The organism is Lentzea waywayandensis (assembly GCF_900115955.1).
Taxonomy (GTDB): Bacteria; Actinomycetota; Actinomycetes; order Mycobacteriales; family Pseudonocardiaceae; genus Lentzea; species Lentzea waywayandensis.
Genome location: NZ_FOYL01000005.1, coordinates 1 through 56,515, shown reverse-complemented (window position 1 = coordinate 56,515; position 56,515 = coordinate 1). Strand labels below are relative to the sequence as shown.

Annotated in this window: 56 protein-coding genes and 1 rRNA gene (1 of these 57 cut by a window edge); 37 read left to right on the top strand and 20 right to left on the bottom strand. The window is 69.0% G+C overall.

Going from position 1 to position 56,515, the window contains the following annotated elements:
* The 3 genes from uvrA to BM417_RS20395 all read left to right on the top strand — a co-directional run.
* A protein-coding gene (gene uvrA, locus BM417_RS20405; protein ID WP_093596583.1) for an excinuclease ABC subunit UvrA crosses the window boundary here: on the top strand, positions 1–1,607 show its 3' portion. 1,273 nt of this gene lie to the left of the window's left edge; only the last 1,607 of its 2,880 coding nucleotides appear in the window; its start codon lies off the left edge, out of view; its stop codon occupies positions 1,605–1,607.
* Entirely contained in the window at positions 1,607–1,789 is a 183-nt protein-coding gene (locus BM417_RS20400) for a hypothetical protein (protein WP_143138724.1), read from the top strand. The genes uvrA and BM417_RS20400 overlap by 1 nt, the downstream gene beginning before the upstream one ends.
* A 142-nt stretch (positions 1,790–1,931) precedes the next feature.
* A complete protein-coding gene (locus BM417_RS20395; protein ID WP_093597892.1) occupies positions 1,932–2,396 on the top strand; it encodes an SRPBCC family protein in 465 nt (154 codons plus the stop codon).
* On the opposite strand, the gene BM417_RS20390 is transcribed toward BM417_RS20395, so the two are convergent.
* From BM417_RS20390 to BM417_RS20375, 4 genes are read right to left on the bottom strand one after another with little or no spacing between them, the layout of a single operon-like run.
* Positions 2,393–3,580, bottom strand: a complete 1,188-nt coding sequence (locus BM417_RS20390; RefSeq protein ID WP_093596578.1) for a vWA domain-containing protein — start codon at positions 3,578–3,580, stop codon at positions 2,393–2,395. The genes BM417_RS20395 and BM417_RS20390 overlap by 4 nt on opposite strands.
* 9 nt (positions 3,581–3,589) lie before the next feature.
* The gene (locus BM417_RS20385; protein WP_093596575.1) at positions 3,590–4,780 is read right to left on the bottom strand and encodes a hypothetical protein; all 1,191 of its coding nucleotides are present in this window, start codon (positions 4,778–4,780) and stop codon (positions 3,590–3,592) included.
* Positions 4,777–6,027 carry a hypothetical protein gene (locus BM417_RS20380; RefSeq protein WP_093596572.1) on the bottom strand — a complete coding sequence of 417 codons (1,251 nt, stop codon included), beginning with the start codon at positions 6,025–6,027 and terminating at the stop codon, positions 4,777–4,779. Before BM417_RS20380 ends, BM417_RS20385 begins: the two co-directional genes overlap by 4 nt.
* A 34-nt stretch (positions 6,028–6,061) precedes the next feature.
* Positions 6,062–6,658: a TetR/AcrR family transcriptional regulator gene (locus tag BM417_RS20375; RefSeq protein WP_093596569.1), complete on the bottom strand. Its 597-nt coding sequence runs from the start codon at positions 6,656–6,658 to the stop codon at positions 6,062–6,064.
* 75 nt (positions 6,659–6,733) lie between these two features.
* Here BM417_RS20375 and BM417_RS20370 point away from each other — a divergent pair, with 75 nt between their 5' ends.
* Both BM417_RS20370 and BM417_RS20365 read left to right on the top strand, forming a co-directional pair.
* A complete protein-coding gene (locus BM417_RS20370) occupies positions 6,734–7,894 on the top strand; it encodes an FAD-dependent oxidoreductase (protein ID WP_093596566.1) in 1,161 nt (386 codons plus the stop codon).
* A gap of 69 nt (positions 7,895–7,963) precedes the next feature.
* Positions 7,964–9,127 (top strand): hypothetical protein, encoded by a 1,164-nt coding sequence (locus BM417_RS20365; protein WP_093596564.1) that lies wholly within the window; start codon positions 7,964–7,966, stop codon positions 9,125–9,127.
* 48 nt (positions 9,128–9,175) lie between these two features.
* Here BM417_RS20365 and BM417_RS20360 read toward each other — a convergent pair whose 3' ends face one another.
* The 4 genes from BM417_RS20360 to BM417_RS20345 form a co-directional block, all read right to left on the bottom strand.
* On the bottom strand, positions 9,176–11,266 hold the full coding sequence (locus BM417_RS20360) for an alpha-galactosidase (protein ID WP_093596561.1): 2,091 nt from the start codon (positions 11,264–11,266) through the stop codon (positions 9,176–9,178).
* A 98-nt stretch (positions 11,267–11,364) separates the two neighbouring features.
* Positions 11,365–12,762: a GntP family permease gene (locus tag BM417_RS20355; protein ID WP_093596558.1), complete on the bottom strand. Its 1,398-nt coding sequence runs from the start codon at positions 12,760–12,762 to the stop codon at positions 11,365–11,367.
* Entirely contained in the window at positions 12,759–14,342 is a 1,584-nt protein-coding gene (locus BM417_RS20350; RefSeq protein WP_093596556.1) for an N-acyl-D-amino-acid deacylase family protein, read from the bottom strand. Before BM417_RS20350 ends, BM417_RS20355 begins: the two co-directional genes overlap by 4 nt.
* Positions 14,343–14,355: 13 nt before the next feature.
* Positions 14,356–15,636: an amino acid deaminase gene (locus tag BM417_RS20345; protein ID WP_245822035.1), complete on the bottom strand. Its 1,281-nt coding sequence runs from the start codon at positions 15,634–15,636 to the stop codon at positions 14,356–14,358.
* A gap of 97 nt (positions 15,637–15,733) precedes the next feature.
* Between BM417_RS20345 and BM417_RS20340 the strand changes: the two genes are divergently transcribed.
* The 6 genes from BM417_RS20340 to BM417_RS20315 all read left to right on the top strand — a co-directional run bounded on the left by BM417_RS20340 (position 15,734) and on the right by BM417_RS20315 (position 19,561).
* On the top strand, positions 15,734–16,699 hold the full coding sequence (locus tag BM417_RS20340) for a sugar kinase (RefSeq protein ID WP_093596550.1): 966 nt from the start codon (positions 15,734–15,736) through the stop codon (positions 16,697–16,699).
* A complete protein-coding gene (locus BM417_RS20335) occupies positions 16,700–17,446 on the top strand; it encodes an IclR family transcriptional regulator (RefSeq protein WP_093596547.1) in 747 nt (248 codons plus the stop codon).
* An 11-nt stretch (positions 17,447–17,457) separates the two neighbouring features.
* Entirely contained in the window at positions 17,458–17,838 is a 381-nt protein-coding gene (locus BM417_RS20330; RefSeq protein WP_030481733.1) for a RidA family protein, read from the top strand.
* Positions 17,839–17,913: 75 nt separating this feature from the next.
* A complete protein-coding gene (locus BM417_RS20325) occupies positions 17,914–18,504 on the top strand; it encodes a hypothetical protein (protein WP_093596544.1) in 591 nt (196 codons plus the stop codon).
* Positions 18,501–19,157 (top strand): hypothetical protein, encoded by a 657-nt coding sequence (locus BM417_RS20320; protein ID WP_093596541.1) that lies wholly within the window; start codon positions 18,501–18,503, stop codon positions 19,155–19,157. The genes BM417_RS20325 and BM417_RS20320 overlap by 4 nt, the downstream gene beginning before the upstream one ends.
* A complete protein-coding gene (locus tag BM417_RS20315) occupies positions 19,154–19,561 on the top strand; it encodes a hypothetical protein (RefSeq protein WP_093596538.1) in 408 nt (135 codons plus the stop codon). The genes BM417_RS20320 and BM417_RS20315 overlap by 4 nt, the downstream gene beginning before the upstream one ends.
* Here BM417_RS20315 and BM417_RS20310 read toward each other — a convergent pair.
* Positions 19,542–19,883: a DUF1844 domain-containing protein gene (locus BM417_RS20310; RefSeq protein ID WP_093596535.1), complete on the bottom strand. Its 342-nt coding sequence runs from the start codon at positions 19,881–19,883 to the stop codon at positions 19,542–19,544. The two genes, BM417_RS20315 and BM417_RS20310, sit on opposite strands and share 20 nt — an antisense overlap.
* 298 nt (positions 19,884–20,181) lie before the next feature.
* Between BM417_RS20310 and infC the strand changes: the two genes are divergently transcribed.
* The 4 genes from infC to BM417_RS20290 all read left to right on the top strand — a co-directional run bounded on the left by infC (position 20,182) and on the right by BM417_RS20290 (position 22,345).
* Positions 20,182–20,793: a translation initiation factor IF-3 gene (gene infC, locus BM417_RS20305; protein ID WP_093596532.1), complete on the top strand. Its 612-nt coding sequence runs from the start codon at positions 20,182–20,184 to the stop codon at positions 20,791–20,793.
* 49 nt (positions 20,794–20,842) lie between these two features.
* Positions 20,843–21,037: a 50S ribosomal protein L35 gene (rpmI, locus tag BM417_RS20300; protein WP_030481724.1), complete on the top strand. Its 195-nt coding sequence runs from the start codon at positions 20,843–20,845 to the stop codon at positions 21,035–21,037.
* A gap of 79 nt (positions 21,038–21,116) precedes the next feature.
* Entirely contained in the window at positions 21,117–21,506 is a 390-nt protein-coding gene (gene rplT, locus BM417_RS20295) for a 50S ribosomal protein L20 (RefSeq protein ID WP_093596529.1), read from the top strand.
* Complete coding sequence (locus BM417_RS20290; protein ID WP_093597890.1) at positions 21,503–22,345, top strand: TrmH family RNA methyltransferase; 843 nt, start codon at positions 21,503–21,505, stop codon at positions 22,343–22,345. The genes rplT and BM417_RS20290 overlap by 4 nt, the downstream gene beginning before the upstream one ends.
* Here BM417_RS20290 and BM417_RS20285 read toward each other — a convergent pair.
* A complete protein-coding gene (locus BM417_RS20285; RefSeq protein WP_093596526.1) occupies positions 22,333–23,490 on the bottom strand; it encodes a cytochrome P450 in 1,158 nt (385 codons plus the stop codon). The two genes, BM417_RS20290 and BM417_RS20285, sit on opposite strands and share 13 nt — an antisense overlap.
* A gap of 59 nt (positions 23,491–23,549) precedes the next feature.
* Between BM417_RS20285 and BM417_RS20280 the strand changes: the two genes are divergently transcribed.
* Positions 23,550–24,458 carry a S41 family peptidase gene (locus tag BM417_RS20280; RefSeq protein ID WP_093597886.1) on the top strand — a complete coding sequence of 303 codons (909 nt, stop codon included), beginning with the start codon at positions 23,550–23,552 and terminating at the stop codon, positions 24,456–24,458.
* A 108-nt stretch (positions 24,459–24,566) separates the two neighbouring features.
* Here the strand turns inward: BM417_RS20280 and BM417_RS20275 are convergent, their stop codons facing one another.
* The gene (locus BM417_RS20275; RefSeq protein WP_093596523.1) at positions 24,567–27,269 is read right to left on the bottom strand and encodes a tetratricopeptide repeat protein; all 2,703 of its coding nucleotides are present in this window, start codon (positions 27,267–27,269) and stop codon (positions 24,567–24,569) included.
* A 2-nt stretch (positions 27,270–27,271) separates the two neighbouring features.
* A complete protein-coding gene (locus BM417_RS20270; RefSeq protein WP_093597883.1) occupies positions 27,272–29,023 on the bottom strand; it encodes an HSP90 family protein in 1,752 nt (583 codons plus the stop codon).
* A 150-nt stretch (positions 29,024–29,173) separates the two neighbouring features.
* Here BM417_RS20270 and pheS point away from each other — a divergent pair, with 150 nt between their 5' ends.
* The 7 genes from pheS (at position 29,174) to BM417_RS20235 (ending at position 35,369) form a co-directional block, all read left to right on the top strand.
* Positions 29,174–30,241, top strand: a complete 1,068-nt coding sequence (pheS, locus tag BM417_RS20265) for a phenylalanine--tRNA ligase subunit alpha (protein ID WP_093596521.1) — start codon at positions 29,174–29,176, stop codon at positions 30,239–30,241.
* Positions 30,242–30,246: 5 nt separating this feature from the next.
* Entirely contained in the window at positions 30,247–32,724 is a 2,478-nt protein-coding gene (gene pheT / locus BM417_RS20260) for a phenylalanine--tRNA ligase subunit beta (RefSeq protein ID WP_093596518.1), read from the top strand.
* A gap of 222 nt (positions 32,725–32,946) precedes the next feature.
* Positions 32,947–33,387: a hypothetical protein gene (locus BM417_RS20255; RefSeq protein ID WP_093596515.1), complete on the top strand. Its 441-nt coding sequence runs from the start codon at positions 32,947–32,949 to the stop codon at positions 33,385–33,387.
* A gap of 3 nt (positions 33,388–33,390) precedes the next feature.
* Entirely contained in the window at positions 33,391–33,780 is a 390-nt protein-coding gene (locus BM417_RS20250) for a hypothetical protein (RefSeq protein WP_093596512.1), read from the top strand.
* The gene (locus tag BM417_RS20245; protein ID WP_093596509.1) at positions 33,777–34,241 is read left to right on the top strand and encodes a hypothetical protein; all 465 of its coding nucleotides are present in this window, start codon (positions 33,777–33,779) and stop codon (positions 34,239–34,241) included. The genes BM417_RS20250 and BM417_RS20245 overlap by 4 nt, the downstream gene beginning before the upstream one ends.
* Positions 34,238–34,588, top strand: a complete 351-nt coding sequence (locus BM417_RS20240; RefSeq protein ID WP_093596506.1) for a hypothetical protein — start codon at positions 34,238–34,240, stop codon at positions 34,586–34,588. Before BM417_RS20245 ends, BM417_RS20240 begins: the two co-directional genes overlap by 4 nt.
* Before the next feature lie 283 nt (positions 34,589–34,871).
* Positions 34,872–35,369 (top strand): hypothetical protein, encoded by a 498-nt coding sequence (locus BM417_RS20235; RefSeq protein ID WP_093596503.1) that lies wholly within the window; start codon positions 34,872–34,874, stop codon positions 35,367–35,369.
* Here BM417_RS20235 and BM417_RS20230 read toward each other — a convergent pair.
* Together BM417_RS20230 and BM417_RS20225 are read right to left on the bottom strand one after the other, a co-directional pair.
* Positions 35,338–35,901, bottom strand: coding sequence for a GNAT family N-acetyltransferase (locus tag BM417_RS20230; protein WP_093596500.1), 564 nt, complete (start codon positions 35,899–35,901; stop codon positions 35,338–35,340). The two genes, BM417_RS20235 and BM417_RS20230, sit on opposite strands and share 32 nt — an antisense overlap.
* Positions 35,902–35,911: 10 nt before the next feature.
* On the bottom strand, positions 35,912–36,580 hold the full coding sequence (locus BM417_RS20225) for a DNA alkylation repair protein (protein WP_093596497.1): 669 nt from the start codon (positions 36,578–36,580) through the stop codon (positions 35,912–35,914).
* 146 nt (positions 36,581–36,726) lie between these two features.
* Here BM417_RS20225 and BM417_RS20220 point away from each other — a divergent pair, with 146 nt between their 5' ends.
* Positions 36,727–37,731, top strand: coding sequence for a hypothetical protein (locus BM417_RS20220; RefSeq protein WP_093596494.1), 1,005 nt, complete (start codon positions 36,727–36,729; stop codon positions 37,729–37,731).
* Here the strand turns inward: BM417_RS20220 and BM417_RS20215 are convergent.
* Positions 37,697–38,746, bottom strand: a complete 1,050-nt coding sequence (locus tag BM417_RS20215) for a 2-oxoglutarate and iron-dependent oxygenase domain-containing protein (RefSeq protein ID WP_245822033.1) — start codon at positions 38,744–38,746, stop codon at positions 37,697–37,699. The genes BM417_RS20220 and BM417_RS20215 overlap by 35 nt on opposite strands.
* A gap of 71 nt (positions 38,747–38,817) precedes the next feature.
* On the opposite strand from BM417_RS20215, the gene sthA reads away from it, so the two are divergent.
* Positions 38,818–40,233, top strand: coding sequence for a Si-specific NAD(P)(+) transhydrogenase (gene sthA, locus BM417_RS20210; protein ID WP_093596488.1), 1,416 nt, complete (start codon positions 38,818–38,820; stop codon positions 40,231–40,233).
* Between the two features lie 14 nt (positions 40,234–40,247).
* Here sthA and BM417_RS20205 read toward each other — a convergent pair whose 3' ends face one another.
* The 3 genes from BM417_RS20205 to BM417_RS20195 are packed head-to-tail and all read right to left on the bottom strand — an operon-like array spanning position 40,248 to position 43,865.
* Positions 40,248–40,889 carry a response regulator gene (locus tag BM417_RS20205; protein WP_093596485.1) on the bottom strand — a complete coding sequence of 214 codons (642 nt, stop codon included), beginning with the start codon at positions 40,887–40,889 and terminating at the stop codon, positions 40,248–40,250.
* A gap of 10 nt (positions 40,890–40,899) precedes the next feature.
* Positions 40,900–42,372, bottom strand: coding sequence for a sensor histidine kinase (locus BM417_RS20200; RefSeq protein ID WP_093596482.1), 1,473 nt, complete (start codon positions 42,370–42,372; stop codon positions 40,900–40,902).
* Complete coding sequence (locus BM417_RS20195) at positions 42,369–43,865, bottom strand: sensor histidine kinase (protein ID WP_177320505.1); 1,497 nt, start codon at positions 43,863–43,865, stop codon at positions 42,369–42,371. Before BM417_RS20195 ends, BM417_RS20200 begins: the two co-directional genes overlap by 4 nt.
* Positions 43,866–43,982: 117 nt before the next feature.
* Between BM417_RS20195 and argC the strand changes: the two genes are divergently transcribed.
* From argC to BM417_RS20150, 9 genes are read left to right on the top strand one after another with little or no spacing between them, the layout of a single operon-like run.
* Positions 43,983–44,996, top strand: coding sequence for an N-acetyl-gamma-glutamyl-phosphate reductase (gene argC, locus BM417_RS20190; protein WP_093597877.1), 1,014 nt, complete (start codon positions 43,983–43,985; stop codon positions 44,994–44,996).
* Entirely contained in the window at positions 44,993–46,165 is a 1,173-nt protein-coding gene (gene argJ, locus BM417_RS20185; protein WP_093596476.1) for a bifunctional glutamate N-acetyltransferase/amino-acid acetyltransferase ArgJ, read from the top strand. The genes argC and argJ overlap by 4 nt, the downstream gene beginning before the upstream one ends.
* On the top strand, positions 46,162–47,031 hold the full coding sequence (gene argB, locus BM417_RS20180) for an acetylglutamate kinase (RefSeq protein ID WP_093596473.1): 870 nt from the start codon (positions 46,162–46,164) through the stop codon (positions 47,029–47,031). Before argJ ends, argB begins: the two co-directional genes overlap by 4 nt.
* A gap of 20 nt (positions 47,032–47,051) precedes the next feature.
* A complete protein-coding gene (locus tag BM417_RS20175; RefSeq protein WP_093597880.1) occupies positions 47,052–48,185 on the top strand; it encodes an acetylornithine transaminase in 1,134 nt (377 codons plus the stop codon).
* Entirely contained in the window at positions 48,182–49,114 is a 933-nt protein-coding gene (gene argF, locus BM417_RS20170) for an ornithine carbamoyltransferase (RefSeq protein WP_093596470.1), read from the top strand. Before BM417_RS20175 ends, argF begins: the two co-directional genes overlap by 4 nt.
* Positions 49,111–49,596: an arginine repressor gene (locus BM417_RS20165; protein WP_093596468.1), complete on the top strand. Its 486-nt coding sequence runs from the start codon at positions 49,111–49,113 to the stop codon at positions 49,594–49,596. Before argF ends, BM417_RS20165 begins: the two co-directional genes overlap by 4 nt.
* Complete coding sequence (locus BM417_RS50310; RefSeq protein ID WP_407656162.1) at positions 49,589–49,855, top strand: argininosuccinate synthase; 267 nt, start codon at positions 49,589–49,591, stop codon at positions 49,853–49,855. The genes BM417_RS20165 and BM417_RS50310 overlap by 8 nt, the downstream gene beginning before the upstream one ends.
* A 12-nt stretch (positions 49,856–49,867) precedes the next feature.
* Positions 49,868–51,259, top strand: a complete 1,392-nt coding sequence (gene argH, locus BM417_RS20155; protein WP_093596462.1) for an argininosuccinate lyase — start codon at positions 49,868–49,870, stop codon at positions 51,257–51,259.
* Positions 51,249–51,851: a DNA-3-methyladenine glycosylase gene (locus BM417_RS20150; RefSeq protein ID WP_245822032.1), complete on the top strand. Its 603-nt coding sequence runs from the start codon at positions 51,249–51,251 to the stop codon at positions 51,849–51,851. The genes argH and BM417_RS20150 overlap by 11 nt, the downstream gene beginning before the upstream one ends.
* On the opposite strand, the gene BM417_RS20145 is transcribed toward BM417_RS20150, so the two are convergent.
* Positions 51,843–52,886 carry a toll/interleukin-1 receptor domain-containing protein gene (locus tag BM417_RS20145; protein WP_177320504.1) on the bottom strand — a complete coding sequence of 348 codons (1,044 nt, stop codon included), beginning with the start codon at positions 52,884–52,886 and terminating at the stop codon, positions 51,843–51,845. The genes BM417_RS20150 and BM417_RS20145 overlap by 9 nt on opposite strands.
* Positions 52,887–52,981: 95 nt before the next feature.
* The gene (locus BM417_RS20140) at positions 52,982–53,380 is read right to left on the bottom strand and encodes a hypothetical protein (RefSeq protein ID WP_177320546.1); all 399 of its coding nucleotides are present in this window, start codon (positions 53,378–53,380) and stop codon (positions 52,982–52,984) included.
* A gap of 159 nt (positions 53,381–53,539) precedes the next feature.
* Here BM417_RS20140 and BM417_RS20135 point away from each other — a divergent pair, with 159 nt between their 5' ends.
* From BM417_RS20135 to BM417_RS20125, 3 genes are all read left to right on the top strand, one after another.
* Complete coding sequence (locus BM417_RS20135; protein ID WP_177320503.1) at positions 53,540–54,427, top strand: tetratricopeptide repeat protein; 888 nt, start codon at positions 53,540–53,542, stop codon at positions 54,425–54,427.
* A 43-nt stretch (positions 54,428–54,470) separates the two neighbouring features.
* Entirely contained in the window at positions 54,471–55,745 is a 1,275-nt protein-coding gene (gene tyrS / locus BM417_RS20130) for a tyrosine--tRNA ligase (protein WP_093596449.1), read from the top strand.
* Positions 55,746–56,321: 576 nt separating this feature from the next.
* Positions 56,322–56,515: ribosomal RNA gene (locus BM417_RS20125) — 16S ribosomal RNA — on the top strand; the annotation flags it as partial.

Genomic DNA, 56,515 nt, shown 5'->3' with positions numbered 1-56,515 from the left:
TCGCGGTCACGCTGCACCACGGCAAAAAGGGCGACAGGTCCATCGCCGAGGTCTGTGCGATGAGCGTCTCGGAGTGCTCCGACTTCCTCGACGGCCTCAAGCTCGGCAAGCGCGAGTCGATGATCGCGGGCGCGGTGCTCAAGGAGATCCAGGCCCGCCTGCACTTCCTGCTCGACGTCGGCCTCGACTACCTCTCGCTCGACCGCGCGTCCGGCACCCTGTCCGGCGGCGAGGCACAGCGCATCCGGCTCGCCACGCAGATCGGCTCGGGCCTGGTCGGCGTGCTGTACGTGCTGGACGAGCCGTCGATCGGCCTGCACCAGCGCGACAACCACCGGCTGATCGAGACGCTGACGAGGCTGCGCAACCTCGGCAACACCCTCATCGTCGTCGAGCACGACGAGGACACGATCCGTTCGTCGGACTGGGTGGTCGACATCGGTCCCGGCGCCGGCGAGCACGGCGGCAAGGTCGTGCACAGCGGCCCGTACAAGAAGCTGCTCACGAACAAGGAGTCGATCACCGGCGCCTACCTGTCGGGCCGCAAGTCGATCCCGATGCCGGCCAAGCGCCGCAAGATCGACAAGAAGCGCCAGCTCACGGTCGTCGGCGCGCGCGAGCACAACCTGCGCGGCATCGACGTGTCGTTCCCGCTCGGCACGCTGACCTCGGTCACCGGTGTGTCCGGTTCGGGCAAGTCGACGCTGGTCAACGACATCCTGGCCACCGTCCTCGCGAACAAGCTCAACGGCGCCCGCCAGGTGCCCGGCCGCCACACCCGGATCAACGGCCTGAACGAGGTCGACAAGCTGGTGCGCGTCGACCAGTCGCCGATCGGCCGCACCCCGCGGTCGAACCCGGCCACCTACACCGGCGTGTTCGACCACGTCCGCAAGCTGTTCGCGGCGACCACGGAGGCGAAGGTCCGCGGCTACCAGCCGGGCCGCTTCTCGTTCAACGTCAAGGGCGGCCGCTGCGAGGCGTGCGCGGGCGACGGCACGATCAAGATCGAGATGAACTTCCTCCCGGACGTCTATGTGCCCTGTGAGGTCTGCAAGGGCGCGCGGTACAACCGCGAGACGCTGGAAGTGCACTACAAGGGCAAGACGATCTCCGAAGTCCTCGACATGCCGATCGAGGAGGCGGCGACGTTCTTCGAGCCGATCAACGCCATCTACCGCCACCTGCGCACGCTCGTCGAGGTGGGTCTGGGCTACGTGCGGCTGGGTCAGCCGGCGCCGACCCTGTCCGGTGGTGAGGCGCAGCGCGTGAAGCTCGCGTCGGAGCTGCAGAAGCGCTCGACGGGCAAGACGGTCTACATCCTCGACGAGCCGACGACGGGCCTGCACTTCGAGGACATCCGCAAGCTGCTGGGCGTGATCAACGGCTTGGTGGACAAGGGGAACAGCGTCATCGTCATCGAGCACAACCTCGACGTCATCAAGACGTCCGACTGGATCGTCGACATGGGTCCCGAAGGGGGCTCCGGCGGCGGTATGGTCGTAGCAGAGGGCACACCCGAGCAGGTCTCGCAGGTCAAGGAGAGCTACACGGGGCAGTTCTTGCTGCAGGTGCTCGAGAACGAGGAGGTGTCAGCAGCAGGGTGATGATTCCACTCGATGCGCTGGCCTACCGCGAGCGCGCCATTCAGGCGTCGCGCGGGGAGCCCGTGGCGTACCCCTTCAGCCTCATCGAGGCGCTCGACTCGTCGGAGCAGGCACTCCGGCGCGTCGCGACTGTCAGCTGGTTGCGGACCCTGGAACGGCTTCCTCATCTAGTCGACAAGTGAACCCGGTCGGCCTAGTGAGACGCTGGAGTCTCACTAGAGCCGTATTACACCTCGCCAGGAATTCACACAGCGAGTTCGCGGTCGCGTGTGAGTTTGGTCGAGGATCTGTCACTCGGACGAGGTATCCGGGATGATGGCGGCCGTGTCACTCAACCGCTATCGCTTCCGCAGCGTGTGGCACGTCGACGCGTCCCCGGCTGATGTGTACGAGGTGCTGTCCGACATCGCGAACTACCCGCTGTGGTGGACCGAGATCCGGAAAGCCACGAAGATCGACGACGAGACCGGCGAACTCAGGTGTCGCTCGTTCCTGCCGTTCGACCTGGTCGTGCAGGTCAGGCACAGCATCCGCAACCAGCAGGCCGGACTTCTGCGTGCGACCTTGTCCGGTGATCTCGAAGGCTATGCGAGCTGGGAGATCACCGGCCGTGACGGCGGCACGGACCTGATGTTCGACCAGGAGGTCGTGGTCAACAAGGCGTTGCTGCGACGCCTGGTGTTCATCGCGAAGCCGTTCTTCCGTGGCAACCACGACATGATGATGCGCGGCGGCTTCAAGGGCCTGAAGCAGGTCCTCGAAGCCAAGGCGGCCAGCCGCGAGACCTAACGGGCGCCGATCTCGACCTGCGCGCCGTTGTCCGTGCGGGTGCATTGCAGTGGAGGCCCGAGCACCTGCCGTGAGCAGGCCCACTCGCCGGAGATCCAGATCATGCTCTCCCCGTCCGTCTGACCGGCGTTGACCGCGGCCTGGTAGCGGTCGGCCACCTCGATGGCGGCGGTGCAGCCCACCCTCCCCGACACGTCGGCCACCCTCGCCTGGCCTTCGCGGCAGACGATCGGGTCGGGCACGCAGCCCGCACCCCACTGCTTCCACACCTCCAGGGGCACGTCGCCGCAGGACATCTCGTAGTCGGCGTCCACGAAGTGCCACGCCTGGTCCCGGAACTCGAACAGGACAGGAAAAGAGACCCCGGGGATGGATGGGGCGATTTTCGCCTGAGCGAGCACGTAGCGGTCCTGCTGACAGTCGAACTCGGTCAGGAGCGCGGGGCGTTGCTGATCGTCCTTCACCGGGTGCAGCGGCTGGAGCACCTCCAGGGTCACCGTCTCGCAGGCTTTGAGCGGTTTCACCTCCTGCGCCACCAGGTCCGCCGGGACCGAGATCTCCTTCATCGTGGTGACCAGTTCACCGGAGGTCTTGGTGAGGCGCGGTTCCTGGGCGTCGGTGGCGGCGGCGATCTCGGTGAGGACCTTGACCTGCTCGGTGGTGAGGCGGTGGCCGACGAACCGGAAGTCGATCTTCACCCCTGCCCGCGCGGTGTGCTCGTTGATGATCGTGCGGACGTCGTCGGCGCTCTTGCCGCAGGCGTCGGCGCCACCGCGGGCGACGACCACGACGCGGTTGGTCGCAGAGCCGCGGAACGGGTAGGTGCGCGCGAAGTCGTCGATCGCGGCGAGGATGCCGCTGAGCAGAGTCGCTTTGCCGCTGGGCGTGATGGCGCGGGCCGCATCACCGACCCTGGCGGCCTGTCCGGTGGCCGGCGTGACCAGTTCCGCGGTGTCGGGGGAGTCGCAGGTGCCGCCGAAGCGGCGCAGTGCCAACGAATCGTCGGCGGACATGTTGGACGCGGCGGCTCCGACGGCGTCCGCCACCTCGCCGAAGTCCGCAGACTCGGACGCGTCGACGAGGAACGTCGTGCGGTGATCGGGCGTCAGGAGCACCATGACGCCGCCGAAGGCCAGCCCCAGCACCGCCACGACCGCGATCCCCGCCAGCAGCCAGCGTTTCATCTCGTCACCTCACCGCTGGTAGTCGCCGAGCCGCACGACCTTGTCGTCCGTTGTCCGCACGCACTTCAGCGGTGTCTGGGCATGCGAGTAGCCGTCCTCGTACGGCCAGACGCACGACCACTCGCCCGAGCTCCAGAACCAGCCCTGCCCCTGTGCCTGCTGTGCCCCGATTGCCGCCGAGTAGCGGTCCGCGATGTCGATGGCCGCGGGACACCCGACCCCGTCGAGGTCCGTCACCTTCTGTTCGCCGTCACGGCAGACGACGGGCTCGAACTCGCACGGCATCTCCCACTGCTTCCAGACCTCCTGCGGAATCGAGCCGCACGACAGGGACGTGCCCGAGCTCTGGTACTGCCACGTGTCGCCCTGGAGTTCGAACAGCACCAGGAGGTTGTCGGCCAGGCGGGCGGTGGTGTTCGCCGACGCGAGAACGTACTTGTCCTGCTGGCACTTGATGTCGAAGTAGCGCACGTCGGCTCCCAGCGGGTGCGCCGCCGCGAGCGTTTCGGGCGTCACGCCGTCGCACGGAGCTGTCTTCACCTCTTTGGCGATCAGGTCCGCGGGGACCGAGATCTCCTTCATCGTGGTGACGAGCTCGTCGGAAGTCTTGGTGAGAAGGGGTTTCCGCGCGTCGGTTGCGGCCGCGATCTCGTTGAGGACCTTGACCTGTTCGGCGGTGAGCCGGTGGCCGACGAACCGGAAGTCGATCTTCACGCCCGCCCGCGCCGTGTGCTCGTCGATGATCCTGCGGACCTCGTCGGCGCTCTTGCCGCAGGCGTCGGCACCGCCACGCGCGATGACGACGACCCGGTTGGTGACAGTGCCGCGGAACGGGTAGCTGCGCGCGAAGTCGTCGATCGCGGCGAGGACGCCGCTGAGCAGAGTCGCTTTGCCGCCGGGTGTGATCGCGCGCGCCGCGCCGGCGATCTCGGCGGCCTGCCCGGTGCCGGGCGTGACCAGCTCCGAGGTGTCCGGAGAAGCACAGGTGCCGCCGAAACGGCGCAGTGCCAACGAGTCGTCGGCGGACATGTTGGACGCGGCGGCTCCGACGGCGTCCGCCACCTCGCCGAAGTCCGGCGACTCGGACGCGTCGACGAGGAACGTCGTGCGGTGATCGGGCGTCAGGGACACCCACGCCCCGCCGGTCGCCAGCCCGAGCACCAGAACCACGGCACCTGCCGCCAACGGCCAGCGTTTCATCGTGTTCCCCCTGGGCCCTTCGCACGCAGCGACGTGAGCTCGTCCGTCATGATCCCCGCCTCGGCGTTGTACGCGTCGGCGGCCTCGGAGTAGACGGCGAGCGGTTCCGCCAGGTTCCGTCCCGAACGAGCCGAGTCGAGCAACTGCTCCGCCGCCTCGATCACCGAGGCCTGCAACGTGCGCAGCCGCACCGCCATGTCCCGCAACCGCACCGCTTCCGCCGAACTGGTGCGGCCGTCGAGGTCCTTGATCTCGAAGTCGACGACGGCGTCCCGAGCCTCGGTCATCGCGGCGTCGGCGAGGTCGAACCGGCCGTTCTTGATCGCCTCGGTCGCCGAGTTGAGCTTGTCCACGGTCGGGTTCAGCACGTTGACGACGGACTGCGACGACCGCAGCACCGGCTCGATGGTGGTGAACCACTCGAGCACGCGCTTCAGCTCCTCCGGCGAGTCCGTGAACGTCGGCTCCTGCTGCTTGAGCTGTGTGGCCAGCTTCGTCAGCTCGTCGCCGCCGTCGCTGACCTGGTAGCCGATGAACCGGAACTCGATCGACAGCCCGGCCGCCGCGACCCGGTCCCGGATCTGGGACTGGACGAACTCGTCGTCGGGATCGCACGCGTCCTTGCCGTGCCTGGTCACGACGATGATCCTGTTGACCTGCTTGGCGTTCAGCGAGAACGGGGTGGTGAAGTCGCTGACCGCCTCGACGATTCCGCGCTGGAGCGTGGCTTTCGAGCCCTGCCGCACGGACTGCGCGGCCTGGGCGATCTCCTGGCGGTTGCCGGTGCCGAACCCGACGAGCTGCGTGGTGTTCTCGTCCGAACCGCACTCGCCGCCGAAGCTGCGCAACGACTGGGAATCGCGCTCGCCCGAGTTGCCGACCACGGTCGTCAACGCACCGGTGACGCTCGCCAGATCACCCTCGGCGGCGTCGATCAGGAACGTCGTCTTGTAGACGGGTGCGAACAGCGGGACGACCCACCGCACCACCGCGAACGTGCTGCCGGCGATCAGGACGCCGGCGAGCAGCACGATCAGCAGCCGCCGCACGCTCTTCGGCAGTTCCCAGAACGTGTTCCACTGCCGCGCGTGGTCCCCGACGATGACGCCCTTGGCGTTGCCCAGGTTCACCGTGTACTTGGGGTCCGCGGCCGGCTCTTCGAGTTCCTCGTGCGTCTTCTGGATCGCCTCGGAGGCCGCCTTCGACAACTCGTTCGTCGCGTCGACGGACAGCCTGATCTCGTCCATGGAAAAACGGTAGCGAGTTTGGGCGCGAAAGAAGTCAGGTTCGGCCGGACAGGTGCCGCACCAGCAACGCCAGCTGCTCCGCGTACTTCGTGGCGAACTCCGGCGTCGCGGGGTCCTCGCCGGTGATCTGGCGCGCGGTGTGCCGCAGGGTCAGCGGTGCGGAGGCGGCCGCCATCAGTGCCAGCAGCAGGAATCCCGGGTCGAGGTCCGCGGGCAGTTCGCCGGCGTTCTGGCGCTCGCGCATCTGCTCGACCTGGGCGCGCAGGAACGCCTCGTCGGTGGGCGGGCTGTCGTCCGCCAGGTTCGACCAGGCCCACAGGCGTCCGTGGTCGGTGAGCGTGGTGTGCACGAAACCCGCCAGCACGGTGTCCAGTGGCTGTTCCGGACTGGCCATCTCGGCGGCGGTACCGTGCCAGCTCGTGGCGAGCTCCTTGTACAGGCCCTCCTTGCCGCCGAAGTAGTACGAGATCAGCTGCTTGTTCACGCCGGCCCGCGCCGCGATGTCCGTGGTGCGCGTGGCCGCGTAACCCTTCGCGCCGAACTCCGCCGCGGCCGCTTCCAGGAGCAGGGCCCGCGTGCGTTCCGGGTCCCGTTTGCGTTCCGAGGCGCTGGGAGAGCGGCGTTGATCCACGGCGACACGGTAGCCGACGGGCCGTTTTCAACCAATGGGTTGACTTAATCAACCAAGCGGTTGAAACTCGGTGACATGAGGATCGCAGTGATCGGTGGGGGAATCGGCGGGCTGTGCCTGGCGCACGGGTTGCGCAAGGCCGGCGTGGACGTGGCGGTGTACGAGCGCGATCTCTCGCGCACGGACCGCCTGCAGGGGTACCGGGTGCACATCAACCCGGACGGTGCCGCTGCGCTGCGGGAGTGCTTACCCGCGGCGAACTGGGAGAGGTTCGAACGGAGTGCGGGCTCCAGCGAGAACGGGTTCGGCTTCCTGACCGAACAGCTGAAGCCGCTGCTCGTGCTCGACCCGGACGAGGAGAAGCACTACTCGGCCAGCCGGATCACGCTCCGGCAGGTGTTGCTCGACGGGCTGGACGTGCGGTTCGGCAAGCGGTTCGAGCGCTACGAGCAGGGTGACGACATCACGCTGCACTTCGACGACGGCACGACCGCGAGCTGCGACGTGCTGGTCGGCGCGGACGGGATCCGGTCACGGGTGCGCGAGCAGTACCTGCCGCACGCGGGCACGGAGAAGATCGGGGTCACGGCGATCGCGGGGAAGCTGTACCTCGACGACAACGACTGGGTGCCGCGGGAGCTCGTCGTCAGGGCCAACTCGATCATCCCGACGAGCAGAGCGGGCATGTTCCTGGTCGTGCACGACGGGCTTGGTGTGACCGACAACGAGGACGATCCGTTGTTCGACAACGTGCGTCCCTACCTGATGTGGGCCTACGCGGCCGCCGACCTGACCGTCCACGATGGACAGAATCTCCGGCGGGAGGTGCTCGGCCGGATCTCGCGGTGGAGCCCCGAGCTAAACCGGATCGTGGCGGCCTCGCCCGCGGAGACCATCAGCGAATGGCGCATCCGGTCGTCCAGGCCGATCGAACGCTGGCAGCCGACGAACGTCACGTTGCTCGGCGACGCCATCCACGCGATGACGCCGATGAGAGGCGTCGGAGCGAACATCGCGCTCAGGGACGCACAGCTGCTCGCGAGGTGCATCGCTGACGGCGGCGACGCGATCGCCCGGTACGAGAAGGAGATGTACGACTACGGGTTCGCGGCCGTTCGCGACTCGCTCAAGGCCGCCCGCCAGTTCGCCGACGGCGGCCCGGTCGCGCGGACCATCTTCAAGACCGTGCTCAGGACCGCGAGCGCCGTGCCCGCGCTGAAGCGCGCGATGTTCTGAAAAACAGTTTGAACCGTTCTGGCTCGCTCTGCGTGTGAGGGGCGTTGGGTGGCACTAGCCAGGAGGTTCATGATGATCCGCAAGAGCGTTGCGGTCGTCGCGTTGGGGTTGATCTCGCTGACCGCCTGCGCGGGGACGCCGGAGAGCAAGCCGGTGGCGCAGCAGCAGGAGAGCGTGGTGGCGCTGAACGTCGCCGAGAACGCGGACCTCGGGCCGGTGGTCACCGACGTCGAGGGGTTCACCCTCTACCGGTTCGACGGCGACAAGCCGGGGGAGTCCACTTGCGACGGTGAGTGCGCCGCCGCGTGGCCGCCGGCGACCGTCGCCGACGAGAACTTCGGCGTGACCGGCGTCGAGAGGAACCTGGTCAGCAGCATCGTCCGCAAGGACGGCAGCCGCCAGATCACCGTCGACGGCATGCCGCAGTACCGGTTCGCCAAGGACACCAAGCCCGGTGAGACCAAGGGCCAGGGCCTGCAGGGCAAGTGGTTCGCCACCGGCAAGGACGGCGCCCGCACCCAGCTCGCCGCGCGGACGGGTGTCATCACCGGGCTGGGAGCGGTGCTGACCAACAACACCGGCCTCACGCTCTACCGCTTCGACGGCGACACGGCCCAGCCTCCGACGTCCACCTGCGAGGGTGGCTGCGCCGAGACCTGGCCGCCGGTGCTGGTGGAGGGCGAGACGCCGCGCGTCAAGGGCGTCGATCCGGCGCTGCTCGGCACCGTCACCCGCAAGGACGGCAAGAAGCAGCTCACGGTCGCGAACTGGCCGCAGTACACGTTCAAGAACGACAGCAAGCCCGGTGAGGCCAAGGGTGTCACGGTGCCGAAGTGGTTCGCCACCGCCACCGACGGCAAGAAGGCCCAGCAGAACAAGGCGATCGCGTTGACCAGCGCGACCGTCGCGGATCTCGGCGTCGTCGCCACCGACAAGGACGGCATGACGCTCTACCGGTTCGACAACGACTCCGCGGAACCGCCGACGAGCACCTGCTCCGGCGACTGCGCGGTGCAATGGCCGCCCGCCTTCGTCAGCGAGGGCTTCCAGGTGCAGGGCGTGGACGCCGCACTCGTGGGAACGATCGAGCGGGACGGAAAGAAACAGCTCACCATCGCGGGGTCGCCGCAGTACCTGTTCGCAGGGGACAAGGTCTGCGGTGAAGCCAACGGGCAGGGCGTTGGCGGAAAGTGGTGGGCGACCAAGGCCGACGGAAGTCGCGCCGGCCAGTAACAGGGGAGAGGAAGAGCCCCGGCGGGAAGCATCCCGCCGGGGCTCTTTTCACTTGAGGCGCACCAGAAGTGCCTGCTCCGGTTCGAGCACCGGCAGCTGGATTCCGACCTCCGACAGCACGGAACCGGGCAGTTCCACGGACTTCCAGTCCGCGGGCAGCCGCTGGATCAGCCTGGGCCGTCCCGCCGGAGCGTCGAACGACAGCCGGTACGTCCGCGCCGGATCGAGTCCGGGCAGTCGCACCCGTCGCGGTTTGTTCTGCACCGAGGTCGCGAGCTGCACGTACCCGAACAAGGCCTCGGACTGGTCGGCGGCAACGATTCCGTGCACCCAGGCCGCGTCGTCCGGGTGGTCGGAGTGCACGGTGACGCCGCTGTGCACTAACGCCCGCACGTCCTTGTAGTACTCGATCGCGGCCTGCAACCCGGCGCGTTCCTCGTCGGTGGCCGAGTTGATGTCCCACTCGATCCCGAAGTGCCCGAACAGCGCCGCGGCCACGCGGAACGACAGGTCGTGCACGCGTCCGGTGGTGTGCGACTTCGTGGGACCGACGTGCGCGCCCATCAGCTCCGGCGGCAGGAACACGCCGGTCCACCGCTGGATCAGCTGGCGTTCCAGGGCGTCGTTGCAGTCCGACGTCCACACGCGGTCGGTGTGCGAGAGCACGCCGAGGTCGATCCGCCCGCCGCCGGACGAGCAGCTCTCGATCTCCACGTGCGGGTGCCGGAGCCGCAGTTCTTCGAGGAGCCGGTAGAACGCGGCGGTCTGCTCGTGCACGCGCGAGCCGATCAGGTCGCGGTTGTGGTCCCACTTCACGAACGCGATGTCGTTGTCCGACAACACCGACGAGACGCGGTCGAGGATGTACGCGTGCGCCTCGGGGTGCGCGATGTTCAGCACCTGCTGGTTGCGCGACGGCGGCGGCAGCACGCCGGGACGCGGTCCGAGCACCCAGTCCGGGTGAGCGCGGTAGAGGTCCGAGTCCGTGTTGATCATCTCCGGCTCGAACCAGAGGCCGAACTCCATGCCGAGCGCGCGCACGTGCTTGATCAACGGCGTCAGCCCGTCCGGCCACACGGTCTCGTCGACGTACCAGTCGCCCAGCCCGGCGGAGTCGTCGCGGCGGTGCCGGAACCAGCCGTCGTCCAGCACGAACCGCTCGACGCCGATGGCGGCGGCGGTGTCGGCCAGCGAGGTCAGCCGCGCGAGGTCGTGGTCGAAGTAGACGGCCTCCCACGTGTTGAGCACGACCGGGCGCGGACGCAGCGAACGCTCCCGCAACTGCCGGTGGAACGCGGCGCTGATGCCGTCGATGCCGGCGGACGAGTACGCCGCGTAGAGCCATGGCGACTCGTACTCCTGGCCCGGCGCCAGCGTGATCTCACCCGGCAGCAGCAGTTCGCCGCCGCCCAGGACGGGCAAGCCGTCGACGAGGTTCTCCGCGTACGTCACGTGGTTGCCGCTCCACGCCACGTGCAGCGCCCACACCTCGCCGTCGCGGAACGAGAACCCCGGCGTGCCGGCCAGCAACCCGATGGTCGCGTCGTGCCCTGTGCGGCCGCGACGGTTCTCGCGCACCCACGAGCCGTAGTTGAACGTCTGCCGCTGCGGCGCACGCTCGCGGCTCCAACGACCGGTGAAGTCGAGCAGTTCGGCGGCGTGCGAGGGGACGGGGAGCGCGGTTTCCAGGCCCTCCAACGAATACGGCGTCGTGCCGTCGTTGCGGACGACGTGCCGGAGACGGAGCATGCCGGACGGCAGCAGTTCGACGGTGCCGGTCACGGTCAGCTCGGCGGCCTCGTCCGAGGCGACGTAGCGGAAGATCGAGTCGTCCTCCCCGGAGAACGACGTGACGGCCAGCGCCGGGGCGAAGTGCTCACCGCCGCGGTGGCCGCGCAGGCCTGGCCGGCCGACGTACCCGGCACCGGCTTCGGGCAGCAACGCGAGCGGGACCGGGTTGTCCGGCGCGTTGTTCGGGTTGGTCCACGACACGGCGTCGACCAGGCCACGTAGCGCGGCCTGGTCGACGTCTCCGAGCGTTCGCCCCCAGTGCGCCACGACCGGCAGGCTCGCGCCCGCGAGGGTGATGACGACGCTGGAGGTGTCGTCGTGCAGGTGCACGACCTCCGTGTTGCTCATGCGGGCCCCGTCCACATCAAACACAAATGAACATTGCGCCGATCCTCAGACGCGGGCGGGGTGTTGTCAAGCGTTGGGGATTGTTGAGTTGTGTCCGTTTAGACGACCAGGCTGAGCAGCGCGGCGACCACGAAACCGACCACCGACAGGATGGTCTCGAGGACCGTCCACGACTGCAGCGTCTCCTTGACCGACAGGCCGAAGTACCGCGACACGATCCAGAACCCGCCGTCGTTGACGTGCGAGGCGATGATCGAACCGGACGCGATGGCCATGACGACCAGCGCGAGCTGCGGCTGCGAGTAGTTCAGGTCCGCCAGCACCGGCGCCACGATGCCCGCGGTCGTCACGATCGCGACCGTCGCCGAACCCTGCGCGACGCGGATGACGCAGCTGATCACGTACGCCAGCGCGATCACCGGCAGGCCGATGCCCGACAGCTCGTTCGCCAGCGTCTTGCCGATGCCCGTCGCGGCCAGCACGGCGCCGAAGAAGCCACCGGCACCGACCACGAGCAGGATCATCGCGACCGGCTTCAACGAGGCGCCGGACAGTTCCGCGACCTTCTCCCGCGTCATGCCGCGCCGGAAACCCAGCAGCCAGAACGCGAGCAGCACCGAGATCGTCAACGCCACCGCGGGCGTGCCGAAGAACGTCGCCACCGAGTACAGGCGCGTGCCCTTGGTCAGCAGGATCGAGCCGAACGTGCCGGCGAGGATCAGCACCAGCGGCAGGCCGATGATCGAGAGCACCAGGCCGAGCGACGGCGGTTCGCGATCACCGTTGTCCTCACGGGCCGCTTCCGCCGCCGCCAGCATCTCCTCCGGCACCGGCACGTTGATGCGCTTGCCGATCCAGTACGAGTACAGGACACCGCCGACGAACCACGACGGGAGCGCCACCGCGAGACCCATGATGATGATCCAGCCGAGCGACACGCCCAGCAGACCGGCCGCCGCCACCGGTCCGGGGTGCGGTGGCATGAACGCGTGCATGACCGAAAGGCCTGCCAGCAAAGGCATGCTGAACAGCACGATCGACTTGCCGCTGCGCTTGGCCGCCACGTAGACCAGCGGTGCCAGCACGAAGATGCCGATGTCGAAGAAGACCGGCACACCGAAGATCAGGCCCGCGAGACCGATGGCGACCGGCGCCTTCTTCTCGCCGAACGCGTTCATCAGCTTGTCCATCAGCACCTGCGCGCCGCCGGACGCCTCGAGGATCGCGCCCAGCAGCGTGCCGAGGCCGATGATCGCGGCGATGTGCCCGAGGATGGAGCCGAAGCCCTTCTCCAGCAACGAGTCCGAGGCCTTCTGCGCCGACCCGACCAGTGTCTCCACCGGCACGCCCGCCAAGAGGGCGACCAGCAATGCGACGACGATCAGCGCGATGAACGGCTCGACCTTGAACTTGATGATCAGTAGCAGCAGCACCGCGATGCTGACTACCGCGAGGGTGAGCAGGCCCCCTGTTGAGTGTTGCAACCAGTCGATCACGGGCGGCTCCTGAGTGAATGGCCTGGCAATGAGCCGGTGGCGGTTCCGTCGTCGATCACCGTCACCCCGTTGCAGAACACGTACGGGATGCCGGCGGCCTGCTGCCGAGGCTCGTCGAACGTCGCCGTGTCGGCGATCGTCGAGGCGTCGAACAGCACGAGGTCGGCCGCGTAGCCCTCGCGGACCAGACCCCGGTCGGTGAGCCGCAAACGTTTGGCGGCACGGCCGGTGAGGTGCTCCACGCACTCCTCCAGGCTCAGCACGCCCAGTTCGCGGACATAGCGCGCGAAGTAACGGGGGAACGTGCCCCACGCGCGCGGGTGCGGCCGGTCACCTACGAGCAGCCCGTCGCTGCCGCCGGTGTGCGCCGGATGCTTCATGATCGCCTGCACGTTCTCCTCGTGGCCCACGTGCATGAGGCAGGAGGTACCCATGCGTTCGTCGACCAGCACGTCGAAGTACAGGTCGGCGGGAGCGCGTCCGAGCCGCAGCGCGGAGGCGTACACGCTGGCGCCGACCAGGTGCGCGTTGCGGTCGTTGCGGACGCCGTTGATCTCGATGGAGTCCCAGTCGACCGGCACGCCGTGGCAGCCGTCCGAGCCGGTCTCCTCGATCTCCTCGCGGATGCGCTCACGGGTGTCCACATCGGACAACCTTGCCAGCGCGCTGTCCGGCCCGCCCTCCGTCGCCCACGACGGCAGCAACGCGGAGAGATAGGTCGCGCCCGGCAGGTACGGGTAGGTGTCCAGCGAGATGTCGGCGCCACCGGCGATCGCGTCGTCCAGCAGTGCCAGCAGTTCGGGCGCTTTGCCCTTGTTCACCGGGAAGTTCATCGTGGCGTGCGCGAGGTGCAGCGGGCAGCCGGAGCGCTTCGAGACGTCCACCATCTCGGCGTACGCCTCCAGCGCGCCGGCGCCGTAGCTGCGGTGGTGCGGGCTGTAGAAGCCGCCGTAGTTCCCGACGACCTCGCACAGCTGCACCAGCTCGGACGTGTCCGCGTACATGCCGGGCGTGTAGGTGAGCCCGGACGACATGCCGAAAGCGCCCTCCACCAACGACTTCGCCAGCTTGTTCTTCATGACGAGCATTTCGGCGTCGGTCGCGGGCCGGTCCTCCCAGCCCACGGCCAGCATCCGCAGCGTCCCCTGCGGCACCAGGTAGGCGGCGTTCACCGCGATGCCCTGGTCGAGCCGGTCGAGGTACTGGCCGACCGAGCGCCAGTTCCAGTCGAAGCCCGGCGGGTCGTCGTTCCAGCCGGCGAGCTGGCCCCGGAGCGTGGCCAGCACCTCGTCGTTCACCGGCGCGTACGACAGTCCGTCCTGGCCGAGCACCTCGGTCGTGACGCCCTGCGAGACCTTCGCCAGGTGGTCCGGCTCGGCGAGGATCCGCAGGTCCGAGTGCGAGTGCATGTCGATGAACCCCGGCGCGAGCACCAGCCCGTCCGCGTCGATCGACCTGGTGGCGGAGATCGACTCACCGATGGACGAGATGACGCCGTCCTTGATCCCCACATCCGCTCGATAGGCGGACGCGCCCGTGCCGTCGGCGATCAGCGGTCCGCGCAGAACGACGTCGTCCATCGGTGCACTCCTTCTAGAAGTAGGTGCGGATCAGGTCGACCACGGTCGTGCCCTGCACGACCGGGATGAGCTGCCACTTGTCGAACACCGTGCAGGGGTGTGAGAGACCGAGCCCGATCCAGTCGCCGACGCGGACCGCGGACTCGGGCCCCAGGGACAGGAACGCGTGCTGGTCGTTCAGAGCGGTGACGCGCGCCTGGGTCAGCGGGGCGATCGCGCCGTCACCGCGACGCACGAGCTGAGGCTCCGGCAGGCCCTCGTCGAACGACGCGTCACGCTTGCCGATCGTCAGCAACGCCAGGTCGCGTTGCGGCCGTGACGTCACCTGGGCCCACGCGCGGAGGGCGCTCTTGAACGGCTCGACGCCCTCGATGCGCGAGAACGGCGAGATCCCGCGGTAGAAGCCGTCGTCGTGCGTGATGTACGCGCCGCTGCGCAGCACCGGGGTCACCGGCACCGGCCACGGCTTGGCCAGCGTCGCCGCCACCTGGTCGAAGTAGGCGCTGCCGCCGGCGGTGACGATGACCGAGTCCAGCTCGTCGAGCAGTCCGGCGTCGGCCAGCCGCAGCACGAGCGTGCGCAGGTCGTCGAGGTAACCGTCCACAACGGACTGCGACGACTCGGAGGCGTCGTGCGCCAGCGCGCCCTCGTAGCCACCCGCGCCGACCAGCCGCAGCACCGGGCTCTGGTCCACGGCCCGTGCGACGGCCAGTGCCGTCTCCAGGTCGCGCGCGCCCGTTCGGCCTCCGGGCGCGCCGAGCTCGACGATCACGTCGACCGGCCGTCCCGGCTGAAGCTCCTGCAGCGTCTCGCTCATCAGCGCGACCCCGGCCTCGGAGTCGGCCCAGCAGCTGAACTCGAAGCCCGGATCCCGGTCCAGTTCGCCGACCAGCCAGCGCAGTGCGCCTGGATCGAGCAGCTGGTTCGCCAGCAGGATCCTGCTCACGCCGAACGCCCGGTAGACCCGCAGCTGCGACGCGTTGGCCGCGGTGAGGCCCCAGACGCCGTGCTCGATCTGCCGCTGGAACAGCTGCGGCGCCATCGTTGTCTTGCCGTGCGGTGCCAGCTTGACGCCGTGGTTGTCACACCACTTGGACATCGTCGTCAGGTTGTGCGTCAACGCGTCCGCGTCCAGCACGACGAGCGGCCCGACGAACTCGTCGGCGAACAGGTCGAGCCGCCGGTCGGCGACCTCGCCGATGGTCGCACCGAACGTGCTCGACGGCAGGCCCTTGAAGCGCCAGCTGACCTGTTCCGACCTGATGTCCGCGACGGCCGAAAGGTCCATCTCCATCAGATGTTGCATATTTTGCAACTCCCATTGCGCGATGTGATGCTGAGTTGTGTAGCATTCGTACTCGCCGCCGTCAACGAACACCTCTGGAGCACGCATGCGGTTCGAACACGTCGGCGGTGTCGTGTGTCTCGGCGAGACCATGGTGATGATGGTTCCGGCTGAACCCGGTCCCGTGCATCTGGTGCGCACCTGGCACCGGGCCGTCGGTGGCGCCGAGTCCAACGTCGCCATGCACCTGACCCGCCTCGGCGTGCGGTCTTCCTGGGTCAGCGCGGTCGGCGACGACTCGTTCGGGCTGGCGGTGCTCGACACGGTGGGCGGCTTCGGTGTCGACGTGTCCGGGGTGCTGATCGACCAGACTCGCCCGACCGGTCTCTACGTCAAGGAGGCCTCACCGCACGGCAGCCCGGTGCGCTACTACCGGCGCGGTTCGGCGGCGTCGGGCATGGGGCTGGAGATGATCGACCGGCTCGGCCTCGACGAGGTGAAGCTGGTGCACCTCAGCGGGATCACGCCCGCCCTGTCCGACTCGTGCCTCGCGCTGATGCGTGAGCTGCTGCGGCGGCCGCGGCACGGGTACCGGATCTCGTTCGACCTGAACTGGCGCCCCGCGCTGTGGGCCGACCGCGACCCGCGCGTGCTGCGGGAGCTCGCGGACCTGGCGGACGTCGTGCTGGCCGGCTCCGACGAGGCCGAACTGGTCTGGGGCACGGGCGATCCCTCGCGGTTGCGGCAGCTGCTGCCCGGCCCGGCGTCGCTGGTGGTCAAGCAGGGCGCCGACGGCGCGACGCTGCTGGAAGGCGGTTCGTCGCACTTCGAACCGGCGCTGAAGGTCGAGGTCGTGGAGCCGGTCGGCGCGGGCGACGCGTTCGCGGCGGGCTTCCTCGCGGCCACCCTGGCGGGACAGACCCCGTCGGTCCGGCTGCGTGCCGGGCACCTGCAGGCGGCCTCCGCTTTGCTCACCGCCGAGGACGTCGGAGATCCTTTGCCGGACGACGTGACAGATCCGCTGCTGCACGCCGATTCGCAGACGTGGGCGTCCGCCCGCCTGGAGGTGTGAATGAGCCAGAGCCTCGACCGCGCGCTCACGCTGGTGAACCAGCTCGCGACGGGCCCGAAGACGCTGGACGAGCTGTCCGGCGTGATCGGCGTGCACAAGTCGACGACGCTGCGGTTGCTGCGCACGCTGGAGTCGCACCGGTTCGTGCAGCGCGACGGCGTGCACCACTACCGCCTCGGCACCGCGCTCTTCGACCTCGCGAACCTCGCGCTGGAGGAACGCGACGTCCGTCGCGCCTCCGAGGCCGCGTTGCGCGACCTCAACTCCCGCCTCGGCCACACCGTCCACCTCGCGTCCTACGAGGACGGTGAGGTGATCTACATCGACAAGTACGAGTCCCGGCACCAGATGCGCATGTACTCGCGCATCGGCCGCCGCGCGCCGTTGCACTGCACGGCCGTGGCGAAGATCCTGCTGGCCGACCTGCCCGCGCCGGCGTTGCAGAAGGTGCTGGCAGGCATGGAGTTCCCGCGCCTGACCGCGAACACCATCACCGGCCCGGCCGCCTACCTGGCCGAGCTGGAACGGGTGCGCGCCAACGGGTACGCGGTCGACAACTCCGAGCACGAGGACTTCATCCACTGCATCGCCGCCCCGATCAGGGGCGCGCGCGGCGAGGTGCTCGCGGCCGTGTCGATGTCCGTGCCGAAGGTGCTGCTCGACTTCGACGGCCTGCTGTCCCACCTGCCAGACCTGCTCGCCACCGCCGAAGCTGCATCAGCCGAATGCGGTTATGTTCCAAGATAAGGGGAATTACGTTGTCCAAGGTTGAGATCAAGACCGCTGACGCTCCGCAGCCGGTGGCCCGTTTCTCGCAGGGTGTGCGCAAGGGCAACATCCTTCAGGTGGCCGGCCAGGTCGCGTTCGACCCGAAGTCGGGCGAGATCGTCGGCACCACCGTCGCCGAGCAGACGCGCCAGACGTTCGCGAACCTGCACGCCGTGCTCGCCGCCGGCGGCGCGTCCATCGACGACGTGGTGATGATCCGCGTCTACCTCACCGACACCGCGCACTTCGCGGAGCTGAACGAGGTCTACGGCGAGTTCGTGACGGACCCGGCGCCCGCCCGCACCACCGTCTACGTCGGGCTGCCCGCCGGTCTGCTGGTGGAGATCGACGCGCTGGCCGTCGTCGACTGAGCCGTTCGTCGCAACGGCGGTCCGGGTGCTCAGCGGCACTCCGGACCGCCGTTGCCGTTGTGACACCATCCGCGCATGAAGTGGTACGCGGACAGACCTGTCAGGTTCACGCGTCAGCTGATCGCCGACCTCCTCGCTGTCGGCTGGATCGGGCTCTGGATCTGGGTGGCGACCACCGTTCACGACTGGGTGCTCGAACTGAGAGCTCCGGGCGACGGCCTCGTCAGCGCGGGCGGCAGCATCCGTGACGCCTTCACCAACGCCGCCGGCAAGGCCAGGGGCGTGCCGTTCGTGGGCGAGGATCTGGCTGGGGCGCTGGGCAACGGCAGCAAGGCGGGCGAGACGCTCACCAACGCGGGCAACGCGCAGATCGGCGTGGTCGAGGACTCCGCGTTCTGGCTCGCGGCGGCACTGGTCGTCGTCCCCGTCCTGTTCCTGCTCGTCACCTGGTTGCCGTTGCGGCTCCGGTACGCCCGCAAGGCCGCCAACACCGCGAGCCTGCGCGGCATGCCGGACCTGCTGGCGCTGAGAGCGCTCACATCGTTGTCGCCGCGGGAGCTCGGCAAGTTCGACGGTGATCCCGCGGTGGCCTGGCGGACCGGGGACACGGACGTGATCGACGAGCTGGCACGACGTCAGCTCGCCTCGGTGGGGGTGCGGGCATGATCGCCCTGGCGGTGGTCGCCGCGGTCGTGGCGATGTGCGCGGTGGCCGTGTCGTTGTGGCAGGCCCGCGAGGCCAAGCACGCCCAGGACGCCGCGAAGAAGTCCCACGAGTCCGCCACCAGGGCCCAGGAGGAGGCGCAGGCCGCGCGCAAGGCCGTCGAGCAGGCCACGGCGAGCGCTTTCCAGGCCAAGAACGTGGCGGAGGAGGCGAAGAAGTCCGCGGCGAAGGCCGAGGAGGCCGTCGGGAAGGCGGCGGAGGCGGCCACCGCGTCCCGGATGCTGGCCGACGAGGCGCTGCTCATCGCCCAGCAGATGACGGCACAGGTCAACGGACTCGTCGAGGTCATCGCCGCCCGCGGCAGCCGCAGCGGCATGCCGACGTTCGCCATCACGCCCGGCGCGCCCGACGAGTTCCGGCTCAGCTACTTCGGCGGGCCCGCCGTCATCGAGCAGCTCACGGTGTCCGTGGTGCCGGGCAGCCGGGTGCTCGGGCTCTCCCAGTACGACGACGAGCCGCCGGTCGAGCACCTCGAGGTGGGTCCGCTCCACAACGGCTCCGCCATCACCTTCCGGGCCGCGACCGGGCAACGGGCCAGCGCGGTGTTCCAGGTCAGGGCCGAGCCGTGGGAGCCGGTCGTGGTGCGCGCCGAGTGATCAGCCAGGCGGCGAAGTTCGAAGAGCCGTGCGAGAACTGCGGTGCGCCGTGCACGGGCTGGGCGGTGCAGCTCGTGCAGGACGGCGAGCTCCGGTGGGAGGAAGACCGGCAGTGCGCCGGGTGCCAGGTCGCCTCGTGCGACCGGGGACAGGGCGCGCCCGCCCGGATCCGCGACGAGATCCTGGCCCGGCACGGGGCCTACCGCCTGACGCTCACCGACGGGTCCGTTCGAGGCGGAGTACTGCTGAAGGCGTTCCGCGACGCGCTCGGGTTCTCCATCGGGGAGGCCCAGGAGGCGGCGCGGGCGATGAGAGAGTCCGGCTACGAGGGCACCTACGTGGAGATGACGCTCGTAGCCGGCCTGCTGAACCTGGCTCCGCCGGTCAGTACACGGGACCGGTGAACTTCTCGCCGGGACCCTGACCCGGCTCGTCCGGCACGGCGGAGGCCTCGCGGAACGCGCGCTGCACCGACTGGAGGCCGTCCTTGAGCGGAGCGGCGTGCGGGCCGAGGTACTCGGAGGTGGCCGTGATCAGGCCGGCCAGGCCGGTGATCAGGCGGCGGGCCTCGTCGAGGTCGCGGCGCGGGGAGTTGTCGGGGTCCGGGTCGGCGAGGCCCAGGCGCTCCGCGGAGGCGGACAGCAGCATCACCGCGGCCCGGCTGATCACCTCGATGCTGGGGACATCGCCCAGGTCACGGATGCTGTCTTCAAGCGGATCGGTCACGCCCTATTCAAGCAAGGACCCCGGCAGGGGCGACGTCACAGGGCCGCGATTCGGGGGTTGACAAGAGCGTCTGCTAGTATTTCGGACGCGACCAGCTCTCGTTAGTGCGAGAGCGGCAAGTGGAGCCCCGCTCCCACCCGCGTTCACCGCTTCTTGAGGTGGCCGGGTCCGGTCCTCCAGGCGACAGGCACGCGGGTGCAGGTTGTTCTGAGGTGCGATCGGTCGGAAGCGGGCCCCTTCACCGGGAGACGGTGACGGGGCTCTTGTTTTTGGCGCAACCGAGTCTCAAAGGACGTGAATGACAAGTCCCTCGAACCGCGGTGCACCCGTCAGCACCGAGCCGCGCATCAACGACCGCATTCGGGTGCCGGAAGTTCGTCTGGTCGGGCCGAATGGTGAGCAGGTCGGGATCGTTCGCATCGAGGACGCGCTCCGACTCGCGCAGGAAGCGGATCTCGACCTCGTCGAGGTCGCCGCTCAGGCTCGCCCGCCGGTCTGCAAGCTCATGGACTACGGCAAGTTCAAGTACGAGACGGCGCAGAAGGCTCGCGAGTCTCGTCGGAACCAGCAGCTGACGGTCATCAAGGAGCAGAAGCTCCGCCCGAAGATCGACCCGCACGACTACCTGACGAAGAAGGGCCACGTGGCCCGCTTCCTCTCGCACGGGAACAAGGTCAAGGTGACCATCATGTTCCGCGGTCGCGAGCAGTCGCGCCCCGAGCTCGGCTACAGGCTTTTGCAGAAGCTGGCGGAGGACGTCGCGGAGCTGGGCTTCGTCGAGTCGAACCCGAAGCAGGACGGCCGCAACATGATCATGGTGTTGGCGCCGCACAAGAACATCAAGCCGCGCGTGGTCAAGCAGGACGACGACGCGCCCGAGGCGGACGACACCGCTTCGGAAGAGGCGTAGGACGCACGCCCGCCCCCGACCCGGTGGGTAGCACGAGACGAGGACGGAAATGCCGAAGAACAAGACGCACAGCGGGACCTCGAAGCGCTTCAAGGTCACGGGCAGCGGCAAGATCCTGCGGGAGAAGGCCGGCAAGCGCCACATCCTGGAGAAGAAGTCCAGCAAGGTGACGCGTCGCATGAGCGGCACCGCGGTCGTGTCTGAGCACGACGCCCCGCGCATCAAGAAGCTGCTCGGTCTCTGACCCGCTTCGACACCCCCTAGCTAACTCGGGAAACCGGCCCCCGACGCCGGTTTCCCCATGAGATCGACAGGATGTACCCGTGGCACGCGTCAAGCGGGCTGTAAACGCCCAGAAGAAGCGTCGTACCGTTCTCGAGCTGGCAAGCGGCTACCGCGGCCAGCGCTCGAGGCTGTACCGCAAGGCCAAGGAGCAGGTGCTCCACTCGCTCAACTACGCGTACCGCGACCGCCGTGCGCGCAAGGGCGACTTCCGCAAGCTGTGGATCCAGCGCATCAACGCCGCTGCCCGCGCGAACGGAATGACCTACAACCGCCTCATCCAGGGCCTGCGCCTGGGCGGTGTCGAGGTCGACCGCAAGATCCTCGCGGACCTCGCCGTCCACGACGCCACCGCCTTCACGGCGCTCGTCGAGATCGCCCGCAAGGCGCTCCCGGCCGACGTGAACGCTCCGGCCGGGAGCCAGGCCTGAGCGACAACGCTCGCGCGCACCACCGACCCGAGGCAGATCCGTTCACCGAACGGACGCCTCGGGTCGTTGCTGCTCGCCACCTGACCCGCCGCCAGGGCCGCGACAAGGCGGGCCGCTTCCTCGTCGAGGGCGCCCAGGCCGTGCGCGAGGCACTCGCCTGGCGGGGCGGCGAGGTGCACGAACTCTTCGTCACGGCGACGGCCGCGCAGCGCAACGCCGAACTGCTCCAGAGCGCCTCGAACCAGGGCATCCGGATCAGCGAGGTCACCGACAAGGCAGCCGACTCGCTGTCGGAGACCGTGACGCCTCAGGGCATCGTCGCGGTCTGCGACACCGTCCCGCAGCCTCTCGACCAAGCGCTGCAAGGAACTCCGCGCCTCGTCGCCGTGCTCTACGGCGTTTCCGACCCCGGCAACGCGGGCACCGTCACGCGCGTGGCGGACGCGGCCGGAGCGGACGCGGTGATCTTCGCGGGCGACACGGTCGACCCGCACAACGGCAAGTGCGTGCGCGCCTCCACCGGCTCGCTCTTCCACCTGCCGATCGCCCGGTCCCGCGACGCGGACGAGGTCTTCGCCGCGTGCCGCCAGGCCGGCCTGAGGCTCGTGGCCGCCGACGGCTACGCGAAACAGGACCTGGTCGAGGCCTCGGCCCAGGGCGACCTCAGCCGGCCCACCGCGTGGGTGTTCGGCAGCGAGGCGCACGGCCTGCCCGACGACGTCGTGGCGAAACTGGACACGTCGCTGAAGGTTCCGCTGTACGGCGCCGCCGAGAGCCTGAACCTCGCGACGGCGGCCGCCGTCTGCCTGTACGCCTCCGCCAGGGATCAGCGCAGCTGAACGGGAAGTGACTCGATGCCCCTGGTCATCCTCCCGCCGATCCACTGTGGACGGAAGTCCGCCGCGAACCGGTAGTCCGGCAGCAGGCTGAGCACCTCCTCGGCGACCACCCGCATCTCCAGCAGCGCGAGGTGCTCGCCCACGCACCGGTGCACGCCGTACCCGAACGCCAGGTGCGGGTTCCGGTCGCGTTCGCAGCGGAACTCGGCGGGCTCGGAGAACACCGCCGGGTCGTGGTTGGCTGCGTTCAGCACGAGCACGACCTTCTCGCCGTCGGACACCACCTCCGTGTCCCGCAGCGCCGTCCGCGCGATCCCCACCACCGGTGCCTCGATCCGCAGGCACTCGTCGATCATCTTGGACAGCAGCGCGGGCTCGTTCAGAAGACGCGCTCGCAACCCGTCCACGGTGGCGAGGAAGTAGAGCATCGAGCTCAGGCCGTGCACGGTCGTCTCGTGCCCGGCGATGATCAGGATGGTGAACATGTTGATCTGCTCGTCGGATGTCAGCGGCCGCCCGTCCACGGTCCCGTCCGCGATGGCGAGCGCCACCGTGTCGGCGCCCGCCGCCCGCTGCTGCGCCAACTGGCCGGCGATGTACTCCTGGAACTCCTGGTAGGCCCGCCCGCCGGTCTTGGGATCGCCGGTGCGGGCCGCGACGAACATGACCTCCAGCCAGCGCACGAACTTCAGGCCGTCCTCGGGCGGCATGCCGAGGATCAACGCGATCGCGGCCGGCGGCAGGTAGTGCGCGAGGTCCGTCACGAGGTCGCCCTCGCCGCGCGCGAGCACGTCCTCGATCCGCTGCCGGACCAACGCGCGCAACGTGTCGTCGTACTTCGCCACGGCGGCGCGGGTGAAGTGCCGCTGCAGGATCTTGCGGTACATGGTGTGCAGCGGAGGGTCGTAGTCGATCGGGGGTTTGCCGGTCATCGTGAGCCGCGGAATGGCGATGCCGTGCGCGGAGCTGTACGAGCCGTGGTCGCCCAAGATCTGCTTGATCAGGTCGTAGGTGAGGGCTGCGGTGAACCCGCCGTGCTTGGTGGAGTGCGTGACCGGGCACTGCGCGCGCAGATCCGCGAGCACCTCGTTCAGCGGGTTGGACAGCAGCGGATCGATGTGGTCGAACTGCCAGTCAGGATGCACACCTGTTACCACGCCTGAAATTCGCTGGCGGTTCGGCGGGCGTCTCGTATCGTGTGCCGGTGCGCGAACCAGAGATCGAACTCCTGTGCTCCCAGCTCGCCTCCTACTACGTCTTTCCGGACACCGCCAACGAGATCGCGAAAGTCCTGCGCGCCCGCCAGGACGAGGGTGCCTACTCCGATGTGGACGATGACGAGGAGTTCGCGGCGCGCGTGACCGCGGACCTCCAGTCGGTCAACGGCGACAAGCACCTCCGGCTGCTCTACAGCGCCGAGGAGGTCCCCGAGACCGGCCAGGAGTCGGCCTGGGACCCGGTGGCCTACAAGAAGGAAGCCGAACTGGACGCGTTCGGCATCCACAAGGTCGAGCGGCTCGAAGGCAACGTCGGCCTGCTCGACCTCCGTCTGCTGCACGACGCCGAGATCGCCACGCCGGCCTACGTCGCCGCGATGAACCTCATCGCGCACACCGACGCGTTGATCATCGACCTGCGCGAGAACCGCGGCGGCGACCCGCACACGGTCCAGTTGATCTGCAGCTACCTGTTCGACGAACCGGTGCACCTCAACGACATCTACAACCGCCCGGACGACACCACCCAGCAGTTCTGGACGCTTGCGCACGTCCCGGGCCCGAAGTTCGGCGGCAAGAAGCCCGTCTACGTCCTCACGAGCGCCCGCACGTTCTCCGGCGCCGAGGAACTGAGCTACAACCTCCAGCAGAACGAGCGCGCCACCCTCATCGGCGAGACCACCAAGGGCGGCGCCCACCCCGGCGACCGCTACCGGGTCGGCCCGCACCTCAAGTCGTCCATCCCCAACGGCCGCGCCATCAACCCGATCTCCGGCACCAACTGGGAAGGCGTCGGCGTCGTCCCGCACATCAGCGTGCCCGCGGACGAGGCGTTCGAGGTCGCCTACGAGAAGGCGACTGCGCACACTTCCGAACGATCCACCCCAGAGCTGTAGCTGGTTGTCGGCTCGACGAAAAGGCGACTGCGCACATCTCCGAACGATCCACCCCAGAGCAGTAGCTGGTTGTCGGCTCGACGAAAAGCGCGTCGAGCCGACAACCAGCTAGTCCAGTCGGGCCGTGAGCTCGCGCACGAGCGGATCGGTGCCGGACGGCTTGTTCTGGCGCCGCAACGCCTCCGACAACATCGAGAGCACGGTGGAGACCTGGTTGTCGTCGGGCAGCAGTGATGCCGCCCGGCGCGCCTCGGCCTCCGCGCCCTCGGCGTCGTCGGCGTTGAGCAGCACGTGCGCCGCCTTCAGCACGACGAACACCCGCCAGCCCTCGTCGCCCAGCGACACCACCAGCGCCTCGGCGTCGCGGTACTGCTTCATCGCCAGCGCGAACTCACCGGTCTGGCCGTGCACCCACGCGCGGATCGCGGCGATCTCCGCCTGCCGCCGCGTGACCTCGGTCGGGTCGTCCAGCGACGGCAGCAGCGCCTCGGCCTCGTCCACGGCCGCGCGCGTCTCGGTGATCTCCTCGTCGGGCAGGCTCGACGCCAGCTCGACCAGCGAGCCGATCGCCTCCGACAGGTTGCCCTCCTGCTGCCACAGCGCGGCACCGGCGCGCCAGGACGCGATCGCCTCGTCGTGCTTGTCCAGCCGGCCCTGCACCGAGGCGAGCGCGTCGAGCAGGAACGCCCGCCGGCCCGTCTCCTCGGGCGGCAGCAGCTCGGACGCCTCGCGCAGGTACCGCTCGGCCGCCGGGAGCTCGCCCAGCTTGCGGCACACCTGCCCGAGCCGGAACACCACCTGCAGACGCAGGTCCTCCTGACCGTCCTGGAGCAGCCGCAACGACTCCTCGAGCACCTCGGCGGCCTCGACGAACCGGTCCGTCTGCACGTATCCGCCGCTCAGCGCGAAGCAGAAGTGCGCGGTGTGGCCGGGGGAGAGGTGCACGCGCGAGATCGCCACGGCCTCGCGGAGATCGCCCAGGCAGGCGCCCTCCTGGTCCAGCTCCTGGATCGCCGCGACCTGGTACCAGCGCGCCTCCGCCGATTCCGGCAGCGGGAACGCCGACACGAACGCACGCGCCGTCGCCACCGCTTCCGGCACCTTGTGCAGCACGGTCTCCAGCCGCAGCTGAAGCCGGTAGCCCTCGAACCGCGCGTTCAACGGCAGCTCGCCCGCCATCGCCGCCAGCACGTCCGCGTAGGCGCCTTCGACGTCCTGCTGCCGTGCCCTGTGTTCCGCGGACTCGATCCTGACCCGGCCGCGCAGCTCGGGAACGTCCAAAGAGGACGCCAGCGCGATCATCTCGTCGGCCCGCTCGTGCGCGTGCGCGCCGTCGTGCAGCTCGGCCAGCGTCAGTGCCGCGACCGTCCGCGTGTAGTCCGTCGTCGCTTCGGCCAGGCACCGTTCGGCCAGCTCCAGGCCGCCTTCCAGACCCATCGCGAGCCGGGCCTGGTACCGCAGCGCGAGGTCGGCGGGCAGCGCGGTCAGCAGCGCGTCGAACGCCGCCGGGTCGAACGGGACCAGCCCGGTCGTCATCCGCCGGATGCCCGCGTGCGCCGCGAGATCGGGCGGCAGCAACGAGTCCATGTCCGCGGGCAGCGAGTCGAGCATTCGCCGCGCCTTCACGAAGTCGCCCTGCTCGTACAGCAGCACCATCGACTCGGCGATCTCCACCGGGTCGCCGAACACGACGGAGTCCTCGACCGGCGCGACGACCGGTGCGGCCGGCACCGCGAGCTCGACCGCCGGGTAGTCCTTCTGCTCCAACGACTGCGTGATCCGGTCGAGCCACGCGGACGTGCCGTTGCGCTCGTCGAACTGCTTCGCGAGCTGGATCGCGCGCTTCGACAGCCGGTCGAGCAACTCGGCGGCCGTCCGGGTACCGACCGCGGGCACCTCGAACACCGTGTCGGCCGGAAGGCGTTGCAGCAGAACGGAAGCGCACTCCGCGAACGACATCTCGTCCGCCGGCAGCTGCACGCCCGTCACCTTGTGCAGCGACCGGCGCAGGATCTCCTCGCCGCGCGACAGGTTGCCCGTCAGCGCGCAGAACCGGATGTGCTCGTGCACGTACGAGGTGATCTCGTCGTCCTTGATCAACCGGTACGCCGTGGTGTGCGCGTGCGCGGCTTTCTCGACCTCGCCGGTCTCCAGCAACGGCCACAGCAGCGCGGACAGGATGCCCTGCGGCTGCGTGGCGCAGCCGGTGTTGCCCGACAGGCCCTCCCAGCCGTGCGCGGCGGCCTCCTGGTGGCGGCCCAGCCGCGCCAGCATCCAGACCTGCTCCTCGATCACGCAGGCCTCGCAGTCCGCCATCGGCCCACGTTCCGTGGCGAGGTAACGCCCGAGCTGCTCGGCGAGGCCGACCATGTCACCGATGTGGTACGCGTACTCGGCGCGGGCGCCGTACACCGGCTGCACCGAGAAGCCGAGCTTCCCGTAGCGGTCCGCGAGCTGGCCGATCACGGCCTGCAGCTGCTCCAGCGAGAACTTCGGGTCCCGGCGCAGCCCCGTCGCGATCCACTTGTGCGCCCAGTTCAGCGAGTGGACCTCGTACTCGTTGAACGCCTCGGGGTCCTTCTCCTCGGCGGCCCGCACCCACGCGAACGGCGCCAGCATCAGGTCGTAGCGCGACAGGTAGTAGGCCGAGTCGATCAACGCGGTCCGGCACGACACCCCGAGCGGCAGGTGCCCGAGCGCGTCGGACATGCGCGCGGCCCGTTCCAGCGCCTCGTGCTTCGGCATGCCCGTGGGCATGTTGTACGCCTCCAGGAACGCCCTCTCCGCGTCCTCGGCGGTGAAGTCGGCCATGTTCACTTACCCCCAACAGCGCGGTCCAGCAGTTCCAGGAACGAGCGGTTCAGCGCCGCCGTGTCCTTCGGTCGCATCGCTCGCCGAGCCTGCAGAACGGCGTGCACGTAAAGAGATTCGAGCGTCAGCTCCACCAGCGCGGGATCGGTCAACCGTGCCAGCCGCTGCACCAACGGGTTGCGGCAGTTGAGCACCAGCTGCTCCGGGCGTGACGAACCGGTTCCCGCGGTCAGCTGACCCAGCAGCTCCGCCCACAACGGGTCCGTCACCTCCTCCGCGGTCTGCTCGGTGTCGAGCTTGCGCTGCTGCTCGGCGTTGCTGATCAGCAACGCGGGCAGCGAGACCGGGTCGAAGTCGCGGATCACCGCGTCGCAGTCGTGCCGGTCCAGTGCCGCCGCGCCCTCCGACAGCCGCAGCCGCAGCGCCGTCTCGATCGCCGGTTCCGGGTCGGCCAGCGCCGCCAGCAGCTCCGAGGGGGCCACCCGGCGCGCGACGGCCGGACCGTCCAGCGCGCTGAGCCGGTTCAGCAGCTCCATGTCGTAGGCGTAGCCGGCGTTCACGAGACCCAGGCCCTGCGCGGCCGCGACCGGCGCCAGCTGGTGGAACTCGTCGACGTCCGGGATGTAGAGGATCGCGCCGTGCTTGCGCTTGAACTGCCGCAACGGGATCGCGCCCTCGGTGGTCTCGAACGGCAGCCACCGCTCGACCAGCCGCAGCATCTCGTCGTCCGAGCGGGCCAGCGACTTGATGCCCAGGTGGTGCGCGGCCAGCAGCTCACCGGCCCGGCGCGGCTCGATCGCGTCCAGCCGGATCAGCCAGTCGCGGATCTGCTCGCCGAGCTCCTCGCGCACGGCCAGCAGCATCTCGTCCTGGTAGAGCGACTCGCGCGACGCCGTCGGCCGGATCGCGGACGCGTCGACCACGCACCGCACGAAGTACGCCCAGTCCGGCAGCAGGCCCTCGACGTTGTCGCCGACCAGCATTCGCTTCAGGTACACCCGGTGCGTCTGGCGCGTCCCGGGATGGACCCCGGACGGCAGCACGAACGCGACGCCGGTCAGTCCCGCCGCCTCGACCTCGATCGGGATCGCCTCGAACGGCGTGAACCCGAGGACCTGCTCGCAGTACTCGGAGAGATCGGCGTCCTCGTCATCCCACGGCCGTTCGCCGCGGGTCATCACGACGCCGTCCAGCGTCACGGCGGCGGGCAGCAGATCGCCGTAGTCGCTCACCAACGGCCGCACGACGTCCGCTTCGAGCCAGTGCTCGTTGCCGCGCGAGGCATTCAGCTTCACCGTCGTGCCGATCGGCACGTCACCGTCCACAACGGACACGGTGTAGTTGCCGGACGAGTCCGCCTCCCACTGCACGGCCGGACCGCCGCGAGAGGACCGCGTGACGACCGTCACGGACGAGGCGACCAGGAAGCACGACAGCATGCCGACGCCGAACTGGCCGAGGAACCCCTCGCGGGCGAACCCCAGGTCGTCCCGCTTCGAGGTGCGGCCGAGCGTGGACAGCAGCTCGTGGACCTCGGTCTCGGTGAGCCCCACACCGGTGTCGGTGATCGTCAGCGTGGAGCCGCAGGTGATCGTGACGTCGGCGGGGCAGGACGGGTCGAGCTCACGCCTCGCCGTGATCGCGTCGACGGCGTTCTGCAGCAGCTCACGCACGTAGACGCGCGGGCTGCTGTACAGGTGGTGGCTGAGCAGGTCGATGATGCCGCGCAGGTCGACGCGGAAGGTGTGCGACATGATGCCGCCCATCCTAGGGACGACCACGGGGCCGGTGCCGCTCTTTAACGGAACGTCCCGGAGCGGTCAACAGCGCACCCACTAGGATCGGCCTGTTGATTACCGATTCGTCCCGCGTGTGGATCAAAACCTGGGAGCTGTCCACCAACCATGTCCGGAGCCAACGACCCGTACGACCCGAAGCAGGTCGCGGCGCTGTCGGCCGAGAACCTCGACGCGGCCGTGCAGAAGGCGCGCGAGGCGTTCGCCGGAGCTGCCGACCTCGAGGCACTGGCCGCGGTCAAGCCCGGCCACCTCGGTGACCGGTCGCCCGTGCTGCTGGCCCGCCGCGAGATCGGCGCCCTGCCCCCCAAGGCCAAGGCCGAGGCGGGCAAGAGGGTGAACGAGGCGCAGTCCGCGATCAAGACCGCGTTCGACGAGCGCCATGCCGTGCTCCAGGTCGAGCGCGACGAGCGGGTGCTGCGCGAGGAGTCCGTCGACGTCACGCTGCCCTGGGATCGCTTCCCGCGCGGCGCGCGCCACCCGATCACCACGCTCGCCGAGCGCATCGGCGACGTCTTCGTGGCCATGGGCTACGAGATCGCCGAGGGCCCCGAGCTCGAGACCGAGTGGTTCAACTTCGACGCGCTGAACTTCGGCAAGGACCACCCGGCCCGCTCGATGCAGGACACGTTCTACATCGCGCCGGGTGACTCGCAGCTGGTCCTGCGCACGCACACCTCGCCGGTGCAGGCCCGCACGCTGCTCGACCGCGACCTGCCGGTGTACGTGGTGTGCCCCGGCCGCACGTTCCGCACCGACGAGCTCGACGCGACGCACACCCCGGTGTTCCACCAGGTCGAGGGCCTCGCGGTCGACAAGGGCCTGACGATGGGCCACCTCAAGGGCACGCTCGACTCGTTCGCGCGCGCCATGTTCGGCGAGGACTCGAAGACCCGTCTGCGCCCGAGCTTCTTCCCCTTCACCGAGCCGTCGGCCGAGGTCGACGTGTGGTTCCCGGAGAAGAAGGGCGGCGCGGGCTGGGTCGAGTGGGGCGGCTGCGGCATGGTCAACCCCAACGTCCTGCGCGCCACCGGCGTCGACCCGGACGTCTACTCGGGCTTCGCGTTCGGCATGGGCCTGGAACGCACGCTGCAGTTCCGCAACGGCCTGCCGGACATGCGCGACATGGTCGAAGGCGATGTCCGCTTCACCCAGCCATTCGGAACGGAGGCCTGATCCGGATGCGCATCCCGGTCAGCTGGCTGGTCGAACACCTCGGTTTCGACGAAGTCCCCACGCCCGACGAGCTCGCCGAGGCGTTCACCCGCATCGGCATCGAGGTCGAGGAGGTGAGCCCGCTCGGTCCCGTGACCGGCCCGATCGTCGCCGGTCGCGTCGTCGCCATCGAGGAGCTCACCGAGTTCAAGAAGCCGATCCGCTACTGCCAGGTCGAGGTCGGCCCCGAGCAGGTCAACAACATCATCTGCGGCGCCACGAACTTCGTCGAGGGCGACTCGGTCGTCGTCGCGCTGCCCGGCGCCGTGCTGCCAGGCGGGTTCGCGATCGCCGAGCGCAAGACGTACGGCCGTGTGTCCCAGGGCATGATCTGCGCCTCCGACGAGCTCGGCATCGGCGACGACCACTCCGGCATCCTCGTGCTGCCCACCGGCACCGCGCAGCCCGGAGACGACGCGCTGGAGCTGCTCGGCCTGAACGACACGGTCATCGAGCTCGCGCCGACCCCGGATCGCGGCTACGCGTTCTCGGTCCGCGGCCTGGCCCGGGAGATCGCCTGCGCGCTGGACGTGCCGTTCGGCGACCCCGGTCTGATCGAGGTCCCCGAGCCCGAGGGCGAGGCGTGGCCGGTCCACATCGAGGACCGCCCCGGCTGCTCGCGGTTCGTGGCGCGCCGGGTCACCGGTGTCGACCCGACCGCGCCCACGCCGTGGTGGATGCGCCGCCGCCTGATGCTCGCGGGCATGCGGTCGATCTCGCTGCCGGTCGACATCACGAACTACGTGATGCTCGAACTGGGCCAGCCGCTGCACGCGTTCGACGCCGCCTCGCTCTCCGGTGCGCTGACGGTCCGTCGCGCGCTGGCGGGGGAGAAGCTCACGACCCTGGACGACCAGGTTCGCGCGCTGGACGTCGACGACATCGTGATCGCCGACGACTCGGGCGTGATCTCGCTCGCCGGTGTCATGGGCGGCGCGTCCACGGAGGTCGGCGACAGCTCCTCGGACATCCTGCTCGAGGCCGCGAACTGGGACCCGGCGTCCATCGCGCGCACGGTCCGCCGGCACAAGCTGCCGTCCGAGGCCGCGAAGCGCTTCGAGCGCACCGTCGACCCGGCGCTGGCACCCGTGGCGCTGGAGCGGGCCGCGAAGCTGCTCAACCACTACGCCGAGGGCCAGATCAAGCCCGGCCGCACCGACGTCGGTGTGCCCGCGCTGCCGGAGCCGGTGTCGATGCCGATCGACCTGCCGGACCGCATCGCCGGTGTCCGCTACGCCCGTGGCGTCACGGCCCGTCGTCTCGGCCAGATCGGCTGCCAGGTCTCCGTGACCACCTCGGAGGAGGGCCAGACGATCGTCACGGCCGTGCCGCCGACGTGGCGCTCGGACCTCGTGCAGCCCGCCGACCTGGTGGAGGAGGTGCTGCGGCTGGAGGGCTACGACACGATTCCCTCCGTGCTGCCGCCCGCTCCCGCCGGCCGCGGCCTGACCGAGCAGCAGCGCCGCCGCCGCACGGTGTGGCGCACGCTGGCCGAGGACGGCTTCGTCGAGGTCAAGCCGTTCCCGTTCATCGACCCGTCGGTGTTCGACGCGTTCGGTCTGGCCGCCGACGACGTCCGGCGCAACGCGGTCGGCGTGCTGAACCCGTTGGAGGCGGACAAGAACGTCCTCGCGACGACGCTGCTGCCGGGCCTCCTGGAGACCCTCCAACGGAACCTGGCCCGTGGTGCGAAGGACGTCTCGCTCTACAACATCGCCCAGGTGACGCTGCCGCGCGCGCAGCAGGTTCCCGTGCCCGCGCTGGGCGTGGACCGCAGGCCGACCGAGGCCGAGGTCGCCTCGCTGCTCGCGTCGCTGCCGCACCAGCCGCTGCACGTCGCCGGTGTCCTCACGGGCCACCGCGAACTGGCCGGCTGGTGGGGCAAGGGCCGCATCGCCGACTGGTCGGACGCCGTCGAGGCCGCTCGTCGCGCCGCCCAGGCGTACGGGGTCACCCTGCGTGTCGTGGCGTCGGACCTGCTGCCGTGGCACCCCGGCCGTTGCGCAGAACTGCGCGTCGGCGACTGGCCCGTCGGTCACGCCGGTGAGCTGCACCCGAAGGTGATCGAGGCGCTGGGCCTGCCCAAGCGGACCGTGGCGTTCGAGCTGGACCTGGACGCGCTGCCGCTGGAGGACCACCGCCCGGCCCCGACGGTGTCGGCCTACCCGCCGGTGCTGCTGGACGTCGCGCTCGTCGTGGACGCCTCCGTGCCGGTGCAGTCGGTGTCCGAGGTGCTCGGCGCGTCCGCGGGCGACCTGCTCGAGGACATCCGCCTGTTCGACGTCTACACGGGTGAGCAGCTGGGCGAGGGCAAGAAGTCCCTCGCGTACTCCTTGCGCTTCCGCGCGCCGGACCGCACGCTGACGGTGGAGGAGGCGACCGCGGCCCGCGATGCCGCCGTCACCGCCGCCGGCGAGCGTCTGGGAGCGGCTCTCCGCGCCTGACCAGTCACACCGCGTGAGGCCCGGGATTCGATGAGAATCCCGGGCCTTTTCGCGTAAGGAACGACCTGACCTGCAGTCCGCGTGCGCAGGTAACCGATCCATGCTGGTTGACAACAGTGCCGCGTGGGACCTCGTTCTCGTGTCTTGTGCACGCTGTGTAGTGATTGATGGTTCTCCAAACTTGGTGCCGTCCCACCGAGCACCACCCCTCAGGAGAACGAAATGCGCAAGCGCACCGCGGTCATCGCAGCAGTCGCCGTAGTCGCCGTCGGCGGGGGCGTCGCCTACGCCGCGTGGTCGAGCACCGGCTCAGGCTCCGGCTCGGTCGGCTCCACCACGAGCGTCAACTCGGTCATCAGCCCGGTCAACGGCGCCGGTGGCCTGTACCCCGGCGCCACCGTCGCCTTCCAGGTGACGATCACCAACCCGAACCCCTACGTCGTCGCCGTCACCTCGATCAGCGCGGGCGCCTCGGCACTCACCGCGGACGGTTGTGCCGCGGGCACCGTCACCAGCCCCGCCGTGGGCGACCAGGGCACGATCGCCGCCGGTCAGTCCGGCACGTACACGCTGCAGGCGACCATGAACGCCGATGCCGCCGACAACTGCAAGTCCCAGACCTTCACGCTGCCGCTGACCGCGGCGCTCGTCTCGGCCGCCTGAGTCATGCGCCGCGCCCTGATCGTGCTCGCCGCGCTGGTGTTGCTGTCACCGGTCCCCAGCGCGGCGGACAGCCCAGGCAAGGCGTTCACGATCGCGGACACCGGCGCGGCGACGGGGTTGGTCCCTGGTGGGACGGTGACCCGCGGGGTGCGGGTCACCAACCCCGGCAACCAGGACATCAAGGTCACCCGGCTCGCAGGTTCGGCCGGGCGCCCGTCCCCGGACTGCCCGGCGAACGCCGTGACCGTCGATGCCTTCGTGACACCGGTCCTCGTCGCCAGGAACAGCCACGCCGACGTGCCGCTGACCGTGCGGATGGCCACGTCCGCACCCAATGCCTGCAAGAACCTCACCTTCCCCCTCACCTACTCGGGAACGGCGATCAAGCCATGATCAGCTTCAGGGAACTCGTCCGCCTGCGGTACGTCCGCCGAGGCGTCATCGTTCTCGCGGTCGCGACGGCCGCACTCGGTTCCGGCGTCGCCTACGCGGCCTGGACGAGCTCCGGCACCGGAAATGCCACCACCACGGCCGGCACGGCACTGGCTCCGGTCGTGGCCGGCGGCGCGGTCACCACCGGTGTGCTCTACCCCGGCACCTCGGGCACCGCGGTCGTCACGGTGTCGAACCCCAACCCGTACCCGGTGACGGTCACCTCGATCGCGCCGAACGGTGCCGGTACGTGCGGCGTCTCGTTCGCCGAGCGGTTCCCCGGCACGCAGCTGACCGCGAACAGCGCCCCGGTGGCCATCACGTTCAGCGTGTCGATGGCCCTGAACGCGCCGAACTCGTGCCAGGGCGCGTCGATCGACGTGCCCGTGGTCGTGACGATCGCGAGCGGGACCGGGGCATGAAGCGCCCGGTGATCGCGGCGACGGCGGTGCTGTGCCTGCTCGCGGCGCAGCCCGCCTCGGCGGCCTGGGAGACGTCCAGGACGGGTGTGGCGCGAGCCAAGGCGGGCACCGTGGAGGCGTTGGTGATCACGTCGTGTCTGAAGGGCAATCCCACCGTCGTGAAGTGGGACGCGGTGCCTGGCGCCGCTATGTACACAGTGTTGTGGCAACAGGGCGGCGGAGCCTTCAACAAGGAGGCCTCCACTGCGGCACTGACGTACAACGTCCCCCTCGCGATCGACCGCGTCCGAGTCCAGGCCACGGTCGGCAACTGGTCCACAAGTCCCACGCAGTTGAATTGCTCGTGAAAGTTCGCTCGTTCGGCTGAATGCCGATTTCTGGAATTTGGGGCCAAATCAGCAGGTGGTAGCCCTGCGTAGCTGTCAAGGTGCCAAAGGTCCTTCATTACAAGGGGAAATCGGCAACCGTCGGACGCTTGCGCAGTACGTGAAGGTTCTCCAAGATTGGCGGCGCGGCCCGCCAGGGCCGAGGGGCGAAGCGATGAACCACCGGGCGAGTCTGGTCGCCGGTCCGGTGGGGAGCTAGAGGCGAACCCACCGCCTGGGAGCAACAACTCTGGAGAGTTGCGCCATGCGTAGTCTGGGTCCGCGCCTTGAGATCGCCGTGTCCTTGACGATTCTCATGCTCGGCGCGGCGGTCGTGGCGGCCATGCACCTCACCTGGCCGGACCCCGAGACGCCCGCGATGGCGTACTCCGTGAGCAGCGGCGAGTCCGGCATGCAGCAGCTCAAGCCGTTCGAGATCAACGACATCTCCGGCGCGGCCGTGGAGCTCACCCCTGGTGCGGTGGGCGAGCGCAAGGTGCGGCTGTCCAACCCCAACCCCGTCGGCATCATCGTCGAGAGCCTGTCCGCGGTGCCCGGTCAGCCGCTCGACGCCACCCAGCAGCGCGTCGAAGGCTGCCCGGCCGGCGTGCTGACCGTCGTCCCGCTCACCGACATCGTGGACATCCCCGCCGGAGGCGCGGTCGAGGTCACGATGAAGGTCGAGGTCGCCCAGGACGTGCCGGCGGCGTGCGCCGAGCTCGTCTTCCCGCTCACCTACTCGGGTCGCGCGAAACACGGCTAGTCAGCCGTTCTCGCGCTGCGGGCCATTCCGACGGCACCATCGAGTAGACGACCGTGTCCCGCTGCGTTCCGTCCGGCCGCGTGACGTTCGCGCGCAGCACGCCGTCCTTCGACGCGCCGAGCTTCTCGATCGCTCGCTGCGACCGCGCGTTCGCCGCGTCGGTGTACCAGCCGACCCGCAGCGCGCCGCGCACGTCGAAGGCCTCGGACAACAGCAGCAGCTTGGCCTCGGGGTTGATCGCGGTGCCGTGCCACGCGCTGCCGACGATCGTGTAGCCGATCACCAGCCTGCGGTGCTCCGGCACGACCTCGTAGAACGAGGTGGTACCGACCACGCGTCCGGTGGCGACCTCGATCTGCGCGAACGCCTCCCGTGACCCGATCGCCTCGGAGACCCACGCCCGCATGTCGTCCACGGTCGAGGGCTGACTGCTCAGCAACCACGTCCAGATGTCCGGGTCACGGGTGACCTCGAACAGCTCCTGGGCGTGGTCGAGCGACAGCGGTTCCAGCCTGACGTGCTTGCCCTCCATGTGATCGACACTAGAGGTGTTTCAACGCCTCACGCCGTGACAACGGCGACAGCCCGGGCCGCGCCTCGACGAACGCGCGCACCCAGCCCGGTTCGGTCTTGGCGAACTCCCGCAGCGCCCAGCCGATCCCCTTGCGCAGGAAGAAGTCGGGATCGTCCGCGTTCGCGTCGACGCACGCCGTCAGCAGCTCCACGTCGGTGGCGCCCTTGAACCCGAGCTGGCAGATGACCGACGTCCGCCGTCGCCACTTGTCCGCGTCGACGGACCACTTCAGCATCAGCGGCCGCACGACCTCCGGCGTCGAGCGCAGCAGCGGTCCGACGCGCTTCGACGCGATCTCGTCCACGTAGTCCCACCACGCGCCGGTCACGATCATCTCGTCGAACCACGGCAACAGGTCGACGGACTGGAAACGGCGATCCCCGCTCAGCGAGAGCGCGACGTAGCGTTCCTCGCGATAGGTCGCCTCGCGCCACAACGTCTGGATCGCGTCGAGCCACTCGTCCCGGTCGTGCAACTGCGGCAGCGACTTCAGCAGCGCCACTCGTCCCGGTTTCTGCACTCCCAGGAACGGCATGTCGGACTTCATGTACGCCTGCATCTCCGGCGCCTTCACCGGATCCGCGAGCTCCTCGAGTCCCGCTCGAACCGCGTCGATCAAGGAAACCTCAAGAGTCACGCCCAAACGGTATAGGCATTAGGAGTAGCCCTGTTGAGATTTATGGCCCCATCGGTACCGAAAGTGCTAACGAACACGCAAAACATCACTTGACCGGGGGCTTCTGTGAACAGAATGGGTGCCTGGCCCCTATACAGTTCGCGTTCATGCGCGTGCTCATGGTCGTGGCGGCGCTCGTGCTCGGCAGCATGGGTGCTACCAAAGCGGACACGGTGGATTACCTGGATCTGCCGCTGGTGAACGGAAACGGCGAACAGCGGGGTGGAGTGCACCCCGATCTGCCGTCCGACCGTGCCGCGCTCGAGCAGGCGCTGACCGGCTACCGGGCCAGGGGCATCGCGCCCACGCGCTTCAAGGCGTTGCTGTGGCACTACTGGATCGTCCGCGCCGCCGAGGACGCGGGCGTCAACCTGTCCGAGTGGGACCCGCAGCGCTCCGCCGACTCGAACCGCTCGGTGATCTTCGCCGTCTACGACTTCTACGCGAAGCTCTACCTGACGCACCCGGACACGTTGCGGTGGATGGGTTTCGCGAACATCGGCGCGCCCGCGTTCGCCGCGGGCATGCTCGACCTCGGCACGGTCCCGGAACTGCGCTGGTTCTCCTCGATGCTGATGTCGATGCAGAAGCACATCTTCATGGACCTGGGCGCGATGCACGCCGCCTACCTGCACGGCGGGATCCAGGCCGTGCAGGAGCTGCGTGACGCGGGCGTCATCGACCCGGACACCACCGCGGCGTGGGCGGATCCGGCGCAGGCCGTCCTGGAGTTCTCGTCGCGCGAGCAGAACCTGGTGATCGCCGACCAGTTCGACCGGATGCGGTCACGGTTGTTACCGCCCGGCGAGATGGTCACGTACGCGATCACGGTGGCGGGTCCGATGCCGGTGCCGGGTGGGAAGACCCCGGCGCAGTACCGGCCGTTGTTCGGCGGTCCGCTGCCCGCGTTCAACTACGCGGACCGGGTGGCGCGCTGGGACTTCCTGAGCAACGACACCGTTCCCGCGTACGAGCGGCTGAGCGCGGACGTCGTGCACAGGATCGTGCAGCGGCCGTTCGCGGACCGCGTCGCGGACTACCGCGCCAGGGTCCGGCTGCTCGACCTGGTGCTGCCGTTCAGGAGTGGCGAGTCCCGGACCGGAGTTCGCTGAGCACCTTCAGCCGGTCCTCCTCGATGATCCGGCGCGTGGTGACGCGGTCCGGGTAGCAGCGCATGAACATCGCGGTGAAGTGCGAGCCGTAGTGGATGGTGTCGCCGTCCGGGTCGTCCAGCGGGCGCACGACGGCGTCGAAGTTCGGCTCGTGGAAGTAAGCCATCGTGAACCGCTCACGGGTGTTGAGCAGCACCTTGTGCGGTGTGGACAGCAGTTTGCCGCCGGTGAGGAACTGCAGGATGTCGCCGGGGAACACGGTGAGGACGCGGTCGACCGGTGCGACGAAGTTCCAGCCGTGGGCGTCCTGGAAGCAGCCCGCCGCCGACTCGTCCGCGAGCCAGTTGCGCGGCCGGTCCTCGCCCTCGATCGGCGGGCGAACGAAGAGGCCGCCGACGTCGTCCTGCGCGGCCAGCACGAGCAACCCGTAGTCGGTGTGCGCGCCGATGCCGCGGTCGGACTCGGACCTGGTGGGGAAGCGCAGCACCCGCATGTGGTGCCAGCCGTCCGCGGTGAGCCTGGTGAACGTGCCGAGGTCGAGCCCGAAGCCCAGTGCGGTGAGCTGAAGGACGCGTTCGCCGGCGCCGCCGAGCAACGTCATGAACTCCCGCATGGCGTCGCGGTAGCTCTCGTCCGGCCACGGAACCGGTCCGTGGCAAGGCCATTTGCCCGCGACGCGGGAGTCGTCGAGCGGAACGTCCTTGCAGATCGTGAAGATCTCCGAATAGTCCGCGATGCCGTCGGTGACCTCTTCTCCCGACGCGATGTAACCGGAATAGGTCAGGTCGCTCACAAACCGTGACTTTTCCTCGAGTGTCAATCCGTGGAAGAACCGTCTGCTGGCGGCCATTGCCTCCGCTGTGGTCCGGTCCTGAGACGCGTCCGTCGCGATCTGCAGGATCCCGTCGGCCTGCCAGGCCGCGATGAGCTGACGACCGAGCTCGGCGTCGTCGTCCGAACCGGTGACGGTCGTGGGAAGACGGAAGGTGCGAAGTCCTGTCATGGACTCACTCACGACACAATTCATCGCAAGGTTCATATTTCGTTCGGGGGTGGAATCGAATCCGTCTTAGTAGGCTGCTGACCATGACGCCGTACGACTACGACCTGATCGTCATCGGCTCTGGCCCTGGTGGCCAGAAGGCGGCGATCGCGGGTGCGAAACTGGGCAAGCGCGTAGCGATCATCGACAAGCAGGAGATGGTCGGCGGTGTCTGCGCGAACACGGGAACCATCCCGTCGAAGACGCTGCGCGAAGCCGTCATGTTCCTGACGGGTATGAGCCAGCGCGAGCTGTACGGCGCGAGCTACCGCGTCAAGCAGGACATCACCATCAACGATCTGATGGCTCGCACGCAGCACGTGATCGGCCGTGAGGTGCAGGTCGTGCGCGCGCAGCTGCACCGCAACGGCATCGATCTGCTGAACGGCTTCGGCCGGTTCGTGGACGAGCACACCGTGATGGTGGACGGGGCCCACCGCGGCGACCACACCACGATCTCCGGCGAGTTCATCGTCATCGCGACGGGCACGACACCGGCCCGCCCGTCCGTCGTGGACTTCGACGAGGAGCGGATCCTCGACTCCGACGAGGTCTTCGCGCTCACCGAGATCCCGTCGTCGCTGGTCGTGGTCGGCGCGGGCGTGATCGGCATCGAGTACGCGTCGATGTTCGCGGCCCTCGGCACCCGCGTCACGGTCGTGGAGCAGCGCGAGAAGATGCTCGACTTCTGCGACCCGGAGATCGTCGAGTCGCTGAAGTTCCACCTGCGCGACCAGGCCGTGACATTCCGCTTCGGCGAGAAGGTCGTGAACGTCGAGGTGTCGCAGGGCGGCACCATCACGACGCTGGCGTCCGGCAAGCGCATCCCGGCCTCCGCCGTCATGTACTCCGCGGGCCGGCAGGGCACCACCGAGAAACTGGACCTCGCCGCCGCCGGGCTGGAAGCGGACAACCGCGGCCGGCTGAGCGTCGACGAGCACTACCGCACGCCCGTCGAGCACATCTACGCCGTCGGTGACGTGATCGGCTTCCCGGCGCTGGCCGCGACGTCGATGGACCAGGGCCGCCTGGCCGCGTACCACGCGTTCGGCGAGCCGGTGCACGACCTGACGGCGTTGCAGCCCATCGGCATCTACACGATCCCGGAGATCTCGTACTGCGGCGCGACGGAGACCGAGCTCACCTCGTCCGCGGTGCCGTACGAGGTGGGCATCTCCCGCTACCGCGAGCTCGCGCGCGGCCAGATCATCGGCGACGCGTACGGCATGCTGAAGCTGCTGGTGTCCACTGTGGACCGCAAGATCCTCGGTGTGCACGTGTTCGGCACCGGCGCCACGGACCTCGTGCACATCGGCCAGGCCGTGATGGGCTGCGGCGGCACGGTCGACTACCTGGTCGACACGGTCTTCAACTACCCGACGCTGTCCGAGGCCTACAAGATCGCGGCCCTGGACGCCACGAACAAGATCCGCGCGCTGGACCGCTTCACGACCCGGTGATCACGACCCGGTGATCACGACCGGGTGAGCCCGGCGTCGTGGGCCACGATGGCGGCCTGCACGCGGTTGTCGCACTCCAGCTTGGGCAGGATCCGGCTGATGTGCGCCTTCACCGTGCCGGTCGCCATGAACAGCTGCTCGCCGATCTCGGTGTTGGACAGCCCTTCGCCCACGAGCCGGAGCACGTTGCGCTCGGTGTCGGTGAGCGCGTCGATCTTGCGGCGCGCGTCCGACCCGTCGTTCGGCGCCAGCAGGTGCTTCTCGATCAGGCGCTTGGTGATCTGCGGGGCGAGGATCGGTTCGCCCTGCGCGGCCTTGCGGACGGCGTTGATCAGCTCCTGCGGCGGGGTGTCCTTGAGCAGGAACCCGGTCGCGCCGACCTTGAGGGCCTGGGCCACGTAGGAGTCCTCGCCGAACGTCGTGAGCATGACGACGTTGACCCTCGACGCGATCTGCTCGGCGGCTTTGAGGCCGTCGCCACCGGGCATGCGGATGTCGAGCAACGCGACGTCGATCGTGTGCTTGAGGGTCAGCTCGACGGCCTGCCTGCCGTCGCTCGCCTCGGCCACCACGGTGATCTCCGGGTCGTTCTCCAGGATCAACCGGATGCCGGCCCGCATGAGCGTTTCGTCGTCGGCGATGAGAACTCGGATCACGCCCAGCAGCCTACGGGCGCTCCTGGACCTTCGAGGACAACTTGCCCTCGCGGAAGCACAGCTTGTACTGCAGGTCCGGATTGTGCGACGTCCGGAACCGCGAGCACCCGTCCACGCCGAGCTGCCCGACGCCGAACTGGTCGTACACGTCCCCCTCGTCCGTGACGCCGACCTCCAGCGAGTCGAAGTACGGCGCGTTCATCTGCGTCGGGTTGAGCAACGCGAAGAGCAGCAGCACGATCAGCGCGCCCGCGATCGGCAGCAACGCCAGCAGCCCGAGACAGCCGCCTCCCAGCACCCGTGGCACGGTCAGGACCTCGGCGGCCAGAAGCGGAGGGACCTCGGCGACCTCGGAACTGGCCTGGTCGGCCTGGGCCGGCGGGTGCAGCGGCACGTCCGCCGCCACCCGGAAACCGCCCTCGACCGGCGCGCCCGCGCTGAACGAGCCGCCGAGCAGCCCGACGCGTTCCTCCAGACCGATCAGGCCACGCCGGGTGCCCCTGCCGGGCGTCGTCGGCGACGGCCCGTTCAGCACCTGGATGCGGGCCCGGCCGCCCTGGACCGCGATCTGCACCCGCGTGCGGGCGGACGGGGCGTGCTTGGCCACGTTCGTCAGGGCCTCGCGGACCACCCGGTGCACCGCGCGGCGGGTGCGGGAGTCGGCGCCGTGCAGGTCCTCGCCGGACCAGTCCAGGGACGCGGCGAGCCCGGAGGCCTCGACCAGCGCGGCGATGTCGGAACGGGTGCCGGTGTCCTCGTCGAGCGACTCGGGTTCGGGGTTCGTCCGCAGCACGCCGAGGATCTCGCGCAGTTCGGCCATCGCGAGCGACGACGTGGTGCGGATCAGCTCGGCCTGCTCGTGCAGCTGGGGGGCTTTGCGGGCGGTCGTCAGCTCCAGAGCACCGGCGTGGATGGAGATCAGGCTGAGCCGGTGCCCGAGCATGTCGTGCATCTCGCCGGCGATGTGCGCGCGTTCCTCGGAACGGGCCGACGCGGCGGTCAGCGCACGGGCGCGTTCGAGGTACTCGTTGCGTTCCTGGAGCAGCCGGACCATCGGCCTGCGGCGGCCGAGCAGCATGCCCGAGACCGCGGGGAACAGCACGAAGAACACCGAACCGATGACCGCACCGGCCGCGGCCTCCCAGAGCGGCATGCTCCGGGAGCTCTCCTGGAACAGGGTGAACGCGGACTGCAGCGCCGTCATGATCCCGAGCAACGCCCACAAGCGCTTCAAGGGCGTGACGCGGCGGCACGCGGCGAAGACCACGAACGTCGTCACGGCCTGCGCCCACAGGTTGTTCACGGCGAACAGCGGCGCGGTGAGCAGCAGCGCCCACTCGGGTTTGCGCGGAGCGAGCCACACGAGAGCCGCGATCCACACCGCGGTCGCGACGGTCAGCGCCGGGTGGGGGACCGGTGCCAGCGGGGCGATCAGCGGCACCAGGCCCACCAGGAACGCGAGCGACGGCCAGACGAACCTCATCGGGCAATCTCCCTCTTCGCGGTCAGCAGGCCCGAGTTCCGGTCGAAGCACAGTTCGAAGTCGCGATCGTCGGAGTCGCGCACGTGGTAGCGGAAGCACCCGGTGTGGTCCGAGGGCACTCCGAAGCCGAACGTCTCGGTGACCTCCTGCTCGTGCGTGACCGACGGCTGGAACTCGTCGAACTCCTGCCGGGTGATCTCGTTGCGGCCGAAGACCGCGACTAGCAGCAGCACGAACGCCGTGCCGAGTGCCGGGACGAGCGAGAGCGTGGCCAGGCAGCCACCGCCGACCACGCGCGGCACGGTCAGGATCTCGGCGGTGATCGGCGGCGGCGCCTCCGCCACGGCACCGGCCGCACCCGTCTCCTCCTGCACCACCGGGTGCAACGGCAGGCTGGCTGTCACGCGGAACCCGGCGCCGGTGGGCACCTCGGCGAGGAACGACCCGCCGATCAGCGCGACGCGTTCCTCCAGGCCGATGAGCCCGCGACGAGTCCCGGCGCCCCTGGGCGCGGCGCTGGGACCGTTGACGACCTCGACCCGCACCCGGTCGGTGACCGCCACCGACACCCGCGTGCGGGCAGACGGCGCGTGCTTGTGCACGTTCGTGAGCGCTTCGCGCACGACCCGATGCACCGCCCTGCGAAGGCGTGCATCGGCATCGGCCAGATCAGCGCCTGACCACTCGAGGTAGACGGACAAGCCTGCTGCTGCGGACGCCGCCACGAGCCGTTCGACGTCCGCGCGCGTACCGGCGTCCTCATCGTGTTCGGCGGAGGTGCCCAGCACGCCGAGGATCTCGCGCAGTTCCTCCATCGCGACCGCGGACGTCCTGCGGATCAGCTCTACCTGTTCGCGCAGTTCAGGGGCCTGTTCGGCGGCGGACTGCTCCAGCGCGCCCGCGTGGGCGGTCAGCTGCCGGAGCCGGTGGCTGAGCATGTCGTGCATCTCGCTCGCGATGTGTGCGCGCGTAGCCGACCTCGCGGTGCTCGCGGTCAACGCGCGCGCGTGTTCCAGGTAGTCGTTGCGCTCCATCAGCACCTGCGTCAACGGCTTGCGCCGACCGATGAGCGCACCGGACACGGCGGGGAAGATCAGCAGGAAGACGACCGAGAACAGGGTGCCGAGCAGGTACTCCGTCAGGCTGTCCCCGGCCCGCCACGAGTGCAGGCCGCCGAACGCCGCCTGCAACACAGCGGTGACGCCCACCAGCGCCCACAGTTGTCCCTGCGAACGGATCGACCGGGCAGAGCGGAAGACGACGAGCGAGGTCGGGGCGATGGCGAGCAGGTTGTTGACGCCGTTGAGGGGAGCGGTGAGCACGAGCGCCCACCGGGGCCAGCGCGCGCTGATCGGCACGAGCGCGGCCGCCCACAGCGCGGACGCCACGACCAGCCACCAGTGGACGGGCCTGCCGAGCGGCGCGACCAGCGTCACCAGCGCCAACAGGAGGGCACCCGCCGCCCACAACCCGTCGCGCACCTTCACGTTCACGCGGATCATCATCGTCGACCGCGTTCAGCGCCCCACAGCGCCAGGTGGCCCCGATCGGGTGGCCAGGTGGCCACGCTCCTGTTGAGTGAGTTTGCATGACCGTGCATAATCATGCGCATGACAGTGAGGATCGCGGTCGCGGGCGCCAGCGGGTACGCGGGTGGCGAGCTGCTCCGCCTGCTACTCGGCCATCCGGACATCGAGATCGGCGCGCTGACGGCCAACAGCAGCGCCGGCGACAGGCTGCTCAAGCACCAGCCGCACCTCCTGCCGCTCGCGGACCGACAGCTACAAGACACCACAGTCGAGAACCTCAAGGGCCACGACGTGGTGTTCCTCGCACTTCCCCACGGTCACTCAGCCGCGCTGGCCGAGCAACTCGGCGACGACACGGTCGTGATCGACTGCGGCGCCGACCACCGGTTGACCAGCGCCGACGACTGGAAGCGGTGGTACGGCGGCGAGCACGCGGGCACCTGGCCGTACGGGCTTCCCGAGCTTCCCAGCCAGCGGGACAGGCTCGTCGGCGCACGCCGCGTGGCCGTTCCGGGCTGCTACCCGACGGTGTCCTCGCTGGCGTTGGCTCCGGCCGTGGACCTGATCGAGGACGAGGTCGTCATCGTCGCCGTGTCCGGTACGTCCGGCGCCGGCAAGTCCCTGAAGGCGAACCTGCTCGGCTCCGAGGTCATGGGGTCGGCCAGTGCGTACGGCGTCGGTGGCGCGCACCGGCACACGCCCGAGATCACCCAGAACCTGAGTGCTGCGGCGGGCCGGCCGATCAAGGTCAGCTTCACGCCCGTGCTCGCGCCGATGTCGCGGGGCATCCTCGCCACCTGTTCCGCGCAGCTCAAGAATGGCGCAAACGTTCGCGAGGCCTACGAGAAGGCGTACGCGGACGAGCCGTTCGTGCACCTCCTGCCCGAAGGTTTCTGGCCGACGACGAACGCCGTTCTCGGTTCGAACGCCGTCCAGCTGCAAGTCACCGTTGACGAGGACCTGGGCCGGCTCGTGGTCGTGGCCGCCGTCGACAACCTGGCCAAGGGCACCGCCGGTGCCGCTGTCCAGTGCATGAACCTCGCTCTCGGACTGCCGGAAACGACCGGCCTCTCGACCGTTGGAGTCGCTCCGTGAACCGCAACAAGGGCGTCACCGGACCCCAGGGCTTCCGGGCCGCCGGGATCGCCGCCGGAATCAAGGAATCCGGCGCTCTCGACCTCACGCTCGTCGTCAACGACGGGCCCTCCGACGCCGCGGCAGGCGTCTTCACCACGAACAAGGTGAAGGCCGCGCCGGTGTTGTGGTCGCAGCAGGTGATCCAGTCCCGACGCCTCACCGCGGTCGTGCTCAACTCCGGTGGCGCCAACGCGTGCACCGGCCCCGAAGGCTTCCAGGACACCCACGCCACCGCGGAGAAGGTCGCCGAGGTGCTCGGCACCGGCGCCGTCGACGTCGCGGTCTGCTCGACCGGCCTGATCGGTGAGCGCCTCCCGATGGACAAGGTCCTGACCGGCGTCGAGAACGTCGCGAAGGAGCTGGACTCCACGGTGGAGGCCGGGCTCAACGCCGCCACCGGCGTCATGACCACCGACAGCCGCCCGAAGCAGTCGTGGAAGGCCTCCGAGCAGGGCTGGTCCGTCGGCGGGTTCGTGAAGGGCGCGGGCATGCTCGCGCCGAACATGGCCACGATGCTGTCCATCATCACGACCGACGCCAAGATCTCCGGCGACTCGCTCGACAAGGCGTTGCGCCTGGCCACTTCAAGGACGTTCGACCGGCTCGACGTCGACGGCGGCACGTCCACCAACGACACCGTGCTGGTTCTGGCCTCCGGAGCTTCGGGTGTCGAGCCTTCGTTCGAGGACTTCACCGCGTTGCTGACCGAGGTCGCGGGTGACCTGGTCAAGCAGCTCCAGGGCGACGCCGAGGGTGTGACGAAGGAAATCAGCATCACCGTCAAGCAGGCCGCCACCGAGGCCGAGGCCGTCCACATCGGACGGACGGTCGCCGAGGACAACCTGGTGAAGACCGCGCTCTTCGGCAGCGACCCGAACTGGGGCCGCATCGCGATGGCGCTGGGCCGCGCGGACGCCGAGATCGACCCGGACGTGCTCCAGATCCTGATCAACGGTGTTTCCCTGTACCGCAACGGGACCCGCGACCGCGACCGAAGCGAAGCCGACCTGTCGGGCCGCGACATCGAGATCGTCATCGACCTCAACGTCGGTGACGCCGAAGCCACCGTGCTGACCACGGACCTGTCCCACGACTACGTCGAAGAGAACAGCGCCTACTCCTCATGAACGCACAAGAAAAAGCGGCAGTCCTCGTAGAAGCGCTGCCGTGGCTGGAGCGTTTCCGCGGCGCACTCGTGGTCGTCAAGTACGGCGGCAACGCCATGGTCGACGACGAGCTGAAGAAGGCGTTCGCCGAGGACATGGTGTTCCTGCGGCTGTGCGGCCTGCGCCCGGTCGTCGTGCACGGTGGCGGCCCGCAGATCAAGTCGATGCTGGACAGGCTCGGCATCCACAGCGAGTTCCGCGGCGGCCTGCGCGTCACGACGCCGGAGGCCATGGACGTCGTGAGGATGGTCCTGGTCGGCCAGGTCGGGCGTGAGCTCGTCGGTCTGATCAACCAGCACGGTCCTTACGCCGTCGGCATTTCCGGCGAGGACGCGCACCTGTTCACCGCCACGCGTCGTGGTGCGATCGTGGACGGCGAAGAGGTCGACATCGGCCTCGTCGGCGACATCACCGAGGTCAACCCGGACGCGGTGCTCGACATCGTGCGCGCGGGCCGCATCCCGGTCGTGTCGTCGGTCGCGCCGGACATCCACGGCGTGCCGCACAACGTGAACGCGGACACGGCGGCAGGCGCTCTCGCGGTCGCTCTCGGCGCGGAGAAGCTCGTCGTGCTGACCGACGTCGAGGGCCTGTACGCGAACTGGCCGGACAAGTCGTCTCTGCTGAACCAGATCCGGGCCGCCGAGCTGGAGAAGATCCTGCCGGACCTGGAAAGCGGCATGGTGCCGAAGATGGAGGCCTGCCTGCGCGCGGTGCGCGGCGGTGTTCCGCAGGCGCACGTGATCGACGGCAGGCTGGCCCACAGCGTCCTGCTCGAAGTCTTCACCACTGAAGGTGTCGGAACCATGGTCTTGGGGGACAAGTGACCACGCGGTGGCAACAGTCCATGATGGACAACTACGGCACACCTTCGCTGCAGCTCGAACGCGGTGAGGGCGCGCACGTCTGGGACGCCGACGGAAACCGTTACGTCGACCTGCTGACCGGCCTCGCCGTCAACGCTCTCGGCCACGCGCATCCGGCGATCGTCGAAGCCGTGTCCACGCAGATCGCGAAGCTCGGCCACACCGGCAACCTGTACGTCAACGAGCCCGCGCTGAAGCTCGCCGAACGCCTGCTGGACATCGCGGGCGAGCCCGGCAAGGTCTTCTTCTGCAACTCCGGCGCCGAGGCCAACGAGGCCGCGCTGAAGATGGCGCGCCTCACCGGCCGCACCAAGATCGTCTCCACGCTCGGCGGGTTCCACGGCCGCACGATGGGCGCGCTGACGCTCACCGGCCAGGAGCCGAAGCGCGCGCCGTTCGAACCGCTCGTGCCCGGCGTCTCGCACATCCCGTTCGGTGACGTGGCAGCGCTCGAGGCCGCGATCGACGACGACACGGCGGCGTTCATCGTCGAGCCGATCCAGGGCGAGCAGGGCGTCATGGTGCCGCCCGCCGGTTACCTCCAGGAGGTCCGCCGGATCACCTCCGAACACGGCGCGCTATTCATCCTCGACGAGGTGCAGACCGGTGTCGGCAGGCTCGGCACGTGGTTCGCGTTCCAGCAGGCCGGGATCGTGCCGGACATCATGACGCTGGCCAAGGGCATCGGCGGCGGCCTGCCGCTGGGCGCGACGATCGGCTTCGGCGCGGCGGCGGAGCTGTTCAAGCCCGGCCACCACGGCACGACCTACGGCGGCAACCCGGTGTGCTGCGCCGCCGGTCTCGCGGTGCTCGACACGATCGCCTCGGAAGGCCTGCTGGAGCACGCCTCGTCCGTGGGCAAGGAGATCGCCGCGGGTGTGGAGGCGTTGCACCACCCCGCGATCTCCGGTGTTCGGGGAGCCGGCCTGCTGCTCGGCATCACGCTGCGCGAGGCGGTCTCGGCGAAGGCCGCGGCGGCCGCGCAGAAGGCCGGTTACCTGATCAACCCGATCCAGCCCGACGTGCTGCGGCTCGCTCCGCCCCTGGTTCTGGAAGAGTCCGACGCGCAGGCCTTCGTCGCCGCGCTTCCCACCTTCTTTGAGGAGACGCAGTGACATTGCGGCATTTCCTGCGCGACGACGACCTGTCCACTTCGGAGCAGGCCGCGGTTCTCGACCTCGCGGACGTCTACAAGGCGGACCGGTTCACCGCGAAGCCGTTGGCGGGCCCCAAGTCCGTCGCGGTGATCTTCGAGAAGAACTCCACGCGCACGCGGTTGTCGTTCGAGGTCGGCATCGCGCAGCTCGGCGGCAACCCGGTGATCATCGACGGCCGCTCGATGCAGCTGGGCCGCGAGGAGACCATCGAGGACACCTCGCGGATCCTGTCCGGCTACGTCGACGCCGTGGTGTGGCGGACGTTCGCCCAGGCGCGCATGGAGGCGATGGCCTCCGTGTCGCGCATTCCCGTGGTGAACGCGCTGACCGACGAGTTCCACCCGTGCCAGGTGCTCGCGGACCTGCAGACGATCCGCCGCCGTTACGGCAAGCTGGCCGGTCTGACCCTGACGTACCTGGGCGACGGCGCCAACAACATGGCGCACTCGCTGATGCTCGGTGGCGCCACGGCCGGTATGCACGTCCGCATCGGCGCGCCCGCCGGTTTCGTGCCGAACCCGCAGTTCCTGGAGGACGCCAAGAAGCGCGCCGCCGAGACCGGTGGTTCGGTGGCGTTGATCAGTGACCCGCGTGAGTCGGTCGACGGCTCCGACGTGCTGGTCACCGACACCTGGACGTCGATGGGGCAGGAGAACGACGGCAAGGACCGCGTCGGCCCGTTCCGCCCGTACCAGGTGAACGCCGATCTGCTGGCCGCCACCGGAAAGCCGGACTCGACGGTCCTGCACTGCCTGCCGGCGCACCGCGGCTGGGAGATCACCGACGAGGTGCTCGACGGCCCGCAGTCGCTGGTGTGGCAGGAGGCCGAGAACCGGCTGCACGCGCAGAAGGCGCTGCTCGTGTGGTTGCTGGAGCAGTCGTCATGACCCGCACCGCTCGTCAGGGCCGCATCGTCGAGATGGTGTCGCAGCGTGCCGTGCGCAGCCAGTCCGAGCTCGCGAAACTGCTTGCGGCGGAAGGCATCGACGTTACGCAGGCCACGTTGTCGCGCGACCTCGACGAGCTGGGCGCGGTCAAGCTGCGCGGCCCTGACGGCGGTGCGCCGGTCTACGTGATCCCCGAGGACGGCAGTCCCGTGCGCGGCGTCCAGGGCGGAACCACGCGCCTGGTCCGCGTGCTGGCCGAGCTGCTGGTGTCGACGGACTTCTCCGGCAACCTGGCGGTGCTGCGCACTCCTCCCGGTGCCGCGCAGTTCCTGGCCTCCGCTCTGGATCGCGCGGCGTTGCACGAGGTCGTCGGCACGATCGCGGGTGACGACACGATCCTCGTCGTGGCCCGCGAACCGATGACCGGCTCCGAGCTCGCCGACCGGATCACCGCGCTGGCCTCGGGTTCCGTCGATGAATGAGCCCGTGCACGCCGTTCTGACGTTCGACGCGGGTGTTGTGGTTGCGGTGGACGGCGAGACCGTCTCCGTCGCCGAGGCCGTCCGCGAGCTCAACTTCCGTGCCGGCGTCGTGAGGTCCAGCCTGGGCTCGGTCGCGGTACGGGTCGCGCGGATGGCTTTGCCGTCGGGTTTCGGCGAGGTCGACGTCGCGCTGTACGAGGGGCGCGTGGTCGGTCTCACCGCCCGTTCGGAAGAATCGCTTTACGACTTCGCTAGCTGAAAGTTGCGTGTGATGAGTTCTTTGTGGGGTGGCCGGTTCGAGTCGGGACCGGCCGAGGCGATGGCACGGTTGTCGCTGTCGACGCACTTCGACTGGCGGCTCGCGCCGTACGACATCGCGGGCTCGCGCGCGCACGCCCGTGTGCTGCACGCGGCAGGTCTGCTGACGGACGAAGAGCTCGCGGGCATGCAGAAGGCGCTCGACGAGCTGCTCGCCGACGTCGAGTCCGGCGCCTTCACCCCGGTGCTGGAGGACGAGGACGTCCACACGGCCCTGGAGCGCGGCCTGATCGACCGCGCCGGCACCGAGCTGGGCGGCAAGCTGCGCGCAGGCCGTTCCCGCAACGACCAGGTGGCCACCCTGTTCCGCATGTGGCTGCGCGACGCGGCTCGTCGTGTCGCCGCCGGCGTGCTGGACGTGGTGGACGCGCTCGCCGCGCAGTCCGAGACGCACTTCGGTGCCGTCATGCCGGGCCGTACGCACCTGCAGTCCGCACAGCCCGTGCTGCTCTCGCACCACCTGCTGGCACACGCGCACTCGCTGCTGCGCGACGTCGACCGCCTGCACGACTGGGACAAGCGCGCCGCGTTCTCCCCGTACGGCTCGGGCGCGCTGGCCGGTTCGTCGCTGGGCCTGGACCCGGCGAAGGTGGCCGCCGACCTGGGCTTCTACGCCCCGGTCGAGAACTCGATCGACGGCACCGCCTCCCGCGACTTCGCCGCCGAGATCGCGTTCGTGCTGGCCATGATCAGCGTGAACCTCTCCCGGGTGGCCGAGGAGATCATCATCTGGACCACCGCCGAGTTCCGCTTCGCGGTGCTCGACGACGCCTGGTCCACCGGCAGCTCGATCATGCCGCAGAAGAAGAACCCGGACGTCGCCGAACTCGCGCGCGGCAAGTCGGGCCGCCTCATCGGCAACCTGGCCGGGCTCCTGGCGACGCTGAAGGCCCAGCCGCTCGCGTACAACCGCGATCTCCAGGAGGACAAGGAGCCGCTGTTCGACTCGGTCGAGCAGCTGGAGCTCCTGCTCCCGGCCTTCGCGGGCATGGTGGCGACGTTGAAGTTCGACGTCGCCCGGATGGCCTCGCTGGCTCCGGCCGGCTTCACACTGGCCACGGACATCGCGGAATGGCTTGTGCGCCAAGGCGTTCCGTTCCGCGTGGCCCACGAGGCGGCCGGCGCGTGCGTCCGCGCGGCCGAGTCCCGCGGCGTCGGCCTGGAAGACCTGACCGACGACGAGTTCCTGGCGATCTCACCCGCCCTGACCTCCGAGGTCCGCTCGGTGCTGACCGTCGAGGGCTCCATCGCGTCGCGCGATGCCCACGGCGGCACGGCCCCCGTACGCGTCCGCGAACAGCTGGACGCACTCGTGGCAAAGGCTGCTTCCGCACGTGAGTTCTAGGCTGCTGACCAGGGAGGAGCTGGCCATCGACCCGGTCGATGCCGCCCAGCTCCTCCTCGGTTCGTTCCTGGAGGCCGACGGCGTGCGAGTGCGCATCGTCGAAGTGGAGGCCTACCGCGGCGGCGACGACCCGGCGTCGCACTGCTACCGCGGAAAGACCCCGCGCAACGAGGTCATGTTCGGCCCGGCGGGCTTCCTGTACGTCTACTTCGTCTACGGCATGCACTTCTGCGCCAACGTCGTGACGCTGACCGACGGCGTTCCCGGCGCGGTCCTGTTGCGCGCGGGCGAAGTGGCCTCCGGCGAGGACGTCGCGTTCTCGCGCCGCCCGGCCTCCCGTTCCGCCGCCGAACTGGCCAAGGGACCCGCACGGCTGTGCAAGGTCCTCGGGCTGGACCGGTCGCAGAACGGCCTCGACCTGACGTCGGCTGACTCGCCCGTGCGTCTCTACGCGGGCGAACCCGCGGCGAAGGTGTACGCCGGCCCACGCGTCGGTGTCGCCGTGGCGATGGACGTGCCGTGGCGGTTCTGGATCGACTCTCCGGCCGTGTCGACCTACAAGAGGGGCGGCAAACGCCGCTCGTCAGCGTGACAGCCTGTCCAGCGCGGCCTTGAACTCCAGCTCCAGGGCAGGCTCCACCTCGAACACCAGCGGCACCGTCATGTCGATCCGCTCCCCGGCCGTCAACCGCTCGACCAGGGTGTCCGCCACCTCGCGCAGATCCCGCGCGACCCCGTGCATCGCCTCCAGCTGCCGATCGGCGAACCGCGCCTGAACCCTCGCCGCGGCACGAGCCTGCTCGTTCGCGTAACTGGTCCCGTGGATGCCCCGCGCCCAGTCGAGGATCTCGTCGAACGTCCGCACGAACAGCTCGCCGAGGTGCACGATCTGCTCCGCGTCACCCGCCTCGCCGGACCTGCCGAACGCGGCCTCCTGGGTGCCCGCCGTGAAGACCGACTCGACCGCGACCTTGATGATCTCGCTCAGCAGCACGTTGCGGTCGCGGATCAGGTCGATCCCGTTGCCGTGCTCGACGGTCCCGTTGCGCGGCGAGTAGCGCAGGAAGTGCTCGCGGTACTTCTGCTGAAGCTCGGCAAGTCCTTGCGCCACAACAGTCGCGTAGAGCAGGTACTCCCAGCCACGAGGCTTCTCCCGCACGAGCGCATCTACGGACTTGGCCGTGATCGGGGTCGTGGACGTGAATTCGGCGCGGTGTTGTGCGAGCTTCTGCACGACGGACTGCGCGATCACCTCGGTGCTGTGCACCCGCGAGTCCAGGAACCCGATGCTGGACAGGAGACCGGGCACCTTGGTGTCATCGAGCTTGATCGGCAGCAGGCACTCGTTCTGCTGTTCCAACGCCCGTGTCTGTGCGGTCTGGCGTTCGTGCCGTGCCAGCGAGTGCTCGACGTAGTGCCGTGAGGTGAACATCAGCACGTATCGGACCTTGTCCGTCAACGTCTCTGCGATGTGTTCGATCAGGTTGCGGCCCCACCGCGCGATGAGCTGGTCCTCGTCGTAGTAGACCTTCACACCCAGCTCTTCGAGCCTCCGCACGATCGGCTCGACCTGGGCGCGGTCCTGCTCCGCGAAGGAAGGGGCGACGTCGAACTCGTACTCGGCCACCGGCCTAAGGTACGGGCCCATTCGACGTCCTGGGAACGCTCACTCGCCAAGGCTCTCGACTGGGCCGGGAGCCTTGGCGTGGAGTTGCCGCGTCGTCAGCGGACGGTCGTAGTCCTGCGGTACCAGGCGCGCCGATGTTCGACCGGCAGCGCGACACGGGTGATCAGCGCGGTCAGCAGACCACCGATGACCAGCCACAGCAGCGCGGCCAGGCCCTCGTTGAGGAGGGTGGCCACGGACGCGTTGTCCGGCGTGAAGAGACCGTCCAGGCCGAGGGTGATGCCGTCCGCCCACCCCGCGACGAACTGGAAGAACCCGTTGCCGGCGTTCGCACCCGCGATCACCAGGAAGATGTGCACCAACAGCACGATGGCGAACGTCCAGCACACGACGTCAATGACCGCACAGACGGTTCGCACCGTCCGCACCCTGCGGTAGTCGTCGTCGCGCTCGACGATCTGCTCCTCGACAACCGGCTCGTTCACGCGCGGCATGTGCTCGGTCGGCCGGCGTAACTCCGCATCACGTGGGTCCGTCATGTCGATGGACTTCCCTCCCGGGTAGCACGCCGAAACCCGTTCTCCCAGCTGATGCCCAGAAGTTGCCCATCCCGCCGAGGAAGTGTCCTCCCCACGACAAGGGGAGGAACATTGATGCGAAAGGCATTACTGGTCGCCGCAGGGCTCGTCGGCGCGCTGCTGATCCCGGCTGCGCCCGCCGGCGCGGCGCCGACCTGCAACGGACTACCTGTGACGAGATCCGGCGACGACGGCAACAACTCGATCATCGGCACCGCGGGCAACGACGTCATCTTCGCTGGTGGGGGCAATGATGTCGTCATGGGGCTGGGTGGCAACGACACCGTGTGCCTCGGCTCCCGCGCCAACGAGGCGGTGAACCTCGCGAACCTCGGCGAGACCTACCACCTGCTCGGCCGGTTCGACACCGCGTACGACCACGTCAGCCGGGCACTGGCCCTGCATCGGGAGATCGGTGACCGCGGTGCCGAGGCCGAGTCGTTGCGCGTCATCGCCGAGATCTGGCTGGACCAGGGCAAGCACGGCCGTGCGCTGGATCGCGCCGTCGAGGCGGCGGCGCTGGCCACCGACACCGGCCACCTCCCGGTGCTGACCAACGCGCTCAACACCCTCGGCGGGGTCCGCCTGCGCCTCGGTCAGGCCGAGGCGGCCCGCGCCGACCACGACCGCGCACTGCGGCTCGCCCGCGACGCGAACACCGGTTACGCCGAGGTCGTCGCCCTCTCCGGCCTCGCCGCCTGCCATCTCCGGCTGGGCAGGCACGACCACGCGCGGATCCTGGCCGAACACGCGCTCGCCGAGGCCGACCGGGTCGGGTTCCGCATCGCCGCGGCACAAGCACTCACCGTGTTGCTCGACGTCCACCTCACCAGCGGCGACCTGCCCCAGGCACTCGCGTGTGGCGAGCGCGCACTCGCGTTGCACCGGTCCACCGGCCACCGCCACGGCGAGGAGCGCACCGCCCTGCTGCTCGAGCACGCCGCCCGTGCGCCGCTCGGGTAGGCACCTCGAATTCGGTTTGGGCAGGTAGGGGAGAATCAGTGCCGTGAGCGAGCACATCCTTGACGAACTGTCCTGGCGCGGCCTGATCGCGACGTCCACCGACCTCGACGCACTCCGGAAGGACCTGGACGCCGGCCCGCTCACGCTCTATTGCGGTTTCGACCCGACGGCGCAGTCGCTGCACGCCGGCAACATGGTCCCGCTGCTCATGCTCCGGCGCTTCCAGAGGGCGGGCCACCGGCCGATCGTGATGGCCGGCGGTGCCACGGGCATGATCGGCGACCCGCGCGACACCGGTGAGCGCACGCTGAACTCGCTGGACACCGTCGCCGAGTGGGCCGAGCGCATCCGCGGCCAGCTGGAGCGGTTCGTCGACTTCGACGACTCGCCCACGGGGGCGATCGTCGAGAACAACCTCAACTGGACGGGCCAGGTCAGCGCGCTGGAGTTCCTGCGCGACGTCGGCAAGCACTTCTCGATCAACGTCATGCTGTCGCGGGAGACGGTGAAGCGCCGCCTCGAAGGCGACGGCATGTCGTACACCGAGTTCAGCTACCTGCTGCTCCAGTCGAACGACTACCTGGAGCTGAACCGCAGGTACGGCACCGCGCTGCAGGTCGGCGGCTCGGACCAGTGGGGCAACATCGTCGGCGGCGTCGACCTGATCCGCCGGGTCGAGGGCAAGCACGTGCACGCCCTGACCGCGCCGCTGGTCACCGACGCCGAGGGCCGCAAGTTCGGCAAGTCCACCGGTGGCGGCAGCGTCTGGCTCGACCCGGAGATGACGTCGCCGTACGCCTGGTACCAGTACTTCGTGAACGTCGACGACGTCACGGTGCTGAACTACCTGCGCCTGTTCACGTTCCTCACCCGTGAGGAGCTGGACGAGCTGGAGAAGCAGACCGCGGAGGCGCCGCACCAGCGTGCCGCGCAGAAGCGGCTCGCGCAGGAGTTCACCGACCTGGTCCACGGCGAACGCGCGACGCAGCAGGTCATCCTCGCCTCGTCGGCGCTGTTCGGCCGGGGCGAGCTGCGTGACCTGGACGCGCCGGTGCTGGAGGCCGCGCTGGCCGAGGCGCCGAAGGGACAGGTGCGGCTGGCGGACGAGCCCACGATCGTCGACCTGCTGATCGCGTCGGGCCTGGCGGACAGCCGGGGTGCCGCGCGGCGGACGGTCAACGAGGGCGGTGCCTACGTGAACAACGCGAAGGTGACCGACGAGGAGTGGAAGCCGGTGTCGTCGGATCTGCTCCACGGCAAGTGGCTCGTGCTCCGGCGCGGCAAGCGCAACAACGCGAGCGTGCAGGTAGAGCTCTGACCTGCACGTTCTGGTCGCAGAAGGCCGTTGGTCCCACTCGGGACCGGCGGCCTTCGATGTTTCTGACTGTGATCGCGGTCACAGTGTGTGGGGATCGGGCCTGCGATAGCTTGTTCATGGGTCCTGTATGGGGCTGTTGACCTGCGGTTTCTTAACCGTGGGCGACCATGATGCCCCCGATTTGACCCTGCGTTGGCGTGCGTGTAACTTTCTCCATGTCAGCGAGGAACGGGCCGGGAACACCGGAACGGAGCGCGACACAGATCACGAACCAAGCTTCCACGGACTGTGGTAGAGTGGGTGATCTGGAAACGACGAAGACCCAGCCGGTAGCTCGTCTGAGCTCAGAGGCCAAGGGCGTCGGAAGTTTCAAACCAAAAGCTTAAGTACAACACAGCCCCGGAAGCGACTCTCTTCATGAGACTAGCTGCGGTGTGCGCGTGTTCTTTGAGAACTCAACAGCGTGCCGAAACACAGCCAGTAATATATGAATTACCTCCTCGTCGAGGTAGTTCCTTTGAGGCAAGACTAGATTGATGCCAGACATATTCCGTCTGGAGCGATCAAACACAATCCTTATTGGAGAGTTTGATCCTGGCTCAGGACGAACGCTGGCGGCGTGCTTAACACATGCAAGTCGAGCGGTAAGGCCCTTCGGGGTACACGAGCGGCGAACGGGTGAGTAACACGTGGGTAACCTGCCCTGTACTCTGGGATAAGCCTTGGAAACGAGGTCTAATACCGGATACGACACTGGATCGCATGATCTG

What these genes read in the sequence shown, in the direction of transcription:
- BM417_RS20400 (WP_143138724.1), top strand. Translation starts at nt 1,607, where the DNA reads ATGATTCCACTCGATGCGCTGGCCTACCGCGAGCGCGCCATTCAGGCG.
- BM417_RS20390 (WP_093596578.1), bottom strand. Translation starts at nt 3,580, where the DNA reads ATGAAACGCTGGCTGCTGGCGGGGATCGCGGTCGTGGCGGTGCTGGGG.
- BM417_RS20385 (WP_093596575.1), bottom strand. Translation starts at nt 4,780, where the DNA reads ATGAAACGCTGGCCGTTGGCGGCAGGTGCCGTGGTTCTGGTGCTCGGG.
- BM417_RS20380 (WP_093596572.1), bottom strand. Translation starts at nt 6,027, where the DNA reads ATGGACGAGATCAGGCTGTCCGTCGACGCGACGAACGAGTTGTCGAAG.
- BM417_RS20370 (WP_093596566.1), top strand. Translation starts at nt 6,734, where the DNA reads ATGAGGATCGCAGTGATCGGTGGGGGAATCGGCGGGCTGTGCCTGGCG.
- BM417_RS20365 (WP_093596564.1), top strand. Translation starts at nt 7,964, where the DNA reads ATGATGATCCGCAAGAGCGTTGCGGTCGTCGCGTTGGGGTTGATCTCG.
- BM417_RS20360 (WP_093596561.1), bottom strand. Translation starts at nt 11,266, where the DNA reads ATGAGCAACACGGAGGTCGTGCACCTGCACGACGACACCTCCAGCGTC.
- BM417_RS20350 (WP_093596556.1), bottom strand. Translation starts at nt 14,342, where the DNA reads ATGGACGACGTCGTTCTGCGCGGACCGCTGATCGCCGACGGCACGGGC.
- BM417_RS20345 (WP_245822035.1), bottom strand. Translation starts at nt 15,636, where the DNA reads ATGGAGATGGACCTTTCGGCCGTCGCGGACATCAGGTCGGAACAGGTC.
- BM417_RS20340 (WP_093596550.1), top strand. Translation starts at nt 15,734, where the DNA reads ATGCGGTTCGAACACGTCGGCGGTGTCGTGTGTCTCGGCGAGACCATG.
- BM417_RS20335 (WP_093596547.1), top strand. Translation starts at nt 16,700, where the DNA reads ATGAGCCAGAGCCTCGACCGCGCGCTCACGCTGGTGAACCAGCTCGCG.
- BM417_RS20325 (WP_093596544.1), top strand. Translation starts at nt 17,914, where the DNA reads ATGAAGTGGTACGCGGACAGACCTGTCAGGTTCACGCGTCAGCTGATC.
- BM417_RS20320 (WP_093596541.1), top strand. Translation starts at nt 18,501, where the DNA reads ATGATCGCCCTGGCGGTGGTCGCCGCGGTCGTGGCGATGTGCGCGGTG.
- infC (WP_093596532.1), top strand. Translation starts at nt 20,182, where the DNA reads ATGACAAGTCCCTCGAACCGCGGTGCACCCGTCAGCACCGAGCCGCGC.
- rpmI (WP_030481724.1), top strand. Translation starts at nt 20,843, where the DNA reads ATGCCGAAGAACAAGACGCACAGCGGGACCTCGAAGCGCTTCAAGGTC.
- BM417_RS20275 (WP_093596523.1), bottom strand. Translation starts at nt 27,269, where the DNA reads ATGGCCGACTTCACCGCCGAGGACGCGGAGAGGGCGTTCCTGGAGGCG.
- BM417_RS20270 (WP_093597883.1), bottom strand. Translation starts at nt 29,023, where the DNA reads ATGTCGCACACCTTCCGCGTCGACCTGCGCGGCATCATCGACCTGCTC.
- pheS (WP_093596521.1), top strand. Translation starts at nt 29,174, where the DNA reads ATGTCCGGAGCCAACGACCCGTACGACCCGAAGCAGGTCGCGGCGCTG.
- pheT (WP_093596518.1), top strand. Translation starts at nt 30,247, where the DNA reads ATGCGCATCCCGGTCAGCTGGCTGGTCGAACACCTCGGTTTCGACGAA.
- BM417_RS20255 (WP_093596515.1), top strand. Translation starts at nt 32,947, where the DNA reads ATGCGCAAGCGCACCGCGGTCATCGCAGCAGTCGCCGTAGTCGCCGTC.
- BM417_RS20250 (WP_093596512.1), top strand. Translation starts at nt 33,391, where the DNA reads ATGCGCCGCGCCCTGATCGTGCTCGCCGCGCTGGTGTTGCTGTCACCG.
- BM417_RS20245 (WP_093596509.1), top strand. Translation starts at nt 33,777, where the DNA reads ATGATCAGCTTCAGGGAACTCGTCCGCCTGCGGTACGTCCGCCGAGGC.
- BM417_RS20240 (WP_093596506.1), top strand. Translation starts at nt 34,238, where the DNA reads ATGAAGCGCCCGGTGATCGCGGCGACGGCGGTGCTGTGCCTGCTCGCG.
- BM417_RS20235 (WP_093596503.1), top strand. Translation starts at nt 34,872, where the DNA reads ATGCGTAGTCTGGGTCCGCGCCTTGAGATCGCCGTGTCCTTGACGATT.
- BM417_RS20230 (WP_093596500.1), bottom strand. Translation starts at nt 35,901, where the DNA reads ATGGAGGGCAAGCACGTCAGGCTGGAACCGCTGTCGCTCGACCACGCC.
- BM417_RS20220 (WP_093596494.1), top strand. Translation starts at nt 36,727, where the DNA reads ATGCGCGTGCTCATGGTCGTGGCGGCGCTCGTGCTCGGCAGCATGGGT.
- sthA (WP_093596488.1), top strand. Translation starts at nt 38,818, where the DNA reads ATGACGCCGTACGACTACGACCTGATCGTCATCGGCTCTGGCCCTGGT.
- BM417_RS20200 (WP_093596482.1), bottom strand. Translation starts at nt 42,372, where the DNA reads ATGAGGTTCGTCTGGCCGTCGCTCGCGTTCCTGGTGGGCCTGGTGCCG.
- argC (WP_093597877.1), top strand. Translation starts at nt 43,983, where the DNA reads ATGACAGTGAGGATCGCGGTCGCGGGCGCCAGCGGGTACGCGGGTGGC.
- argB (WP_093596473.1), top strand. Translation starts at nt 46,162, where the DNA reads ATGAACGCACAAGAAAAAGCGGCAGTCCTCGTAGAAGCGCTGCCGTGG.
- BM417_RS20175 (WP_093597880.1), top strand. Translation starts at nt 47,052, where the DNA reads ATGATGGACAACTACGGCACACCTTCGCTGCAGCTCGAACGCGGTGAG.
- BM417_RS20165 (WP_093596468.1), top strand. Translation starts at nt 49,111, where the DNA reads ATGACCCGCACCGCTCGTCAGGGCCGCATCGTCGAGATGGTGTCGCAG.
- BM417_RS50310 (WP_407656162.1), top strand. Translation starts at nt 49,589, where the DNA reads ATGAATGAGCCCGTGCACGCCGTTCTGACGTTCGACGCGGGTGTTGTG.
- argH (WP_093596462.1), top strand. Translation starts at nt 49,868, where the DNA reads ATGAGTTCTTTGTGGGGTGGCCGGTTCGAGTCGGGACCGGCCGAGGCG.
- BM417_RS20140 (WP_177320546.1), bottom strand. Translation starts at nt 53,380, where the DNA reads ATGCCGCGCGTGAACGAGCCGGTTGTCGAGGAGCAGATCGTCGAGCGC.
- BM417_RS20135 (WP_177320503.1), top strand. Translation starts at nt 53,540, where the DNA reads ATGCGAAAGGCATTACTGGTCGCCGCAGGGCTCGTCGGCGCGCTGCTG.